Annotated in this window: 50 protein-coding genes and 3 tRNA genes (1 of these 53 running past the window's edge); 11 read left to right on the top strand and 42 right to left on the bottom strand. The window is 45.7% G+C overall.

Annotated features, from left to right (window positions below; all coding sequences use genetic code 11):
- The 3 genes in view from CES81_RS07950 to pth are tightly spaced (at most 17 nt apart) and all read right to left on the bottom strand, a layout consistent with a single transcriptional unit that may run on beyond the window.
- Positions 1-317: the start of a putative polysaccharide biosynthesis protein gene (locus CES81_RS07950; protein WP_089121337.1), read on the bottom strand. The gene continues 1,267 nt to the left of window position 1, outside the view; 317 of the gene's 1,584 nt are visible here — the first part of the coding sequence; it begins with the start codon at positions 315-317; its stop codon lies off the left edge, out of view.
- Between the two features lie 7 nt (positions 318-324).
- Entirely contained in the window at positions 325-3,840 is a 3,516-nt protein-coding gene (gene mfd, locus CES81_RS07945; protein WP_439951287.1) for a transcription-repair coupling factor, read from the bottom strand.
- A 17-nt stretch (positions 3,841-3,857) separates the two neighbouring features.
- The gene (gene pth, locus CES81_RS07940; RefSeq protein ID WP_089121336.1) at positions 3,858-4,415 is read right to left on the bottom strand and encodes an aminoacyl-tRNA hydrolase; all 558 of its coding nucleotides are present in this window, start codon (positions 4,413-4,415) and stop codon (positions 3,858-3,860) included.
- Between the two features lie 434 nt (positions 4,416-4,849).
- Here pth and CES81_RS07935 point away from each other — a divergent pair, with 434 nt between their 5' ends.
- The 3 genes from CES81_RS07935 to cbpA all read left to right on the top strand — a co-directional run bounded on the left by CES81_RS07935 (position 4,850) and on the right by cbpA (position 8,206).
- Positions 4,850-5,800, top strand: a complete 951-nt coding sequence (locus CES81_RS07935) for an L-lactate dehydrogenase (protein ID WP_089089471.1) — start codon at positions 4,850-4,852, stop codon at positions 5,798-5,800.
- 132 nt (positions 5,801-5,932) lie between these two features.
- The gene (locus CES81_RS07930; protein ID WP_089121335.1) at positions 5,933-7,312 is read left to right on the top strand and encodes a L,D-transpeptidase family protein; all 1,380 of its coding nucleotides are present in this window, start codon (positions 5,933-5,935) and stop codon (positions 7,310-7,312) included.
- 252 nt (positions 7,313-7,564) lie between these two features.
- A complete protein-coding gene (cbpA, locus tag CES81_RS07925; RefSeq protein ID WP_089089473.1) occupies positions 7,565-8,206 on the top strand; it encodes a cyclic di-AMP binding protein CbpA in 642 nt (213 codons plus the stop codon).
- Between the two features lie 164 nt (positions 8,207-8,370).
- Here the strand turns inward: cbpA and CES81_RS07920 are convergent, their stop codons facing one another.
- The 6 genes from CES81_RS07920 to CES81_RS07895 form a co-directional block, all read right to left on the bottom strand.
- Positions 8,371-8,757 (bottom strand): type II toxin-antitoxin system PemK/MazF family toxin, encoded by a 387-nt coding sequence (locus tag CES81_RS07920; RefSeq protein WP_089089474.1) that lies wholly within the window; start codon positions 8,755-8,757, stop codon positions 8,371-8,373.
- A 230-nt stretch (positions 8,758-8,987) separates the two neighbouring features.
- Positions 8,988-10,100, bottom strand: coding sequence for an alanine racemase (gene alr / locus CES81_RS07915; RefSeq protein WP_089121334.1), 1,113 nt, complete (start codon positions 10,098-10,100; stop codon positions 8,988-8,990).
- Complete coding sequence (acpS, locus tag CES81_RS07910) at positions 10,097-10,459, bottom strand: holo-ACP synthase (protein ID WP_089089476.1); 363 nt, start codon at positions 10,457-10,459, stop codon at positions 10,097-10,099. Before acpS ends, alr begins: the two co-directional genes overlap by 4 nt.
- 185 nt (positions 10,460-10,644) lie before the next feature.
- Positions 10,645-12,171: a degradosome RNA helicase CshA gene (cshA, locus tag CES81_RS07905; RefSeq protein ID WP_089121333.1), complete on the bottom strand. Its 1,527-nt coding sequence runs from the start codon at positions 12,169-12,171 to the stop codon at positions 10,645-10,647.
- A 205-nt stretch (positions 12,172-12,376) separates the two neighbouring features.
- Positions 12,377-13,747 (bottom strand): UDP-N-acetylmuramoyl-tripeptide--D-alanyl-D-alanine ligase, encoded by a 1,371-nt coding sequence (locus tag CES81_RS07900; protein WP_089121332.1) that lies wholly within the window; start codon positions 13,745-13,747, stop codon positions 12,377-12,379.
- 114 nt (positions 13,748-13,861) lie between these two features.
- Entirely contained in the window at positions 13,862-14,650 is a 789-nt protein-coding gene (locus CES81_RS07895) for a hypothetical protein (protein ID WP_089121331.1), read from the bottom strand.
- A 170-nt stretch (positions 14,651-14,820) separates the two neighbouring features.
- Here CES81_RS07895 and CES81_RS07890 point away from each other — a divergent pair, with 170 nt between their 5' ends.
- Positions 14,821-15,282, top strand: coding sequence for a low molecular weight protein-tyrosine-phosphatase (locus tag CES81_RS07890; protein WP_089121330.1), 462 nt, complete (start codon positions 14,821-14,823; stop codon positions 15,280-15,282).
- A gap of 68 nt (positions 15,283-15,350) precedes the next feature.
- On the opposite strand, the gene CES81_RS07885 is transcribed toward CES81_RS07890, so the two are convergent.
- Entirely contained in the window at positions 15,351-16,052 is a 702-nt protein-coding gene (locus CES81_RS07885) for a class A sortase (RefSeq protein ID WP_089089481.1), read from the bottom strand.
- Between the two features lie 165 nt (positions 16,053-16,217).
- Between CES81_RS07885 and CES81_RS07880 the strand changes: the two genes are divergently transcribed.
- Positions 16,218-17,456, top strand: a complete 1,239-nt coding sequence (locus tag CES81_RS07880; RefSeq protein ID WP_089121329.1) for a multidrug efflux MFS transporter — start codon at positions 16,218-16,220, stop codon at positions 17,454-17,456.
- Between the two features lie 234 nt (positions 17,457-17,690).
- Here CES81_RS07880 and CES81_RS07875 read toward each other — a convergent pair whose 3' ends face one another.
- From CES81_RS07875 to CES81_RS07855, 5 genes are all read right to left on the bottom strand, one after another.
- Positions 17,691-17,942, bottom strand: a complete 252-nt coding sequence (locus CES81_RS07875; protein ID WP_089089485.1) for a type B 50S ribosomal protein L31 — start codon at positions 17,940-17,942, stop codon at positions 17,691-17,693.
- 105 nt (positions 17,943-18,047) lie between these two features.
- Positions 18,048-19,328, bottom strand: coding sequence for a UDP-N-acetylglucosamine 1-carboxyvinyltransferase (gene murA / locus CES81_RS07870; protein WP_089121328.1), 1,281 nt, complete (start codon positions 19,326-19,328; stop codon positions 18,048-18,050).
- Between the two features lie 321 nt (positions 19,329-19,649).
- Positions 19,650-21,260: a CTP synthase gene (gene pyrG / locus CES81_RS07865; RefSeq protein WP_089121327.1), complete on the bottom strand. Its 1,611-nt coding sequence runs from the start codon at positions 21,258-21,260 to the stop codon at positions 19,650-19,652.
- A 244-nt stretch (positions 21,261-21,504) separates the two neighbouring features.
- The gene (gene rpoE / locus CES81_RS07860; RefSeq protein WP_089089428.1) at positions 21,505-22,137 is read right to left on the bottom strand and encodes a DNA-directed RNA polymerase subunit delta; all 633 of its coding nucleotides are present in this window, start codon (positions 22,135-22,137) and stop codon (positions 21,505-21,507) included.
- 44 nt (positions 22,138-22,181) lie between these two features.
- A complete protein-coding gene (locus tag CES81_RS07855) occupies positions 22,182-22,625 on the bottom strand; it encodes a YwiB family protein (protein WP_089089429.1) in 444 nt (147 codons plus the stop codon).
- Positions 22,626-22,863: 238 nt separating this feature from the next.
- Between CES81_RS07855 and CES81_RS07850 the strand changes: the two genes are divergently transcribed.
- From CES81_RS07850 to yidA, 3 genes are read left to right on the top strand one after another with little or no spacing between them, the layout of a single operon-like run.
- Positions 22,864-23,688 (top strand): lipoate--protein ligase family protein, encoded by an 825-nt coding sequence (locus tag CES81_RS07850; protein ID WP_089121326.1) that lies wholly within the window; start codon positions 22,864-22,866, stop codon positions 23,686-23,688.
- Positions 23,689-23,711: 23 nt separating this feature from the next.
- Positions 23,712-25,061, top strand: a complete 1,350-nt coding sequence (locus CES81_RS07845; protein WP_089121325.1) for an HD domain-containing protein — start codon at positions 23,712-23,714, stop codon at positions 25,059-25,061.
- 19 nt (positions 25,062-25,080) lie between these two features.
- Positions 25,081-25,887 (top strand): sugar-phosphatase, encoded by an 807-nt coding sequence (gene yidA, locus CES81_RS07840; protein ID WP_089089432.1) that lies wholly within the window; start codon positions 25,081-25,083, stop codon positions 25,885-25,887.
- 75 nt (positions 25,888-25,962) lie between these two features.
- Here yidA and CES81_RS07835 read toward each other — a convergent pair whose 3' ends face one another.
- The 24 genes from CES81_RS07835 to trpS form a co-directional block, all read right to left on the bottom strand.
- On the bottom strand, positions 25,963-26,313 hold the full coding sequence (locus CES81_RS07835) for a DUF3899 domain-containing protein (protein WP_089121324.1): 351 nt from the start codon (positions 26,311-26,313) through the stop codon (positions 25,963-25,965).
- A gap of 82 nt (positions 26,314-26,395) precedes the next feature.
- Entirely contained in the window at positions 26,396-28,267 is a 1,872-nt protein-coding gene (locus CES81_RS07830; protein WP_089121323.1) for a DUF2207 domain-containing protein, read from the bottom strand.
- Positions 28,268-28,407: 140 nt separating this feature from the next.
- Entirely contained in the window at positions 28,408-30,741 is a 2,334-nt protein-coding gene (locus CES81_RS07825; protein ID WP_089121322.1) for an ABC transporter ATP-binding protein/permease, read from the bottom strand.
- Between the two features lie 363 nt (positions 30,742-31,104).
- A complete protein-coding gene (locus CES81_RS07820; protein ID WP_089121321.1) occupies positions 31,105-31,854 on the bottom strand; it encodes a glucose 1-dehydrogenase in 750 nt (249 codons plus the stop codon).
- Positions 31,855-32,015: 161 nt separating this feature from the next.
- Positions 32,016-32,993 (bottom strand): ribose-phosphate diphosphokinase, encoded by a 978-nt coding sequence (locus CES81_RS07815; RefSeq protein ID WP_089121320.1) that lies wholly within the window; start codon positions 32,991-32,993, stop codon positions 32,016-32,018.
- Positions 32,994-33,052: 59 nt separating this feature from the next.
- Positions 33,053-34,432: a bifunctional UDP-N-acetylglucosamine diphosphorylase/glucosamine-1-phosphate N-acetyltransferase GlmU gene (gene glmU, locus CES81_RS07810; RefSeq protein ID WP_089089439.1), complete on the bottom strand. Its 1,380-nt coding sequence runs from the start codon at positions 34,430-34,432 to the stop codon at positions 33,053-33,055.
- Between the two features lie 67 nt (positions 34,433-34,499).
- A complete protein-coding gene (purR, locus tag CES81_RS07805) occupies positions 34,500-35,339 on the bottom strand; it encodes a pur operon repressor (protein WP_089089440.1) in 840 nt (279 codons plus the stop codon).
- 235 nt (positions 35,340-35,574) lie between these two features.
- Complete coding sequence (locus CES81_RS07800; protein ID WP_089089441.1) at positions 35,575-36,366, bottom strand: metal ABC transporter permease; 792 nt, start codon at positions 36,364-36,366, stop codon at positions 35,575-35,577.
- The gene (locus CES81_RS07795) at positions 36,359-37,054 is read right to left on the bottom strand and encodes a metal ABC transporter ATP-binding protein (RefSeq protein ID WP_089121319.1); all 696 of its coding nucleotides are present in this window, start codon (positions 37,052-37,054) and stop codon (positions 36,359-36,361) included. Before CES81_RS07795 ends, CES81_RS07800 begins: the two co-directional genes overlap by 8 nt.
- Before the next feature lie 105 nt (positions 37,055-37,159).
- On the bottom strand, positions 37,160-38,083 hold the full coding sequence (locus CES81_RS07790) for an alpha/beta hydrolase (protein WP_089121318.1): 924 nt from the start codon (positions 38,081-38,083) through the stop codon (positions 37,160-37,162).
- Positions 38,084-38,095: 12 nt separating this feature from the next.
- On the bottom strand, positions 38,096-38,947 hold the full coding sequence (gene ispE / locus CES81_RS07785; RefSeq protein ID WP_089121317.1) for a 4-(cytidine 5'-diphospho)-2-C-methyl-D-erythritol kinase: 852 nt from the start codon (positions 38,945-38,947) through the stop codon (positions 38,096-38,098).
- A 232-nt stretch (positions 38,948-39,179) separates the two neighbouring features.
- A complete protein-coding gene (locus tag CES81_RS07780; protein ID WP_089121316.1) occupies positions 39,180-40,259 on the bottom strand; it encodes a hypothetical protein in 1,080 nt (359 codons plus the stop codon).
- A gap of 176 nt (positions 40,260-40,435) precedes the next feature.
- Positions 40,436-40,693, bottom strand: coding sequence for a Veg family protein (locus CES81_RS07775; protein ID WP_089089446.1), 258 nt, complete (start codon positions 40,691-40,693; stop codon positions 40,436-40,438).
- A 191-nt stretch (positions 40,694-40,884) separates the two neighbouring features.
- Complete coding sequence (rsmA, locus tag CES81_RS07770) at positions 40,885-41,769, bottom strand: 16S rRNA (adenine(1518)-N(6)/adenine(1519)-N(6))-dimethyltransferase RsmA (protein ID WP_089121315.1); 885 nt, start codon at positions 41,767-41,769, stop codon at positions 40,885-40,887.
- A complete protein-coding gene (rnmV, locus tag CES81_RS07765) occupies positions 41,766-42,335 on the bottom strand; it encodes a ribonuclease M5 (protein ID WP_089121314.1) in 570 nt (189 codons plus the stop codon). The genes rsmA and rnmV overlap by 4 nt, the downstream gene beginning before the upstream one ends.
- 1 nt (position 42,336) lies before the next feature.
- A complete protein-coding gene (locus tag CES81_RS07760; RefSeq protein ID WP_089121313.1) occupies positions 42,337-43,113 on the bottom strand; it encodes a TatD family hydrolase in 777 nt (258 codons plus the stop codon).
- A gap of 91 nt (positions 43,114-43,204) precedes the next feature.
- The gene (gene metG / locus CES81_RS07755) at positions 43,205-45,256 is read right to left on the bottom strand and encodes a methionine--tRNA ligase (protein ID WP_089121312.1); all 2,052 of its coding nucleotides are present in this window, start codon (positions 45,254-45,256) and stop codon (positions 43,205-43,207) included.
- 163 nt (positions 45,257-45,419) lie between these two features.
- A complete protein-coding gene (locus CES81_RS07750; RefSeq protein ID WP_089121311.1) occupies positions 45,420-46,265 on the bottom strand; it encodes a DUF72 domain-containing protein in 846 nt (281 codons plus the stop codon).
- A gap of 25 nt (positions 46,266-46,290) precedes the next feature.
- Positions 46,291-46,884: a TMEM175 family protein gene (locus CES81_RS07745; RefSeq protein WP_089089452.1), complete on the bottom strand. Its 594-nt coding sequence runs from the start codon at positions 46,882-46,884 to the stop codon at positions 46,291-46,293.
- Between the two features lie 62 nt (positions 46,885-46,946).
- Positions 46,947-47,645: an NAD-dependent protein deacylase gene (locus CES81_RS07740; RefSeq protein ID WP_089121310.1), complete on the bottom strand. Its 699-nt coding sequence runs from the start codon at positions 47,643-47,645 to the stop codon at positions 46,947-46,949.
- 27 nt (positions 47,646-47,672) lie between these two features.
- Entirely contained in the window at positions 47,673-48,632 is a 960-nt protein-coding gene (locus CES81_RS07735; RefSeq protein WP_089121309.1) for an IpaB/EvcA family protein, read from the bottom strand.
- Positions 48,619-49,908 carry a hydroxymethylglutaryl-CoA reductase, degradative gene (locus CES81_RS07730; protein WP_225356365.1) on the bottom strand — a complete coding sequence of 430 codons (1,290 nt, stop codon included), beginning with the start codon at positions 49,906-49,908 and terminating at the stop codon, positions 48,619-48,621. The genes CES81_RS07735 and CES81_RS07730 overlap by 14 nt, the downstream gene beginning before the upstream one ends.
- A 17-nt stretch (positions 49,909-49,925) precedes the next feature.
- The gene (locus tag CES81_RS07725) at positions 49,926-50,852 is read right to left on the bottom strand and encodes a Ppx/GppA family phosphatase (protein ID WP_089121307.1); all 927 of its coding nucleotides are present in this window, start codon (positions 50,850-50,852) and stop codon (positions 49,926-49,928) included.
- Between the two features lie 38 nt (positions 50,853-50,890).
- Positions 50,891-51,907, bottom strand: coding sequence for a tryptophan--tRNA ligase (gene trpS, locus CES81_RS07720; protein WP_089121306.1), 1,017 nt, complete (start codon positions 51,905-51,907; stop codon positions 50,891-50,893).
- Between the two features lie 408 nt (positions 51,908-52,315).
- On the opposite strand from trpS, the gene helD reads away from it, so the two are divergent.
- Positions 52,316-54,604: an RNA polymerase recycling motor HelD gene (gene helD, locus CES81_RS07715; protein WP_180949760.1), complete on the top strand. Its 2,289-nt coding sequence runs from the start codon at positions 52,316-52,318 to the stop codon at positions 54,602-54,604.
- Between the two features lie 54 nt (positions 54,605-54,658).
- Here the strand turns inward: helD and CES81_RS07710 are convergent, their stop codons facing one another.
- Complete coding sequence (locus CES81_RS07710; RefSeq protein WP_089121304.1) at positions 54,659-55,846, bottom strand: cation:proton antiporter; 1,188 nt, start codon at positions 55,844-55,846, stop codon at positions 54,659-54,661.
- 84 nt (positions 55,847-55,930) lie between these two features.
- Between CES81_RS07710 and CES81_RS07705 the strand changes: the two genes are divergently transcribed.
- Positions 55,931-56,485 (top strand): NUDIX hydrolase, encoded by a 555-nt coding sequence (locus CES81_RS07705; RefSeq protein WP_089121303.1) that lies wholly within the window; start codon positions 55,931-55,933, stop codon positions 56,483-56,485.
- Between the two features lie 60 nt (positions 56,486-56,545).
- On the opposite strand, the gene CES81_RS07700 is transcribed toward CES81_RS07705, so the two are convergent.
- Positions 56,546-56,630 (bottom strand) — tRNA-Leu (locus CES81_RS07700).
- A gap of 65 nt (positions 56,631-56,695) precedes the next feature.
- Positions 56,696-56,769, bottom strand: a tRNA-Pro gene (locus CES81_RS07695).
- A 150-nt stretch (positions 56,770-56,919) separates the two neighbouring features.
- Between CES81_RS07695 and CES81_RS07690 the strand changes: the two genes are divergently transcribed.
- Positions 56,920-56,992: transfer RNA gene (locus tag CES81_RS07690), tRNA-Thr, on the top strand.
- Positions 56,993-57,671 lie beyond the last annotated feature (679 nt).

Below are 57,671 nucleotides of genomic sequence, written 5' to 3'. Positions count from 1 at the left end.
AAACCCTGCAAGCCAATAAAGAGGATCAAAGAACAACCAGCTAGGATCATGAAGATCCTTGAAAGCAGTCCAAGTTTTGCTTCTTTAGTATCACTTTCAGCGACTAATTTTGAAATAAACATCGGTAGGCCACTTAGGGCAAAGGTCATCCCAATCCCATAAATCGGATAAATTTGCTGATACACATAAAAACCGGTATTACCGACCATGTTTTGGAAGGGCACCCGATAAACTGCGCTTAAAATTTTGGCGATCAGCGATGCCACCGACAGTAACAAAGCACCCTGCATCACTGTTCTCATTGTTTTACGTTGCATAATCCACCTATTTTGCCGTTGTCTTAACGGCTATTTCGCTTAACGCTTTAACAAATTGATTGAGTTCCGCCATCCAGTTTTGCGCGTCCATCTTCGGCTGAATGACTAATTTAACCACTAATTTATGATTTGATAGACCAACCGTGGCTTTTAACTTTGTATTTGATAACGCCTTAAAGACGTCTTCTCCGCTAAAGCACGACGTTCCTTTTTCAGAAAAAGTCATTTCGATTTGATCCTTCATTCGGTGGATCTTTTCAATCAAGGCCTCATCCGCTTGAATCTTAACTTGACTAATTGCCAGCAAGTTAGTGACCTCATCAGGATATTCACCAAACCGGTCAATCAAATCGTTTTGCACTTCCGTAATATCATCTGGTCCTTCGATCTGCCGGATTCGCTTATACATTTCAATCTTTTGCTGCTGATCGGCAATGTACGTATCTGGCAAATAAGCTTCCAGTCCAAGCTCAACCGTCGTATCCGTCTTGGGCTTAGCAGTTTTACCCTGCTTCTTGGAAACGGCATCCGTCAGCATTTGCGTATACAGATCATACCCGACGGAATCAATAAAGCCGCTTTGCTGTTTGCCTAACAGATTACCCGCACCCCGAATAGAAAGATCCCGCATTGCGATCTTAAAGCCAGACCCCAGTTCAGTGAAGTCCTTAATGGCTTCTAGCCGTTTTTCACTGACTTCAGTCAGCACTTTATTGGCCTGATACATGAAGTACGCGTAAGCCACCCGGTTACTTCGGCCAATTCGGCCCCGTAACTGATAAAGCTGCGACAGGCCCATATGGTCTGCATCTTCCACAAACAGCGTGTTGGCGTTGGGAATATCCATCCCGGTTTCGATGATCGTCGTCGTGACTAACACGTCGTACTCACCGCGAATGAAATCGTATAAAATCCCCTCCAGTTGTGCTTCAGTCATTTGTCCGTGAATGTAGGCGACTTCCGCATCTGGTACTAACGCTTTGATCTGACTAACGGTCTCTTCAATGTCACCGACCCGGTTATGCAGGTAAAAGACTTGACCGCCCCGCTGCATTTCCCGCCGAATACCATCCTGAATGGCACCGGCATTTTGTTCCATGACGTACGTTTGAATTGGGAACCGGTTCGCTGGTGGCGTTTCGATCACCGAAAGGTCCCGAACACCCAGCATGGACATGTGCAGTGTCCGGGGAATCGGGGTGGCGGTCAACGTCAAAACGTCGACTTGCGACTTCATTTGCTTAAGCTTTTCCTTGTGCTTAACACCGAAACGCTGCTCTTCGTCCACCAGCAGCAGGCCGAGGTCTTTAAACTTGACGTCTTTTGACAGCAATCGGTGGGTCCCAACAACAATGTCCACACTGCCGTCTTCCAGGCCATGAATAATCTGGTGAACTTCCTTCGTTGTCTGGAACCGCGACAGAATGGCAACGTTGACTGGAAAGCCCTCGAACCGGTTAGTCATCGTATCGTAGTGCTGTTGTGCCAAAATGGTTGTGGGCACCAGGAAGGCCACTTGCTTGCCAGCTTCAATTGCCTTGAAAGCAGCCCGTAAAGCAACTTCGGTTTTACCATAGCCCACATCACCAACGAGCAGTCGGTCCATTGGCTTAGGTTTTTCCATGTCATGCTTAATTTCTTCAATACTGCGCAACTGGTCGGGAGTCTCCGAATAGGGAAATTCGTTATCGAACTCCTCTTGATAGGTGTCGTCACGAGGAAACGCGTAGCCCTTTTCCGAATCCCGTTTCGCATAAAGTTCAATCAAGTCGTCCGCAATATCTTCAATTTTAGCAGCAACTTTTTTCTTGGTTTTGGCCCAATCAGAACCACCTAATTTGTTAATGTGCGGTTTCTTATCTTCTGAAGAGACGTACTTCTGAATCAGGTTAAGCTGCGTCACTGGAATGAAGAGTTTGGCATCGCTTTGGTAGGCAATGGTCATATAATCCTGGTGAACACCGTCTACTTCCAGAGTCTGCATGCCTTCAAAGCGACCAATCCCATGGTTAACGTGAACCACGTAGTCGCCGGGTTTCAAATCCGTGTAACTCTTCAACCGCTCCGCGTTTTGCATCGTTTGCCGACGACGGTGGTGTTTCGTCACTTGCTTGAACATCTCGGCTTCAGTGATCACCACTAATTTGGCATCGGGTAATTCAAACCCCGTCTGACTGGCAGCAGGAATGATTTGAACTACGCTGGGCTGAATGTCACTGGCCTTAGTCATCACGGCGTTAATATTGAAATCATCCAGTGTCTGCGAAACCTTATTAAGCCGTTCCTCATTAGCCATCATCATGACAACCGTTTGTTTGGTCGTTTGCCAACGCTTAATTTCCTGCTTCAGCAGCGGCATTTGGCCAAAGAACTGCTGCATGGCTCGCGTCTTAATTTCAATCAGCTGGTCAAAGCGCATGTTGCCCATACCCTTTTGAAAGAGTGCAAAGAAAATCTCGGCGTGATGATCTTGTTTCAAAACATCCTGAAAGTGTAAGCCAAACTGCTGATCGCTAAAAATCTGGTGAGCACTGAGCTTATCAACTGTCCAATTGGCTTCGTCCGTCTCCAGCTGCTTATTGGTATCCCGCAGCCTTGGATAATCATCGATCAGTAATAGCCCGCTGTCGCCCAAGTAGTCTAGCAGGTTTGTTTTGCCAAAAAAGTCATTGGCAAATAGCCTTAACTCGGCAGAAACATCCCCCTTGGTTAAAGATTCAATCAGGGGGGTGATACTATTAGAAAGATTCTTGCCATCATCGGCAGACATTTTTTTGAGTTCTTTAGTGAGCTTCTTATTTAAGACATCCGCTGCGCTTTGACGTTGCTCCGGCGTTATCAGCATGTCAGTAACCGGATGAATCGTCACCGCATCAATATTTCTCACACTCCGTTGCGTGCTGGCATCGAAGTAGCGCAGTGAATCGATTTCCGTGTCAAACAGGTCCACCCGAACGGGATATTCCGTATCCAGCGGGTAAATATCAATGATCGATCCCCGAATGGCAAAGTCACCGGGAGCATCCACCAGTTTTTGGCGGGTGTACCCCATTCGCTGCAAGCGTGCGGCGAGGTCTTCCAAATCAACTTCGCCGTCAGCCTTCAACGAAATTTGGGCCTGGCTGAATAGCTTCGGGTCAGGTAACTGCCGCCGTAATCCGGAAACGGAGGTCACAATAACAGCAGGCTTCCCTTGTGCCAGGGCACTTAACGCCTCGATCCGCTGACTCTGAAAATCGGGCGAACTGGTGGCAATCTCTGCAGCCAGCAGCTCTTCAACTGGAAACTCATACAATTGATCATCCGTCAGCTGTCCGCTTAATTCATCCGTCAACTGATCAGCATGGTATATCGTATCGGTCACAAAAATCATCGGCCGCTGCTCTTTTTGCAACAGGGTTTGAATTAACAGTGCCCGTGCCGAACCAGCAATACCCGTCAGCAATTCTCGGTCCTGTTGGTCAAACCCTGACACAATCTGTCGATACTGTGGCATATTTGCAAAAAAATCTGCAAGTTGCACTTAGCTTCACTCCTTAATTAGTTGTACTGATTTTCCAAATTGGGAATCGTTTCGCCATCAACCCAATCAAACAACGCTGCGACTGCGTGATCGGCTGCAACGTTAAACAGTGCACGCTGCTCCTCAGTGAATTTACCAAGCACGTAGTTGACCACCGTACTCTTTTGGGGATGCTGAATGCCAACTTTGATCCGGTTAAACTCGGTGGTGCTCAATGCAGCAATAATACTCTTAATGCCATTATGACCGCCAGCAGAGCCTTTCGGACGGATCCGAATTTTTCCCAACGGCATGTCCATGTCGTCGTGCACGACGATCAAGTCATCAATGTCCAGTTTGTAAAAGCGCATCAATGCACCAACCGCCCGGCCCGATTCATTCATAAACGTCGTCGGCTCCACCAGCATCACCTTTTCACCGTTTACCTGACCGGTTGCCAGCTTAGCTTCCATCTTTCGACTGGTGAACTGAAGCCCGGCCTTCTGCGCAAACTGCTCCACAACCATAAATCCGGTGTTGTGACGGGTTTGCTTATACTGCGGACCGATATTTCCCAGTCCAACGATCATCTTCATTTTGATATACGCTCCCTATTTCCATCATTTTTTACATTAAACCATGCAAAATAGCTGAACGGTAGTTCCAACCGTTCAGCGTAAAAAATTCTTACGAACTCTTAGTCCAATAACAAGTCAAAGTATAGCATACGTCATTCAGTTATGCATATCATCTTGTCCTGACGGTAGTCACTGAAGGTGCCGAAAAATCGGATTGTTTAAATCATCTAATACACTGCATTATTTTTATCTCCCTATAAAGTGGCTTTGTGCAAAATAGTTTTAAATTGCTGTCCGTTCCTAATCTATTGCAAACGACTAAAAATAGTTGCTTTCACAAAAGTCAAAAATGAAAGTCATTATTTCATGAGGTTTATATGTTGTAAACGCTTACTTTTTCGTGTTAAACTGCAACTGGTAATGGTTTAACTATTTTGAAAGAGGTGGGTACATTGTCAAAATCGCATCAAAAAGTTGTACTAGTTGGAGACGGCGCCGTAGGTTCAGCTTACGCATTTGCACTTATGCAGCAAGGCTTAGCTGAAGAGCTGGTCATTGTCGATGTTATTAAGGATCGGACACGCGGAGACGCACTGGATCTTGAAGATGCTCAAGCATATACAGCACCTAAAAAAGTTTATTCTGGTGAATACAGTGATGCTAAGGATGCTGACCTCGTTGTCATCACAGCTGGCGCACCACAAAAGCCTGGTGAAACCCGATTAGACTTGGTTGATAAGAACTTGAAGATTCTCAGCTCCATCGTTAAACCAATTGTTGATTCCGGTTTTAACGGTATTTTCTTAGTTGCAGCTAACCCAGTTGACATTTTAACCTACGCCACCTGGAAGTTCTCTGGTTTCCCAAAGAACCGCGTAATCGGCTCCGGAACTTCACTGGATACTTCTCGTTTACGGGTCGCATTAGGTAAAAAGTTAAACTTAGACCCTCGCAGCATTGACGCCTATATTTTAGGTGAACACGGCGATACAGAATTCGCTGCTTACAACGAAGCTACGATTGGTTCGAAGCCGTTGCTGCAAGTCACTAAAGAACACGGCATCACTAGCGACGATCTTGATAAAATTGAAGACGAAACGGTTCACAAAGCCTACGAAATCATTAACACTAAAGGTGCAACTTACTATGGTGTTGCTACCTGTCTGATGCGGATCACAAGGGCTATTTTCCGTGATGAAAATGCCATTTTGCCCGTTGGTGCGGCCTTAGACGGTGAATATGGATTAGACGATATTTTCATCGGTACACCGGGAATTATCAACGCAAGTGGCTTAGCTGGCGTCGTTGAAGTCCCGCTTAGTGACGACGAAAAAGCGAAGATGAAAGCTTCTGCTGAAACTTTAAAGAAAGTTACGAAAGATGGCTTAGCAGCTCTTAATTGATGGCCATTCCTTAAAAATTAAGCGTTTTCAAGACGGCGCCCTTCATTTTGGGGCGCCTTTTTTAGTATAGATAAATTGAGTTTTGTCCGATTATGCCTTATCCTTATAAGTGATCATAAGGAGGATCAGAACATGACACATCGTTCACGCTGGGTCTCCGCAGGTTTAGCCATAATTGTGATTTTAGGAATTGGTTACGGTTGGCGAACGGCCCATTATAATAGCCACTTCTTGAGTGACACCCAAATTGGGGGCATTCAAGTCGGCGGTCAGACTGCAGATCAGGCAGCTCAGACTTTAAAAACAAAGCTTTCAAATCAAACTTATACGGTTGAAGAACATTCGAAAGCACTAGCGCACTTCACTTCACGTGAGGCTGGTGTTAAAGCTTATTCTGAGACGCAGCTTAAGCAGATGATTGCTAAACAAAATTCGTATAGCTGGCCAGTCCACGCCATCAACGCTTCAGCAGATGATCAAAGGCTGAGTGCTAGTGCGATGGATAATTCGGACTTAACCGTGTTGGCCGATCGAATTACTCAGATGGCGGGCACCGATCGCTCCGCAACCCACAATGCCAAGCTGGTTTATAAGGGACATAAATTTACCATTCAAAAACCAGTTTACGGCACTGAGGTTTCTCAAGCTTCGGTTAAAGCAGCCCTGATTAAAGCGATTGAAAATCATCAATCGACCATCAACTTAGCCGATGCCTACGTTAAACCAACCGTACTGGCTAACAGTAAAGCACTGGTCAGTGCCAAAGATCATGCCGAAAAGCTGTCTAAGAATCGGATCACATATCGAATCACAAACCATTCAATACGTGTGCCAAGCGAGGCAATTGCTAGTTGGCTCACAACTAAAAATGGTAAGCTTGCCACTTCAAACGCTAAGATCGAGCAGTATTTGATCAAGCTGAGTCATCAATACGGTACGATTCATAAAACCCGTCATTTTAAAGCACACGATGGGAAAACCGTTAAAGTACCGGCCGGCTTATACGGCTGGAGCATCAAGGTGACTTCAGAAACGCCGCTCCTTTCAAAAGCAGTTCTAGCGGGGAAACCCGTCACAAGGACCCCGGTCATTCAAGGAACTGGCTATCACAAAGATGGTTCAGATCTTGGCAGTACTTACATTGAAGTCTCCAAGCCTGAACAGCACATGTGGGTCCACAAGAACGGCAAGATTATTATCTCGACTGCTGTGGTGACGGGTAAACCCGTTTCTGGCACTACCCCATCAGGTGTTTGGGACGTTTGGAGCAAGCAGCGTAACGCTGTGTTACGTGGTAAAAACGATGACGGTTCTAACTATGCGTCACCCGTAAAGTACTGGATGCCAATCGATAATACCGGTGTCGGTATTCATGATTCACCATGGCAGCCACGTTATGGCGGCGATTGGTACTTAACCCACGGCTCACATGGCTGTGTTAACACGCCACCATCCGTCGTTGGTAAAGTTTACGCTGCGGTGCCATTGCACACAGCTGTCGTGATCTACTAACCCATTTAAATTAGCCGATAGGAGGCTGAATGGTCAGTTTTGACTGATCATTCAGCCTTTTGATTTACTCCTAACAATAACCGAAGCTAATTTTGCTCACCACGATCTCAACGGTAAATTTCCGTATATTTTAATTTAGTTAATTGTCAATTTTTCCTAATAACCCGCTATTCAAGCTGTTTCTAAGCCGTTTTTTATGGTATGATACTTCTAGTTTATTAGAGAGTTCTAATTATTAGGAGGTTACACCCAATGTTGTTGAAATCCTTGATCAAGCCTAAAGAGCGATTAGTGACCGTTCAGGAAAACGTCACCCTAGAAGAAGCTCTTAAGATACTTGAAGATTCCGGTTATCGCTGTGTACCAATTTTAGATGAAACCGGCACGATTTTCCGGGGTAACATATATAAAATGCATATCTATCGGCATAAGTCACGTGGTGGTGACATGCAGTTACCAGTGACGACCTTATTAAAAAACGCCACCAAGTTTATTAAAATCGATGCTGCTTTCTTCAACGTTTTCTTCTCCATCAAAGATCTGCCGTACATCGCGGTTCTCGATACAGAAAATAAGTTCTATGGTATTTTGACACATACCCGGTTAATGGATATGCTCTCACAATCATGGAACGTCAACATTGGTTCCTACGTCCTAACCGTCGTTTCTCCAGGTAACCGTGGCGACTTAGTCGGGATTGCCAAGATCATTACCAAATACACCAGCATTGCTAGTGTCATTAGTTTAGACGCTCGGGACGGCGAACTGGTTCATCGTATTATGTTCACTCTACCAGCTGACGTCGATAAATCGAAACTCGACCGTATTGTGCGCGCCTTGGAGCGCAAAGATTTCAAGGTCCCCGAAATTGAAAATCTAAACAATGAAATTTAACGTATCACACCGCTCAGCAGTGGTATCAAAAAACGCCGTTCCGATAGTTTCGGGACGGCGTTTTGCTGTTTTAAAATGCTTTAATTCAAGTAGCTATACCGCGAAATACCGGCATCCACTGGATAATGACACAATCTTTGTTTGTCCTATGTAAGTTTATAAAATCAAGCTCGCTTATGCTGCTTATAATCACTCTTTTTACTTAAACCAATACTGACTTCTAAAGCGTGGTCAACTTGATGCATCGTGCCGGTATCTAGTTGAGCAACATGATCCTTTAGACGCTGTTTGTCAATCGTGCGAATCTGCTCCAGTAAAATCACCGAGTCCTTTTCAATACCAGTGTGGTGGGCTTTGATTGGCACGTGTGTCGGCATTTTAGGCTTTGAAATGCGAGCTGTAATTGCAGCAACGATAACGGTTGGACTGTAGTGATTGCCAATGTTATTTTGAACAATCAGTACTGGTCTGACCCCGCCTTGCTCCGATCCAATCACGGGTGATAAATCCGCATAATAGATATCACCACGCTTGATCTCATCATTTGCCATCTTTTCATCCCCTGTTTTAACGCCGCTTCAAACTGTTAATCCTCCAATATAACTGAGCGACTTCATATTTTTTTAATCAGTAGCGCTTTAATTAGCGCTACGTTTATGCGATAAATTTATTCATAATAGACCCATATTTCCCTGTCGCTTATTCTTATAATTTTACCATTGCCATCAATAAAAAAGAACCCCTTGCCCTGGTTTAACTGGGTAAAAGGTCCTTTTTAGCTTTAATTTGCATAAGTTCGCTTTAATCGCTGAGTAAAGCCGCACGCAATTTCATAATGAATCGTGTCACAATAATCAGCTATATCTTGAAGACTAATGGTTTTTCCATGGTCTTCACCAACCAGTGTCACTACTGTCCCAACTGGATACTGATGCGGCAAGCGAATCATCATCTGATCCATGCAGATTCGGCCAATAATTTCGCAAAACTCTCCGTTAACCAACACGTGAAAGCCTTGCAACCGCCGTTCATACCCATCAGCATAACCAATCGATAGTGTTGCCACCCACTGGTCTTCCCCTGCTGTATAAGTTGACCCATAACTCACAGAATCACCGCGAGGCAGCTTTTTGACGAACATCATCTGGGTCTTTAAGCTCATGGCAGGCTTTAGCGGAAAAGGCGTGGCGAGTTCACCGCCCGATGGGTTCAGCCCATATGCCGCCACCCCGTAACGAATCATATTGTCATTACAGGCATCATGCCAAAGACTAGTTGCTGAATTGGAAACGTGAACATACTTTGGCCTTGCTGGTAGCACCGCCATAAAGGCTTTCCAGCGCTTAAGTTGAAGTTGAAAATAAGTCGTGTCAGCACTATCGGCCTGGGCGAAATGCGTGAAGATCCCTTCAAAATTAAACCCGCGCTTTTGATCAAGATACTGAACCGCTTTATTTAATTCTTCAGGCGCCTGAAAACCGATTCGGCCCATTCCCGTATCCAGGGCAATGTGAACTGACAGCTGATGGCCCTTATTTAAATAACCGTCAGCCGCCTCTAGCCAACCGATGGACCCCACTGTAGCGGAAATGTGGTTGCTAGCCATCAAATCAGCATACTGCGGGTCGGTAATCCCCAACACTAGGATCGGTTGATTGAACCCAGCCTCTCGCAGCGTAAGTGCTTCATCTAAAATAGCAACACAGAAACCGTTCGCGCCGGCCTGTTCCGCGATTCTGGCGACTTGGGTAATGCCGTGTCCATAACCGTTCGCTTTAACCACTTGAAAAAGCGCAACTCCCGGCTTCAAGCGGGCTTTTTCCGTTGCAATATTATGGTAAATAGCTGCCTGATCAATAACTAACCGAGTGGGCCGATGAATCCCAATTGTCATTCTACTGAATCTCCTTCTAACAGGACTTGTGTCATCACTAATTTTCGGGTATGCGATATGGAAACAAATCCTTTACCGTTAAATGGATGCTTAACCAGTACTGGCTTGCCAGTCTCATCATCTAATATTTCAATGTTCTGAAACGACACTGCTTGGCCGATACCGGTCCCATAAGCCTTGCTATAGGCTTCTTTTGCGGACCAGCGCCCCGCCAAAAATTCAGCACCACGCTTTTCATTTAAGGTTTTGTAAACGGCAATTTCATTGGGCGTCAACACCTTTTTGACGAACCGTTTTTGATCCGTTATCGCACTAATTCGGCCGATTTCTTCAATATCTACTCCAATTCCGTATATCACGTCGGAGCCTCACTTTCCCACTGATTTCATAGCCTTAATTCTAACACACTCAATCTGCTGGTGACATGATACCTATTCACGCTTGGTTGATGCTTTTTCACTCGCTGCTTTTGAATCAAATAGCTTAAAAAATCGACACAAAAAAATCCCTCAGCTCACAGACTGAAGAATTTTTTGAGTTAAAATTAGTCTTTTTTACGAATCGTAAAACCGTGTTTATTTCCGCCGTTATTTTTACGACGATCACGGTTGCCGCCACGATGTTCCTTGTTAGAAGAACCATAGCGACGATGGCTATCATTGCTCTTACCGTAATGACGGTTGTTACCGCCACGACCATGGCCACCGCCATGACCGCCACGATAATTGCGACTACCGCCACCCTTGTGACGAGGTAATGGCCGTTCTGGGGTAATCTTAACGGGAACTTGGTTGGAATTATCCTTGGTCAAGTCGTTTAACAGTGCAGCAACTAAGTCAACCGCTTCGTACTGGTCGAGCAACTTAGAAGCCACATCGGCATACTTGTCAGTATCCGTCTTTTCAACGAGATCCTTAACCGTTTCTTCGGCAGCACTTAACTGACCGTTGAAGGCTTCAGCTTCCGAAGGCGGCTTCAGTGGCAACATCCGCACCTTAGTTAACTTCTCGATTTCACGCAGATAGTCCATTTCGTTTGGTGTCACAAAGGTCAATGACACACCATGGTGCCCGGCACGGCCAGTACGGCCGACACGGTGCACGTAACTATCTGGATCTTGAGGGATATCGTAGTTAAAGACATGGGTAACATCTTCAACATCGATCCCACGAGCAGCAACATCGGTTGCCACTAAGATATCAAGCTTACCATGCTTAAAGCGGTTCAGGATTTGTGAGCGGCTTTTCTGAGTCAAATCACCATGGATTCCGGCAGCGTTATAACCACGGGCTTCAAGGCCACGGGTAATTTCATCTACCCGACGCTTTGTTCGGGTAAAGACAATGCTCAGATCAGGTGCTTGGACATCAAACATCCGGGTCATCACATCAAACTTTTCATAGTCCTTGGCACGGACATAGTATTGTTCAATTAAGTCAGTCGTTAATTCCTTGGCTTTGATCTTCACGTGGTGTGGTTCGTGCATAAACTGCACACCAACCCGTTTGATCTCTGGCGGCATCGTTGCAGAGAACAGCATTGTTTGCCGTTCGTCCGGCGTTGCCTTGATGATAGATTCAATATCATCTAAGAATCCCATGTTTAACATCTCATCGGCTTCATCTAAGACCAGCATCTTAATGTGGTCTAATTTCACCGTCCGACGGTTCATATGATCCAACAGACGGCCAGGTGTTCCGACTAAGACTTGGGGATGGTTCTTCAAGCTGTTAATTTGACGCCGGATATCAGCACCACCGTAGACAACCTGAACCTTCGCGTGCTCTTCGTGACCCAATTGGAAAATCTGTTCCTGGGTTTGAATTGCCAATTCACGAGTTGGTGAAATGACCAGCGCTTGAATGTTGGGATCGTCCCGATCGATGTTTTGCAAAATAGGTAATGCGAAGGCCGCAGTCTTCCCAGTCCCTGTTTGTGCTTGTCCGATAACGTCTTTACCTTCCAATACCATTGGAATGGTTTCTGCTTGAATGGGGGTTGCCTCTTCATAACCGTTTCGTTCAACGGCCTTGAGTAAGGGCTTTGATAACCCGAGTTCTGAAAACTTCAAATAAGTATCCTCCTAATAGGCTTTTACAAAGGGAATAAGACTATGAGAAATCCGTCTCGTGTTGCGTCATATTCCCCGTTTTGACAAATATAGTTCAAAAAAATTACAACTAAAGTATCATACATCACGCTGCTAATAAAAGCAACAACTATTATTCACAGCGATTCAAAACAACCGTCCCCTAACTGGAAAACGATCATTGTGATTATTGCAGCGCAGCTAAGACGTTTTCCAGGTGAATACCGTGGCTGCCCTTGATCAAAACAAGATCACTTGGACCTATGTCGCCCTTCAACTGGGAAATCAAGTTAGACTGCTCATCGGTTCCGTATAAATGAAGGTGCGCAGCGTCAAACTTATCTTGCAGGGCGTCATACAAGGCTTTCATCTCCGGCCCGACCAAGTAAACATCCTGCACTAACTGCGGATCAATCGCTGATGCCAAACTGGCGTGTAAACGCGCGGACTGATCGCCTAATTCCAACATATCCCCCAAAACGACCCGTCGCTTACCAACAGTATCAACCTGTGAAAAAGCCGCCATCACTTCTTTAACAGCCGTAGGGTTGGAATTATAAACATCGCTTAAAATTCGCTCTCCCGCACTGCCGTCGACCCATTCTGCCCGGTTCTCCGTTAAATCAAGATGAGTAAAGGCTTCAGCCGAAGCCTGCGGTGAGATTCGGTACAACTGCGCAACACTTAACGCTGCCAAAGCATTATTCACGTTATAATCACCAATCATTGGCACCGTCATTTCCTGATCAGGCCATTCACTGGCGGTAAACGTCGTCTGCGTATCAGTCTCCTTAACGTCCAAAGCATACATGTCATCGGTTTTTCGGCGACCAAATGTCTGCTTTCGCTGGGAAACCTGCTTAGCTCGTTCCGCCAATAATGGTTCATCACCATCGTAAATGAAAGTCCCATCAGCTTTTAAACCGTGGGTGATTTCCATTTTAGCATCGGCAATTTTATCCCGGGTACCAAAGAATTCAATGTGGGCTTCACCGATCATCGTAATAATAGCGACATCGGGTTCAACCAAACGACTTAGGAAGTCCAATTGGCCTGGCCGGTCCATACCCATTTCAATCACCAGCACTTCAGTGTTAGGTTCCATTGAAAGGATTGTTACTGGCACCCCAATTTCATTATTGAAATTATCCAGGGTCTTAGTCACGTTGAACTGAGCCGAAAGAATGCTAGCCACCATATCTTTTGTCGTTGTCTTACCGTTGGAACCAGTAACGGCAACCACTTTAGGATTAATTTTTAACAAATAATGCTGACTAAGCGCTTGTAGCGCAGTCAGCGGGTCATCTACTACCAGTACGGGCACATCGGCCGGCGCCTTACCATGGTCGGCCTTCCATAGTGTAGCCACTGCACCGTTCTTAAACGCATTTGAAACGTATTCATGCCCGTCACGTTCACCTTCCAGCGGCACAAATAGTGCTCCTGAAGCCAGGTGACGACTATCGAATGCGACGCTGGAAACTTCAATCTCATTCCAAGCACTGGTATCATTTTGAGCCGAAACCGCACTAGCGATTTCACCAAGTTGCATCTTCATTGAAAACAATCTCCTATTTTTGTATCGGTTTTTGTAGCATATCGGCTATTATTATACCACGACTGCCCACAAAAAAACGGGGACATATCAAGCCCTTGACTTGACTGACTCCGCTTATAGATCCGTTTCATTTCCAGTAAAGGGACTTTCATCCGAAATTTCAATGCCCCATTGCTTACGTTCAACATCGTAGCTGAGCGTGCCAACCTGACGGGTCGTTTCGTAGACGTCCATCCGGTCATGCCACCAATTTTGCCGTTCTGGATGTTCCTGCAGGCGCAAAGGGATCAAGTAACGCCTGCGCCGTTCAACTGCTTGGTCAAATGCAAAAACTAGGCCCTCGGAGAAAGCCGTCTGGACTTTTTGAATAATCTCCTTTGGCACCTCACTCACTGAAAAGGGCCGGTTAAACATCATCCAGCGATTACTGTGCAGCAGCCTCAAATGGCGTTTTAACGAAATATCCAAGATGTGCTCAAAGGTGGCCATCTTTCGGTAATAGACTTTGACAAAACCCGTATTTGTTCCCAAGTAGGCGTACGCGTTTTGCAGTTTCGAATAGAGCGGGAGATGATAGTGGGTGCCCATATGTGCCATATACAACAACTCGGCGATTTCACTAGGCATCATTAAATCAAGATCATCGCTTTCATGATAATCCAGCCACATCTTGGGTGAATCGGTTCTTGATAATAAAAACTCACGAACTGAATTCTGACCGGTCACCGTTTGAAACCGGGTATGTCCATTGACCTGATTGCCTTCGAGCTTACCGTCGATCAGTACGATTCGTTGCGGAACATCCGGCATCCCGTTGACAAAATCGGCTGAAGTAATCCCATATGAAATTACGAGGTTATTCACCTGTTCCCAGTTGATATAGATAAAATTACCCTGCATCATTTTTCCCACACTCTCTCACATTATAGACAGTTTTATTGTACTACGAAATTGCGCTGAAAAGGATGTTAAACGTTTAATCTGATTAAATTGTTAGTGTTACCTCTGCTACTTGACGTGCCAACTATTTTCCAATAATATGGGAGCAATTAACCAAAAGGAGTTTCCGAATCATGACCAACGTACTTTTTGTCTGTTTAGGCAATATCTGCCGTTCACCCATGGCAGAAGCAATTTTTAAAGACCTCGTTGCAAAAGCCGGTTTACAAGACCAAATTCAAGTGGACTCATGTGCTACCAGTAGCGAGGAAGAAGGTCACGAGCCCCATCCAGGTGCCCAAAAAGTGATGGCTGCTCACGGACTGGACTACAGCTACATGCATTCCCGGCCAATTACCCGGCAGGATTTTGCCTGGGCCGACTACATTATTACCATGGACAGTCAAAATATGTTTAATCTTAATCAAATGGCACCAGCCGAAGACCGGCACAAAATTCATCTTTGTTTGGACATCCTGCCTAATAAGCAGGGCCAAGAGATTCCGGATCCCTGGTATACCCACCGATTTGAATACACCTATGAAGTTTTACAATCCGCTTTGCCAGCTTGGCTGGATAAAATTAAAGCGAATTAACCCAATCAACCAATAATAAACGAAAGCCGCGCTATCAGCCAATTTTGACTGATAACGCGGCTTTTATCCTATTTATTATTAAATTTAGCAGCGAATTCTTTTTGGACCTTTACGGGTGTCTTCGCGTACTTAGTCGTTTGTGTTAGTCTGCCACGGATCATCAACCGACGAGCACCAGTTGCGTCACAAGTAATCAGCGTAATGATGTTTGACTTCGTTTGGTTCACCACGTCAACGCGAGTCGCCGCAATGAATTTCCGCTGGTAAACCTTAAACGTGTAAACGTTCTTCATGTCCGTTGTGTAAATCGTGTCTCCCACCCGGGTCTTAAAATACAGCGGTGAGAAGAGAATATCCTTTCGTACCATATGGTGACCGGCTAACGGATAATTACCACGGCCCATCTTCTGATCAGGCCTCATGGTACCAGCGGCCAGTGCTAAAGTCGTGTTGGCAACGCCCTTCGCAATTGGCAAATGAACATCAGATCTTGGGACTAAAATTTGCCCCACCGGTAAAATCTTCTGTGAATTCATCCGGGCTCTAGCCACGGTCGAGAAATTCAGTGACTTGGCGTTTTTAAAGTTAAAGTTAGCCCTTTTTTGAGCGTTATTAGCAGCCGACTTAGCCGTAATCTTCGGTTGATACGAGCTCACCATGTAATTTTTAATTTGCTGGTTAAAAATCAGTCCCAGCGAAATGAGTAACAGTACTACTAAACTAACTCGATACAGCCATTTTGAAAATTGGCCACGTCCTTTATTTTTCATTTGATCTCCCCACTATCCCTATAGAACCACTTATGAAAGCGGTCCAATACATTTAGCACGCAATTGGTATACCTTGGTTATCTACGGAAAACGTGCTACTCTTTATGTTACTGCTATATTTTACTCGCTTGAAGGATTTTTTAAAAGAAAGAAGATTGATATTCATTGACTGAACCAGAACCCGCTGCAACCAAACCTCAACGCCCTGTCTGGCGTCGCAACTTATTCGTCCTGTGGTTTGGTACTTTTATGGCTGGCCTTGCATTTAGCGAAATCATGCCGTTTCTCTCCCTCTACGTAGATACCTTGGGGGACTTCACCAAAGATCAGCTTAACCTCTACTCAGGGATTACCTTTTCAGCAACTTACTTAGTCACCGCTGTTGCCAGTCCCATGTGGGGCCGACTAGCCGATCAAAAGGGCCGTAAGCTGATGTTGCTGCGGGCCTCCCTGGGAATGGCCCTTGTCATGGGCCTAATGGGCGCTGTCACCAGTGTTTGGCAATTAATGGCGCTGCGCTTTATTCAGGGAATTTTTTCGGGCTATATTAGCAATGCCAACGCGCTGATGGCCACCCAGGCCCCTAAGAATAAAAGCGGCCAAGCACTGGGAACACTCTCTACAGGTTACGTTGCGGGTTCGTTATTCGGACCACTTGTCGGCGGTATTTTGGCCGAAGTTTTCTCCTATCGAGTCACTTTCTTTATTACTGGCGTACTCCTATTATCCGTTTTTTTCGTCAGTTATTTTTTCGTCACTGAATCATTTACACCCGTTAAAAAAGAAAACATGCTATCCAGCAAACAAGTGCTGGGTGTCATTAATCACCCTAAATTGATTTTAGGCATGTTTATCACTACCTTGATTATTCAGGCTTCAAACATGTCCATTTCGCCAATCTTGTCACTATACGTCAGAGAAATCATGCCTAAGGGCTCAGCAATCACACTATTTAGCGGTATTGTTGCCGCTATTCCTGGTGTTGCGACCCTCTTTGCGGCCCCTTTGTTAGGCCGGTTAGGTGATAGAATCGGAACTGAATTGATCTTATCGATTGGCTTTATCTTCGCTATTTTAGTTTACTTACCAATGGCTTTCGTCACCAACGTCTGGCAACTGATGTTTCTGAGGTTCCTGATTGGGATTTCAAATGCCACTATGTTGCCAGCCGTGCAGACGATCCTTTCAAAGAATACACCACCCCGCGTCACTGGCCGGATTTTCAGCTGGAACCAGTCATTCCAAGCAGTCGGCAGTGTGCTAGGCCCGATGATTGGTTCCGTGATATCAACGATGTTCGACTATTCGGGGGTCTTTATCTCCACGTCAGTCTTAGTCTTATTGAACTTCCTGCTGGTTTGGCATAATACCGCTAGTTTGAGGAGAAAACATTTGAAAAATTAGAGTGCGAAGGCAAGCGATAAGGGAGCGGAGTGTAAGCCGACTAATTCAAAAATCCCGAACTTGGATTTATGGATTAGTCGGCTTACATGCAGCTCCCTGCTTGCCTGAGCACGTTTATTCAATCTAAAAAAAGCGCTACGTCCAATCATAAACACTAGACGTAGCGCTTTTAGTATATTCAGTCAAACAAAAAACCACCCACCCTAAAAAGGATAAGTGGTTCACTAATTAATATTAGTCGTTTTTTAAACCGTACTTCTTGTTGAAACGATCCACAGCACCATCTGCTTGGGCAAACTTTTGCTTACCAGTGTAGAAAGGATGTGAGTCAGAAGAAATTTCAACACGAATCAATGGATAAGTGTTGCCATCTTCCCAGTCGATTGTTTCTTCAGAAGTTGCAGTTGAACCAGACAAAAACTTGTAACCGGTACTTGAGTCTTGGAATACCACTTGGTGGTAATCTGGATGAATTCCTTTTTTCATAATTGTTTCGCTCCTTTGCCCTGAATCATCTACTGAAACAGAGATTGATTGTTATCGTCAACCTAAATAGAATATCATAAGAATTGTCCTAATTCAAGTCACCCCTCACAATTCTTCTACCCGATTGCCATCCGCAATTTTAACATCCGCATTCAGTGCGGTGAGTTTATCAACAATGCTGCCATAACCGCGCAAAATGTTTTCGGCACTGGTAATCGTTGTGGTACCCTCAGCCATTAAGGCCGCGATCATGAGGGCTGCACCAGCACGTATCTCACCAGCATCCACGGTGGCACCAGTTAAATGATCAGTATGATCAACAACGATCATATCTTTTTCTGGCCGAATCTTAGCACCCATCTTCTTTAATTCTGGCACGTGCTTTAACCGTTGCGGATAAATGGTATCCACAATGACGCTGCTCCCCTTGGCCTTTAATAGCAACGGGGTTATCGGTTGCTGCAAGTCCGTTGCAAAACCAGGAAATGGCATCGTCTTAACTTGAATCGCTTTTAAGTTATTAGACGGTCCTACATAGGCAGAATCCTCACCAATCCGCATATCAACACCCATTTCGATGAGCTTTGCCGTAAAGGATTCTAAATGTTCGGGAATAATGTTATGAATTTCCACGCCGTCACCCATAGCAGCGGCCATTGCTAAATAAGTGCCCGCTTCAATGCGATCAGGAATAATGGTGTGAACGTTGGTCGCGCGCAAAACAGGAACGCCTTCGATTCGAATGACATCCGTGCCGGCTCCCCGCACGTGAGCCCCCATGTTGTTTAAAAAAGTTGCAATATCAATAATTTCAGGTTCTTTAGCCGCGTTCTCGATCGTGGTCAGTCCACTTGCTTTGACCGCAGCCAAGATCGTGTTAATGGTTGCGCCAACCGAAACAACGTCCAAGAAAATACGGGCACCGTGTAACCCTTTATTACCCGTCGTAATTCGAACCGTCCCGTGGTCATCATCTACTTCTGCACCCAGGGCTTTAAAAGCCTTAATGTGCTGATCAATCGGCCGTGGCCCGATGTTATCGCCACCGGGAAAAGTCAGTGTAGCACGACCAAAGCGACCAAGTAACGCACCCATAAAGTAATAAGAAGCCCGCAAGCTCTTAATTGCCTTACTCGGCATTGGTGCTTCCACGATTTCAGTGGGATCGATCGTTAATACGCCATCCACAAACCTGGAGTGCACGTTCATTGACTCCAAAATCAGCATCAGATTATGAACGTCTAAAATATCTGGTACCATATCAAATTTAACCGGTGTATCTGCCAGGATTGCCGCTGGTATTAGTGCGACCGTGCTATTTTTAGCGCCACCGATGTTGACGCTGCCTGACAGGCGCTGTCCACCGTGGATTATCATTTTTTTCATGACGTAATTTTCCTCTACTATAAAGTCGTGCGTGATGCAGTCTTAACTAATCATAAATAATGAACAGTTAAAATACAATAGTTTAACGTCGATTCCATGAAATTGTAATATTTAAAGCGTTGATCCACTAAAACATGACTTCCATACGGCTTTAAAATGTTCTTTAGTTCACGAGTCTTTGCCTGCTCCACAACTCAGATTCCGGCCATATAGCACCAAACTGCCCCATCCCAATAAAAACATTGGAATGGGGCAGTTTGCTGTTATATTCTGGAATCTACCGAGTTGTGTCACAGCCTCGTAGTTTCAAAATCAATTTAATTACTTTTCATCATGCTGATGATTAGCAGCTGCCACAAAGGCCTTGAACAGTCCTTCAGGTCGGTTAGGACGAGACAGGAATTCTGGGTGGTATTGCGCTGCCACAAAGAACTTATTCGTTGGCAATTCAATTACTTCTACTAGGTGGTTATCAGGAGACGTACCGGAAAAGACCATGCCCTTTTGACTCATTTCCTCACGGTAAGCATTGTTAAATTCGTAACGGTGACGATGCCGTTCTGAAATTTCTGCTTGGTTGCCATAAGCTGCTGCGGTCACCGTATTTGGTGTCAGCTTGCATGGATAGGCACCTAAACGTTGTGTGCCCCCCATATCTTCTACATCTGTCTGATCAGCCATCAAGTCGATGATCTTATGGGTGGTGTTAGGATCCATCTCAGTAGAGTTGGCATCCTTATAGCCTAACACGTGGCGGGCAAATTCAACACTCGCCATTTGCATACCTAAGCAGATGCCTAAGAACGGCAGGTTATTTTCACGGGCGTACTGGATTGCTGTAATCATGCCTTCAATGCCGCGGTCACCGAAACCGCCAGGAACTAGCAACCCATCCACTTTCTTTAAGGTTTCCGCAACGTTTTCCGGTGTCACTTTTTCCGCATCGATCAGTTCTAGGTCAACCTTTGCATCCAGTGGGTAACCCGCGTGCTTCAATGCCTCAGCAACTGAAATATAGGCGTCTTGAAGGCTCACATATTTACCGACTAAGGCAATGGTAATCGTTTTTTTCAAATGATTGATTTTGTTGATCATGGTTGACCAGTCAGACATATCGGCAACGGGTGCCTCCACACCGAGATGATCTAAAACCAGTTGGTCCATCCCCTGCTTTTGTAAACGCAACGGCACTTCATAGATCGTATCAACATCCATCGATTCAACAACGGCCTGCGGTTTAACATCGCAGAACAACGCAATCTTGTTCCGCATCGCTTCAGTAATCGGTTTTTCAGTTCTGACAACCAGGATGTTAGGTTGAATGCCCAACCCTCTCAATTCACGAACACTGTGTTGAGTTGGCTTTGTCTTCATTTCACCGGCCGCACGTAAATATGGAATCAGGGTTGTGTGAATGTAAATCACGTTCTCATCGCCGACTTCAGCCTTCATTTGCCGAATAGCCTCCAAAAATGGCTGTGATTCAATGTCACCCACGGTACCGCCAATTTCGGTAATCACAATATCAGCCCTTAAGGTCTTGCCTGCCCGCATAATCTTTTCCTTGATCATTCCGGTAATATGCGGAATCACTTGAACCGTTGCGCCAAGATAATCACCATGACGTTCCTTTTCCAGTACTTCAGAATAAATCTTCCCCGTCGTAACGTTAGAATATTTGTTGAGGTCATTGTCAATGAACCGTTCATAGTGACCAAGATCCAAATCAGTTTCGGTCCCATCGTTAGTCACAAAGACTTCACCATGTTGGTAAGGGCTCATAGTACCGGGATCGACGTTAATGTAAGGATCAAATTTTTGAATGGTCACATTTAACCCACGGTTCTTAAGCAGGCGTCCAAGAGATGCCGCAACAATTCCTTTACCAAGTGAAGAAACCACACCGCCAGTTACAAAAATATATTTGGTCATTGTATAACTCCTCATAGATTAGTTTAGGGAAAACAGTCGTAAACCAATAAAAAGCTCCCTATTCACAATGAATAGGGAGCGGTTGTTCCGAACGTTGACCTTACGATTCCTCGTAGGGTGCCCAAAAAACATAATACCAAGTTGTTACTTTTGCGTCAAGCCCCTGCAACTAAGAAAATGCAACGAATCAAGGCTATGACGGAAAAAACAAAAAAACTCAGCTATCTCAGCTGAGCCAATCAATCTATTTACCCGATTCTTCGTCGTCATCATCGTCGTCGAAGTTATCGTCATCTTCATTAAACTCTGACAACTGACCTTCAATGCCATCTGGCATACTGTCGTCGTCTTCGTCATCATCTCCATCATCAATATCTGCTAAATCCTTCTTATACTTACCAAGTTCTTTAGCATTATCATCGGTATCGTCATCATCATCATAATCAGCGTCAAGATCGTCATCATCTACATCAACGTCGTCTTGATCTTCAGGATCATCGTCATCGTAATCAATAACGTCATCATCATCGGCTGAATCAGCTAAGAAAGCATTAACTTTCTTGTGCTTTTTCTTGGGATGGTCTTCATCCTCTTCTGCACCAACCGTTGCTTCATCGATTGATTCGAAGGGATACCACGTCCGTAAACCCCAGACGTTATCACCTAGCGAAATGAAACTGCCATCAATGTTCAAATCAGTATAGAATTGAGAAAGCCGCTCGCGAATTTCCTTATCCGAGTCGCCCAGGTATGCCTGAACTTCATTGGCTAAGTCAACAAACGGCATGGCATCTCCACGTTCTGATAAAATGGCGTGAGCTACCTCAATCATCGATAATTCGTTTTTATTTTGGCCTTCTAAGACTTTTAATTCCAAACTGGTGCACGTCCCTTCCACAGTCTACGAACCACTATACTAGATTATACCGTAAATTGCAATCTAATCTCATAATTTCCCAACAATTGTTCACCAGCATAAAGTAGGTAATCAATTGATGCTGAACCGCCAAAAGGCCGCTCATGAAAGCCCACTCGTAGATTTGGCGTTACCGTTTCAATTGGCATTAACCCGTATGGTGTCCGGTACGTTGCACGGATTCGCTTACCCGCACTAAAATGCATGCGTAACCGGTTGGTCCCGTGACGAGAAAGTGTCACATCGCCATTCGGCAAAAATTTAATGGTGACAGGCACGTTACCATTCTCGTCATCAGAGTCCGGTTCTTGATACCGTAAATAAATTGTCTCACCGATCTGAACAATCTGGCCCTCAACGTCAATTGCGTAATCTGAGGATTGGCCATCTTGCACGGTATGAGTCGTTAAGTGGATGCCAACTGGAATGCTGGTTGACAAATCATCCATTGCAACCCTTCCTTTCCATTTTTAATACGCTGTGTTCATTATAACGCTTTTATTCGGGAATTTGCACGATTAAACTCTGCCATCATTACCCCATTTATTCTCACTGACAGACTGCTTAAATACTTGATTTAGCAGCTGTTTGTCACCCAAAATAATGGACTAGTCCAAAATTAGTGACGGCACACTTGATTTCCGTTATAATGGTTAAAGAATTGTTCTTAGATCATCGAGGGATATTATGAAAAAACAAACGTTGTTCTCATCTCTACAAGTGATTGATACACCCTTAACCATTGAAAATAAACTGGCGGCATTTGGCATGACCAATGCCCTGTTGGATCTGTGTGGTGACACTAATCAAGCGCTGTTGCATTTCTGGACCCTGCCGCCAACCCTGATACTCGGTCTGAAGGATCGACATCTTCCCGAATTGCAGGCTGCTTTAAAAACGGTTTCCAGTAACGGTTACGACCACTTCATTCGTAATTCTGGCGGTTTAGCCGTGGTCTGTGATGGTGGCGTCTTGAACGTGTCGCTGTTCATTCCGCAAGGCGCTTCACAACACTTATCCGTAGATGACGGGTACGAACTTATGAAACAGCTGCTGCAGCAAACTTTTCCCAGTCTGCCCATAAAAAACTATGAGGTCACTCACTCCTATTGTCCTGGGGACTACGACCTCAGCGTTAATGGTCAAAAATTCGCGGGTATTTCTCAGCGCCGCACCACTCAAGCGTTAGTCGTCATGGCTTACATCAGTATCTTGGGTGATCAAAATTTTCGCGGTTCGCTTGTCCGAGAATTTTACGACACCGGTTTAGCTGGTCATCAAAACACGTTCGGCTTCCCTGAGGTTTGGCCTCAAACCATGGTCAACGTTGCAGATGCCTTGCAGCAGCCGCTGACCATTCAGGAAGTCAAGGGCGCCATTTTAGCGGCGTATCAACAGCAGGGTGTTCAACTGGATTCAACGACGTTAATGGCTAGTACACAATCCCCGCAATTTCAGAAGACTTATACCAAAGAACTCGCTAAGATGCAAAAAAGACAGCTTGGCATTTAAATTTAAAGGAGGCAGTGACAACATTGCCATATCAAGCAGAACGGCTTTCCCGCGAAAAAGTCTTTCGCGATCCCGTTCATAATTACATTTATATTCAGCACCGACTCATTTTAGATTTGATCAATACTAAGGAATTTCAACGGCTACGTCGCATCAAGCAGTTGGGAACTGCTTCACTGGTTTTCCACGGTGCCGAACACACCCGCTTTACGCATTCGTTAGGCGTTTACGAAATTACCCGACGGATTTGCGACAATTTTCAGCGTAACTATCCAACCCAAACGCCAGGTGACGGCCTTTGGGATGATCATGAACGGCTGGTTGCCCTGTGTGCGGCCCTGCTGCACGATATTGGTCACGGTCCGTATAGTCACACGTTTGAACACATTTTTCAGACTGACCATGAAGCCATTACGGTAGCAATTCTCACCTCTCCTACAACTGAGGTTAACCAGGTACTTCGCCAAGTTAGCCCTGAGTTCCCGGCGCAAGTGGCCTCCGTTATTCAAAAAACCTACCCCAATCCGCAAGTCGTCCAAATGATTTCCAGTCAGATCGATGCCGACCGGATGGACTATCTGCTGCGTGACGCTTACCATACGGGTACCAAGTACGGTACTTTTGACTTAACGCGGATTTTACGGGTCATGCGCCCGTACAAAGACGGTATTTGTTTTGAGATCAGCGGCATGCACGCGGTAGAAGACTACATTGTCAGCCGTTTTCAAATGTACCAGCAGATTTACTTTCACCCAGTTTCCCGTTCAATGGAAGTGATTTTAAGCCACTTGCTGAAACGGGCAAAGGAAGACTATGCTAAGCCGGGTAATCAAAATGAAGCGGGCGCGCCTTACCTGCTGTTTCCCTTTTTCAACCACGAATTTGATTTGGATGACTACCTATTGTTGGACGATGGCACACTCACCACGTACTTTGCACATTGGCGCCGGTCCAACGATCCTATCCTGGCTGACTTAGCTCACCGCTTTTTGGATCGGAAGCCGCTAAAATCAGTCAAATTTAATGAGCACACCAAGGACAAAATTCCCGAACTGCGTCAATTGATTGAAAAAGCCGGCTTCAACGCCACCTACTACACAGACACTAACAATAGTTACGATTTACCCTACGACGCATACGATCCGAAGATGAAGAATCCACTGACCCAAATCGAGCTGATGCAGTCAGACGGTCAGCTCATTGAACTCTCCACCGTGAGCGCGTTAGTCAGTGCCATCACCGGGAAGTTTTCCGGTGACCAGCGCTTCTTCTTCCCAAAGGAAATGCTATCTTCAAAGGAAAGCAACGTTGAACTTTTTGACCCCGTTTACAAGGCCTTTCAGGCCCATTTGCATAACGACTACATCATTTAATTAATTAAGGAGCTTACACATGGCAATCAAACTTATTGCAATTGATATCGATGGTACTTTAGTTAACGATCGCAAACAACTCACCCAGCACACGATCGACACGGTAATGAAGGCACGCCAAAAAGGCATCAAAGTGGTTTTGTGTACTGGTCGGCCCATTACGGGTGTGCAACAATACTTGAAGCCGCTGGACCTTTACGGTGACAAGGAATACGTTGTCACTTTCAACGGCAGTCTCGCTCAGACAATTTCTGGTACGCCAATCGTTAGTCATAACATCACTTTAGAAGACTACATTGACTTGGAAACGGTGGCGCGAAAGGGCAATATCCACTTTCATATGGAAACGCTCGATTACATTTATACCGCTAACCGCGACATCAGCCCCTACACGATTGCTGAATCGTTTTTGGTTCAAATGCCGATTCGTTACAGAACACCCGAAGAAATTACTGACAAACTCACGATTTCAAAGGGGATGTTTGTTGACGATCCCAAGTTACTGTCAACCTTTATTAAAAACTTCCCTGAAGAGCTAAAGGAACGCTTCTACGTCGTTCAAAGCGAACCCTACTTCTTTGAAGCCATGAACAAAAAGGCCAGCAAGGGTAACGCCATTGCTGAACTGGCAAACAAACTCGGCTTCGCACCAGATGAAGTCATGGCCGTTGGTGACCAGGGTAACGACTTGACCATGGTCAAGTACGCAGGTACAGGTGTGGCAATGGGTAACGCCATTGACAAGGTCAAAGCAACCGCCCAGTTTATTACTAAAACTAATGAAGAAGACGGTGTCGCTTACGCCATTGAAAAGTTCGCGTTGTAAATTATAATTGCAAAAAAAAGAAGGCTAACACTTAGTTCGGATAACTAAGTGTTAGTCTTCTTTTTTTACAAACGATCATACCGTCAAAATAATTCCTAGCACGATCAGCCCAATAGCGTTGATCAAACAAAACCAGGCGTACTTGTTCACGACGATTGGCGCATTCTTCAGCCGGCCAACTTCTCGAACGGGTACCCTTTCTTCGGGTAACGGGTCTTCACCCTTGCGTCGCCGTCTGTGCCAGCCGGCAAATAGATGCCCCTTTTCTAAAATAAAAAACGCAGCTCCCACTAAGAAAGCCAATCCCAGCATAAACCAGAAGTTTGCCACAACGATGATCGATTGCCACGGCAGAGCAAGCAGCCCTGCAATAATAATGACCGCCAGTGTCAATACCGCCCAGCGATACCGTTTTATCACTTTCACTTCAGATCACCCATTCAACTCATATTGTGCTCTAGCATAGTTGAGATTTAGCGACGGTGCAAGTTCTTTTTGGTTTGCCGATTTAAAAGGCTCCACCACCGGAGCCACCGCCAAAACCGCCGGAACTGCCACCGCTGAAGCCACCGGAGCCGCCACTGCCTGATGAAAAATCAGAGCTGCTGTCAGTCGTACTATCCGAACTGGCTGTCGTAAAAGTTGAGGTGAAAGCAGTACCGAAATCAGCACCCGAGTAACTATCATCCAAGTACATTGGGTAATAGCTCTGGAAAAACGGCGTTAATTCAGCAGCACTAAAGTTAGCCGCCATTGCCTTCAACACCCGTTTAGCAAGACCAAATGCAACTGCGTACGGTAACATCCGTTCCCACAAAATCAAATCACCAACTTGTGAACGATCAAATTCACCAATATCATGCAGCATACTGCGAAAATTACGAATTTGACCGGCCGCGTCTTCACCTGCCTGATTGTAATGAGACACATGGCGCATGTGTTTGATGGCTACTAGGATACTTGCCACAACAAAGCCAACACTAACGACCACACCCATAACGCGTAAAACGGGAATCGTAAGAAACATCGCGGCAACTGAACTCATACTTCCTAAAACTACGCTGATCACGATCAATAGCCAGCCCATAATCCCCACATCATCCGTCTGATGATTGAAGAAGCCCAGTGTTTCTGTTTCCTTATAGTGCGCAGTTTGCCAAGCCAAGAATTTTTGATTCAGTGTCAACGAATCTGGATACTGCCGCCGATAGTCCTCAATATCATTTAACGTAAATGTTCGCTCAGGTTTATCTCCCGTACCGACTCTGTTAAATAAGAACGCTAATAACTGATCATCTTGATGTTTCGCATTCATCTTGGGCGTCTCTGTAACCCTGTAAGTAGTCACTGAATGATCCTTTTCAGCTTGAATGATCAACTCGCCACTAGCTGCTAATTCCATGAGCCACGCTGTAAACGCCTTGGTATCCGGCTTACTCTCAGTCAGGATACTTTGACTGGTGACAGCGGAATAGGCGGGAATCTCAAAGTTATGAACCTTTGGTGTTGTCTGCACTGGCAAACTAACGTGTTTTTTGAACCAGCGCAGCCGATTTAGCAAATACCAAAGCCCGAAGCCTAGTAAAACGACTACGGCAGCTAACGGTATCAGCTGTGAGCGAACCCGCTTAAGGTTAGCCTGTTTAGCCAGCTGGGCTTCCTGCTTTGGAACCGCTGCTAAATGACGCTTGCTAGAAGTCCTGGGATTAGCAGACGTTAACGCCGTCGGAAAAACCAGATGACTTTCAACGAAGGTCTTCGCTGGTACTTTGGCAACGGTCATCGTCACCTTGCCGGCAGCTTTATTAACTTCGGTGTGACCGCTTAACGGACCGTGAGTCCAAGCTTGCAGGTGCTTCACGTGTTTTCCCGGTAGTTGAACCGTGATTTGAACGTGATTCAGCGGCACTTCCCAGCCACGTCCAATAATTTTCCAGTTCAGTTCAGCGGTATCCGCATAATTAATAATCACGTGTTTTAGCCGATACTTGTAAATATACGTCACGTTCTCATCGGAAGCGACGTGGTAAACCTTGATCTGATACACTTTACCCGAAGTAGCTGTTTCAAAAGTATCGGGTGCTCCCGGGTTGCGCTGACTAGCAACAGTCTTATCCCCACCGCTTAAAATGGTCACGGAAGGCTTGCCAGCTATCCCGCCGGTACCTGCGTAATCCTGTTTAAGAAAAACACCGTGGTAAAGGCCATCAAACCGATACTTGATGCGTTGCGTCACGTTCGCGTCACCGTTTTTTTCAACGTTGACGTTAATATGATAGCGGTCAATACTGTATTCCGCTGCTGCGGCTTTACTACTTCCCAACCCCCAAAGCAGTACGGTCATAAACAGCGTTAGCAGAAGCAACAGTCGCTTTCTCATTTTGATACTCCCCCTTTATGTTCATCATCATTTTATCAAACTATAACTGACTTTACTGGTAAAACTGCCAGATATTTAAAAAAGAGCTGCCAAACAACTAGCACATACTAGTTATCTGACAGCTCTGCATGTCACTGTTTCTATTCACTTCGTAACGCGGTCGCTGCATCCTTCTTGGAGGCCATCCGTGCTGGGATGTGCCCGCCGATGATGGTCAGCACCGTACTGATTATAATCAGGACCACCGCGGCCCACAGACTAAGCTGGGCAACGTTGTTAAGATTGGTTAAGTTCTTGATCACCGCGTTAATCGGGAAAGTTGCTAACCAAGCAATCACAATGCCAATGACACCGGAAGCGACACCTAAAATAGCTGTTTCCGCATCAAAGACCCGGGTAATATCCTTTTTACGGGCACCTAGGGCTTTTAAGACCCCGATTTCCTTAGTTCGTTCAAGCACTGAAGTGTACGTGATAATGCTGATCATGATCATACTAGTTACCAGCGAAATGGCAGCAAAGGCAATCAGCACGTAGGTGATCGCGTTCATCAAACCTCCAGTCAGCTTAGAGACTGACCCCGCCATATCGGTGTAAATGATTTTATCGACTTTGGACTTACCTTTGTTGTAACCATCCAGATAGCTAAGCACTTTATCCTTGTTTTGGAAGGTATTCGGGTAAATCATGATGCTGGCAGGTATCTTAGAACCGCCTAACGCTTGGATCACTTGTTTCTTAGCGGTACTGCCATTCAAGGTTTGTCCCGTTAAAACGTTGCGTGAACTGGCTTTTTGAGCCTTCACAATTTTAGAATCAGCGTTTTGATCGACCATTTCCTTGGTCAAGCGGTCGCTGTAAACGAAGCCGGGTGCCAGGATGTTTTCTTCATTAGCTGATTTGACCCGTAATACACCCGCAATCCGTAAGGTCTTATTGCCGTTGTTATTGTACATCGACTTGTAGTTGTTACTTGGCAGGTACATGCCTATCCGTTGCGTATAATAGTTATCATTATTAACTGCTTTGACAGTGGTGCCAACAATTTTATTGAAATTGATCTTCTGACCGTTGTTAACGTTAAAACCCAGGTTCTTTAAGCCGTTAATGTTCGTGGAATTATCCTTATTGATCACCAGTACCACATCCGTCGGCTTACTTGGGAACTGCCCGGCCATGACTTTGTAGTGCTTATGCAGGAAACTGACCTTCCCGTTATTATCGGTGGGATAAGAAGAAACACCGACTCCGACAGAATTGGCCATCATACTGGACATATCTGGCCCATTAGCGTTCTTCTGGTTCTGGTTCGAGAACTGAACTGGTTTCACCTTACCATTTACACGACGCAGCAAATTCATGCCTGTGGTGTAGGTATAGCCAATATTTTTACCATACTTCGGGTTTAACTTTTTGACGTAGTTCACGTACTTCTGCGAGATCTTATTGGCATGCTGCGCTTTATCCGCTTCACTCGTTTCAGCAGTCACCGCCTGATCTTTGGAAAAGCGCTCCTTCTTCTGCCCGTTATCACTGCCGTTTTGAGAAGATGCAATCTGTGAAATCGTCACCGGATACTGTGCCAGTGTATTGGACTGGGTCTTATCGATCTGCTTTTGAAACCCGTTGAAAAGTGCCAAGACAATGGCAATCCCAATAATGCCAATACTCGAGGCAAAGGCAGTTAAGAAGGTGCGTCCCTTTTTGGTGCGGATATTCGTAAATGATAACTTCAGTGCAGTCCAGTAAGTCATCTTGGTTTTCTTTAACGAGAACGTTTGCTTTTCTTCCTGCTCATCATATGGATCGCTATCAGACTGAATCTTCCCGTCAGCAAAACGGATAATACGGTCCGCATACTGATCCGCTAATTCAGGGTTGTGGGTGACCATGACCACCAGCCGTTCCTTAGACAAGTCTTTGATGATCTGCATAATTTCCTGACTGGTTTCTGTATCTAGCGCACCCGTTGGTTCATCACAGAGCAGAATTTCGGGATCGTTAGCAATGGCGCGGGCAATGGCCACCCGCTGCATTTGCCCACCCGAAAGCTGGTTGGTTTTCTTATACATATGCTCTTCCAAACCAACCCGTTTCAGAGCCGTGATCGCGCGTTCCTTTTTCTCTGCGCTAGAGACACCGCTCAGCGTCATCCCCAATTCAACATTATCAATAATCCCTAAATGACCGATTAAGTTATAGCTTTGAAAAATAAACCCCACCGAATTATTCCGGTAAGCGTCCCAGTCCGAAGCTTTAAATTCTTTGGTGGACTTGCCTTTAATGATCAAATCACCAGAATCATAAACGTCCAAGCCGCCAATATTATTTAACAACGTTGTTTTCCCGGAACCGCTGGGGCCTAGAATCGCAACGAATTCTTGCTTTCGAAAGGCAACTGAAACATCGTCCAGTGCCTTGGTAATGGTATCACCAACGTGATAGTATTTTTTTAAATGTTTAAGCTCTAGCATACGCGATACCTCCATAGTGTAATGGTGATTATAAACGATAATTGATAAAAGTCAATTATTGATTTTTTATTAATGCCTGTTCAGGCACTCTCTAACGACCTCATTAACAGTTTAAATAGTGTCTAACAGTAATATCAGCTAGAACTTAAGTGTCTGCTCGCTGTCGCTTCCCTAAATCTCATTTACATTCTATCAAAGTCTACTCCCTTTTACTGCAAAACTGGCCTAATTAAACTACAGGTCACTTTAAATCAGTTTGGCACTATGAAGGTTGAAATAGCAATCAAAAACACCACTTTTCAGCTAAAAAAACGGCCAAAAAATGGTGTTGCATAGGTTTAAGCTCGCGTTCAAAGCAGGCGTCTAAGCTCTGACACCGCCGTCAACGGTAAACTCACCGCCGATAGCGTACTGAGACTCATCACTGCCAAGGTAGACACAAATTTCACCAATATCTTGCGGTTTACCAAGATGACCCGCTGGAATGGTTTGGATAATCTGTTTCTTCGCATCTTCCGGCACAATATTGGTATCGATCCAGCCAGGGTGTACCGAGTTGACCCGAATTTTGATCCCCCGTCGTGCTAACGATGCTGCCACCGCCCGTGATAACATCCGGCTGCCGCCCTTACTTGCGGAATAATCAGGGGCCATTGGCAAACCAACCAGGCCGGCAACGGAAGAAACGTTAATAATGGAGCCGGTCGCATGATTGGTTTCCTTCATCGCGTTAATCCCGGCTTTCATTCCCAAAAAGTTACCGGTCAAGTTAATGTCGATGACTTTTTGCCAGTCGGTCAATGGCTTATCTTCAATTGGCTTACCATCGCCACCGATACCAGCGTTATTGATCAAAACGTCTAGTTTGCCGAACTTAGAAACAGTCGCATCGATCACTTTTTGCCAATCCGCTTCCTGTGAGACATCTTGTTGGACAAAAAGCGCCCGATCATCACCGAACCTTGCAACGGCTTTTTTCCCACCTTCCACGTTATGGTTAGCCGTTAAAACAACGTTAGCACCTTCTCTGATGTAACATTCAGCGATGCCCAATCCAATACCCGCAACGCCGCCAGTAATGATTGCCACTTTACCCTTTAACCGATCTGTCAATGTGATCACTCCTCGAAAATATAATCGTTCTCATCGTATCTCCTATTGTACGTTTTCACACAAAGATCCACAAATTTTATGCTTTTTACTTGGCACCATTTCTCGTCAAAAACGACAAAAAAACCACAAACGTCCAGAGACGAATGTGGTTTTGTCATTAACTATGCGTTACCGCGGAACCGATTGTTGAATAATGGACTAACCGGTCGATTTTCGTGAATCCGGATGATGGCATCGCCAATCAGCGGTCCAACGGAAATCTGCTTAATTTTATCAATTTGTTTTTCTTTTGGTAGTTGAATTGAATCTGTGACAACCAGCTGCTTAATAGGAGAATTTTGAATCCGCTCAATAGCTGGGCCGGAAAGAACCGGATGGGTCGCACTAGCGTATACGTCGATAGCACCTGCATCCTTCAATGCCTGCGCGCCTAACGTAATGGTTCCTGCCGTGTCGATCATGTCATCGATCATGATAGCTCGCTTACCCTTAACATCACCAATAATGTTCATAATTTCGGCAACGTTAGCTCGTGGCCGCCGCTTATCAATAATGGCAATCGGCGCCTTCAAAAATTCGGCTAACGCCCGGGCACGGCTAACCCCCCCATGATCAGGTGAAACCACGACGGCATTTTCATCAATACCGTGGTTAATAAAGTAATCAGCCAATAATGGTGCACCCATTAAATGGTCAACTGGCACATCAAAGAATCCTTGAATCTGAGCAGCGTGTAAATCCAGTGCCACGACCCGGCTAATACCCGCCTTTTCCAACATGTTGGCAACTAACTTAGCCGTAATTGGTTCGCGTGAGCGAGCTTTCCGGTCCTGCCGTGCATAACCATAATATGGAATAACCACATTAATGGTTGCCGCACTCGCACGACGAAGTGCATCAACCATAATCAACAGTTCCATTAAATTGTCATTAACAGGAGCGGAAGTCGATTGAATGACAAAGACGTGGCAGCCACGAATGCTCTCTTCAATGTTGATCCGGATCTCACCGTCACTAAAACGGTCAACTGATGTTTCTCCAAGACTGACACCGACTTCATCGGCAATACGCTGGGCAAGTGGTTTGTTGGAATTTAACGCAAAGATTTTCAACTTTGGGTCATTATATTTCTCTGACATGGGATCCTCCAATGGCTTAATTCTAGGTACATTTTACACTAACAAACAAATTCAGTACATTACTTTTCTGGATCGTACGGTAACTTTTTAAAGTACCCTGGTTTATTCGTTTGCCGCGAACGGGCAATTGCCATATCATACTGGTTAACTTCATCAGTAATGGTCGAACCCGCAGCAATGAATGAATGGTCAGATACTGTTAATGGCGCAATTAAGTTCGAGTTGCTGCCGATAAAGGCGTCATCGCCAACCGTGGTTTCGTGCTTGTGCGCACCGTCATAGTTAACAAAGACCACACCGCAGCCCACGTTAATACGCTTGCCTAAGTGGGCGTTACCAACGTAGGTCAAGTGGCCCACCTTAGTTCCTTCATCAATGGTTGCCTTTTTAACTTCAACGAAGTTACCCAGATGCACGTTTTTACCAATGTGTGAATCTGGACGTAAGTGACTCATTGGTCCAATATTACTGCCATCTTCCATCTCAGAATCTTCTAAGTAAGAAGATGTCACCGTCACATTATCATGTAAAACGGTATCATGCAACTCTGAGTGTGCGCCAATGTGACAATTATCGCCGATGACCGTCTTACCCTTCAAAAGCACACCTGGTTCGATAATAGTATCAGAACCAATTTTGATGTCAACATCAATGTACGTATCTTCTGGATTGATCAGCGTCACACCGTTATTCATGTGATATTCGTTGATCCGTCGCTGCATCACCTTGGTTGCTTTCGATAAGGCGACGCGATCGTTAACACCCATGGATTCTTCAAATGAAGGCATCCGGTAAGCCGCCACAATGTCACCCTGCTGCTTTAAAATTTGGATCACATCCGTGAGGTAGTATTCGCCCTGCGCGTTATGGTTAGAAATTTGATGAATTGCCTTAAAGAGTGCTTTGTTGTCAAACACATAAACGCCGGTGTTAATCTCGTTGATCTCTTGTTCCTGCTTAGTCGCATCCTTTTGCTCAACGATTTTTTCAACGATACCAATATCGTTACGTACGATTCGGCCATAACCGGTTGGATCCGGTGCTTGAGAAGTTAAAATGGTTGCAACTGCCTTTTTGGCTTCATGATACTGAAACAATTTTTCAAAGGTTTCAGCCCGAAATAACGGCGTATCTCCGCTCACTACTAAGGTTGTCCCGTCCTGATCTTTCAACAGCGGTTCAGTCTGCAATACAGCGTGTCCCGTTCCCAACTGCTCTTTTTGGAGGACATACTTCGTGCGGTCTCCTAAAGTTTCTTCAACCTTTTCAGCACCATAGCCGACAACCGTCACGATTTGGTCCATATTAGTCTTTTCCACTTGGGTCAAAACGTGGTTAACCATTGAACGGCCACACACTTGGTGTAAAACTTTATACAGTTTTGACTTCATTCTGGTTCCCTTACCAGCAGCGAGAATAATCGTATTTCTAGTACTCATTTAGACAAACTCCTTAACATTATTATTAAAAGCTTTTATTCCTCAATTGAAATTCAAACGCTCAGCTTTAAAATTGCACTAACCGTTCCGGCGTGTAGATTTGTTCAGCAAAGTTGCCAGCAGTAACGTCCACGTGATCGTTCGTCGCGTGAATCTTGAGCAGTGACGTATACTTCGGCACCCTTCTTTCACCATCAAAAGTTCCCTCTGCAAAAACGGCCACACCGGCCACCTTCGCATCAAATTCTTTCACTAACGACTGCATTCCGCCAACGGTTCCGCCGCCCTTCATGAAATCATCCACGATCAAGACACGGGAACCGGGTGCTAGACTACGTTTTGACAACGCCATCTTTTCAATCCGGCTGCTTGAACCGGAAACGTAATTCACACTGACAGTAGAACCTTCAGTGATCTGGGAATCGTGTCTCGCAATCACAAACGGCACGTTCAAATAATCCGAAATACTTTGCGCAATTGGAATCCCCTTGGTGGCAACCGTCAAGACGGTATCAACCTCATCTTCTAAATACTGAGTGGCTACCAGACGCCCTACTTGCCGCAAAACGCTGGGCCGACCAAGTAAATCTGACATGTACACGTAACCGCCGGGCAAGAAACGGTCAGCTTCTGAAAGCGATTCAATAACACCATCAACAAACTCTGTCGCTTCCTGCTGGGGGATATACGGGATAAACCGTGCCCCGCCAGCCGCACCGGGAACCGTTTCTAACAAACCGGTTCCGCGTGCCTTCAGCGTTCGCTTCAAAATAGTTAAGTCCTCACTGATTGACGACTTAGCAGAGCCGTAACGCTCAGAAAAAAAGGTCAACGACACTAATTGATGAGGCCGCTCTAAAAGGTACCGGGTCATATCAATCAACCGGTCGCTTCTTCTTACTTTCACTTTGGTTTCCTCCATGTCACTTAACTTCAGATTTAATATTATTATTCTAGCATAAATGTTCGGGTTTAAGGGGTGGTTTCTCCGAATCTCATGATTTTATTACAAAGTTTTTGAAGTTTATTCCTTTTACCCCGTCCCAAAAGGGTCAGATATACGGATACGCTTATTGAGGTATCATTTCGACACATAAAAAGCACAGCGTTAACCGCTGTGCTCCAATATACCTCATTATTGATTAGGCGCGAATGCGCTGATAAACCAGTGCACTGAAATAAAAGATAACTTCAATGACTGCAATAAAGAAACTGACGGGCCAATTAGTAACGTAGCTGAGGTAAAGGCCTAGCCACACACCAATCAATGAAAAGGCCACCGCCACATTGATCATTTTACCAACCGTGTGCGCGAAGTATTTAGCAGCTGCCGCTGGTAGTGTCAGCAAAATAAAGATCAGCAGCGACCCCACGATCTGAGCGGCCACACTCACTGAAAAAGCTAATAGTACCAAGAAAACAACGGACAGTGTTCGGGTCCATAAGCCCTTCACTTGAGCACCAACTGGATCAAACGAATCAAATTTCAAATAACGGTAGATCACCATCACAACGACCAGAACGGAAACGGACAAAATCACCATTTGCACCACGTTGGCACGGCTGATGCCGATCACGCTCCCAAACAAGATCCCCGTGGCATAGCTGGCATTACTATCTGCCAATGAAAGAAACAGAATCCCTAAACCGATTGCTAAGGCCGAAATCGCCGTAATGGAATTTTCACGTCGGGAGGATTTTGCTCCTAATTCACCAACACCAATTGAACTGATTGTCGTAAAAAGCAGCATACCGTTTAACGGCTGCCAGCCCATAAAGATCCCAAAGGCCGCACCGGCAAAACCGATTTCAGATAACGTATGAGTCAAAAAAGACATGTTTCGGGCAATCACAAAAACACCCATGATTCCGGAAATAATTGCAATTAACGTACCTGCCATGTAGGCGTTTTGCATAAAGGGATAACTAAGCATCGTTCATTTCGCCTACTTTCTCATTGGTCAGCTCTGAAATATTACCGGCTTCGTATTGACCCGGGGTCAAAAACAGGTAGTGGTCGGCATAGTGACGTGCCAGCGGAATATCGTGGGTCACAAAAATGACGGTCAACTGCTGCTCCTGGTTAATCTGTTTTACCAAATCAAGTAATTCCGTTTTAGCCACTGGATCAAGACTAGCCGTTGATTCATCTAAAATCAGCAGGCTGGGCTTGTCCAATAAAGACTGTGCCAAATAAGCCTTTTGTTTCTCGCCGCCCGATGCTTGGCCCAAAGGACGCCGACGAATGTCAAAGAGTTTCGTTTCAGCCAAGATCTTATTGACTCGCTGTCTTTCCTTGCTGGTCAACCACGGCACACCGATCTTAGCAAAGTTCAGCCCCACAAAATCCTGAATACTAAGCGGATATTCCGCATCAATATTCCGAAACTGGGGAACGTAACCGACTGGCACAGCCTGACGATTAGGGATGAACCGTAACGTACCGCTAGTTGGTTTGAGCTCCTGTAAGATCAACCGCATTAAAGTCGTTTTACCAACCCCGTTTTCACCGACAATGCTCAGGAATTCGCCACGTTTTAAATCGTAGTTTAAATCCTTCAGCACTAGTTTATCGGGAAACGCAAAGGATAAATGTTTTAGTTGTAATAGTGATTCAGTCATAAGCGCTCCTCAACAAAAAAAGCACGTGACGTGCTTTTTAATTTACTGTAAATGGTAATGATTACTATTTTATTGTAAAGGTTTCTCTCTAGAAGTCAATCTCTTTTACAGATATTGCTCTAAAAAATCTGACAGCACTTGTTCATAATGCTTGGGATCGTGTGCATACGCTTGAATGTGTTTGGTATTTGGCACAATGTATGATGTCTTAGGCCCCTGAATCGCATCGTACAAAACTTTAGCGTGCTTAACCGGCACCACTTGATCGTCTTCACCATGAATAATCAGTACGGGTACCATTGCTCGTTTAAGCTGCTCATCCACGCGCTCCTGGCTTAATCGAGAACCAGTCCGAAAGTGCGCTAGCCAATCAGCAATCGGTACAATCGGGTTAGCCGGTAAATGATAGTCACGACGCAACGTGGTTTTAGCCATCTGGTAAATTGAAGCAAACCCGGAATCGGCCACCACGGCCTTAACGTTTCGGGGCAAACGCTCACCGGCAGTCGCCAGGACCGTTGACGCCCCCATGCTAAATCCCATGAGGACGATCTTGACGTCGTCGCCTACCTCATCAATAACCTTATTGATCCAGCCAAGGTAGTCTTTGCGATCCGGCCAGCCAAACCCGATTCGGTGACCATCACTTTCACCCTGTGCCCGGGCGTCGGGCATCAAAACATGAAACCCATGATCATGGAATAAACGGGCAATCGGAATGACCTGTTCTCGAGCATGGTTAATCCCGTGTGCCAAAATAACGACTCGCGAACTCTTAGTTGCAGCCGGAATGTAACTGGCACGCAGCGTTAGGCCATCTGGTGTCGTCTGCCGCCACTCTTGAATGGGCTGTTTAAGGTACCAAACATTATCGGCTGCGGTATTCTCCGATACTGCCTTTTGGTGACCCTTTTCTTTTTCAGCATCGCTAACGTGAGTCATACTATGGTAAACAGCAACACTGGCAGCCACCGTTGCTGTCAAACTAGCTGCTAAAGTTGCAGCCGAAATCTTAAGCCATTTGGACAAATCAATCACTCCTTATAGTGAGCGGACAAGGTAAGCTTCAGGACAAAAACCGCGAATACTGTTAAATACCCGTTGAGCTCGCGATTCCTTGTTAAAAACTGAAAATACGGTGGGCCCAGTGCCGCTCATCACTGCAGTCTCTGCGCCATACCCCTTCATCCGTTCCTTAATCTGTTGAATTTCTGGATACCGGTGGACGGAAATTGGTTCTAACGCGTTACCCATACTGGTCACCAACTGCTGATGATTACCAGCATTAATGGCAGCCAGTATGTCGCCAATATTGGGGTGCGCCAAAATATCGTAATTAAGCTGACGCAAGATACTTGGCGTAGAGACACTCACATTGGGCTTCGCTAAAACGATCCAAACTGGTTTTAAAGCTGGCTTCAGGACTTCCACCTGTTCACCAAGCCCCGTTACGTGAGCCGTTTTACTGTAAACGCAGTACGGCACATCCGAATCAACTTTCAGGCCTAATTTCGCCAGTTCATCAATTGGCAAATTGGTCTCCCACAGTTGATTAAGTGCGCGCAAAGCTGCTGCAGCATCGGAGGAACCACCACCCAGTCCAGCAGCTACTGGAATATTCTTTTGAATCTTAATATGGGCACCATGTTTTACTTTAAACGTGCGCTGCAGCAATGAAGCTGCTTGAAACGCAAGATTTCGCTGATCATTGGGTAAGAATCCCGAGTTAGAAGTTACAACGATCGACTTGGAATCAGTCGATCGGACTTCAACGTAGTCTGCAAGGTCAATGGACGTCATGACCATATCCCACTCGGGCTGCCCGTCAGCGTGGCGAAACGGTGTATCTAGGCCAAGGTTAACTTTAGCCGCTGCCTTTTCCACTACTATCAAATTTTGATCACCTACACTTCAGTATGAATCGTTCACTTATAGTTCCTGCTCCCTTAAGTTTTGTTATTAGGGACATTATACTCGAAATCAACAGTGTGCGAAAGAGGGGCGCTAAGAGACTGCTTGAATGGTGAACCCTCTCACGCACGCAAAATAAAAAAATGCCAAGGGATCAAAAATCATCTCTTGGCGTTTCTTTAGTCTGCCAAATTATTTTCTGGCAGCATTATTTTTAATAAGCAGTTGTGCTCCATAAGATTTCGGGGTTCCGGTTGCTTAATAACATCCCGTGACCACTGTTATCAAAATTCAGTGATTCAAATTCACGGTGCGAATTGAACTTCGAGTACTTAAAGTCACTGGCCTTCAGCGATCCCTTACCATTTAGCTTCTTAGCTGGGAAGCTGGTAATTGAATCATCAGCAACGAGGTAAAGCCGGCCATTATGACCATTGTAGCCCATTGCTTGTTCATGAGTACCAGGACGGTGATCAAACAGTTGCTTGGTCAAGCGGAAATGAACGGATTTAGAACCGATCGTCCCTTTGTAAACCTTGACTTTTGAACCTGAAACCGTCCAGTAATAGGCATTACCGCTGTGATCAAAGGTCAAGTCATGGCCGCCAGGTACGTTAGCTCCGTGGTTAGTCATATGGAAAGTAATGGCCTTGTTAGGTGTTAACGAAGAGGTACTGATACGTTGAAGGGTCGACGTACGAGTAGCACTCAGCGTGGTATCGCGCCACATGTACAGTGACTTGTGCTTTTTATCATAGGCTAATGACTGGCCGTGACCAGTGGTGAAGATACCACCGACTTTCACGGCTGAACTGCCAGCTTTACCGTCCATTAGGGACTGTTGCTTTGCAAACGACATCCCCTTAAGCTTATTAAGGTCATAACGGGCAACAAACCCCTTATTAGTCATGCCCTTAGTGTAGTGCGGTTGATACACAACGTAGAGATAGTGGCCGCCATCATAAGCTGCTGATTGCGGGTTGGTCATATCATATTTAGCATTACCCTTAGCGGCATGGGTATGCGGTAACTGGCACTCCGTTTTTAACGTCCACTTTTGGTTACCACCGACACTGGAAATGGTGTTACTGCCGTCGGGGTTCTTCGCAAAGGCGTATGAACCCGCTTTTACAAAGCCCGTTGCCTTATTATTAACTGACCGCAAACTACTCGAAGAATACTGCGTAATCGCGTTACTCTTCTGGGTATACGATGCCGCACTAGCGGTTCCTGCAAACCCAAATAGTGCCACTGTCCCAACAATGGCGCTTGTCATTAAACTTAAATGCTTCATTTGAAAATTCCCCCCAAAATGATTTCAGTACTGATCTGCTTGGCAACTATCCAATTATTTGAATAAGGCACCATTATTCGACCAAATTGTTCAAAGCTCGTACACAACAACATACTATCACAAAACAAAATATTAGGAAAAAATAACCAATAAAAAAAGGCCCTAAAGCCCTATTTTTACTGATTATCATCCTCGTCGCTATTACCAAAGTCTATCTGAATATTCTGCGTCAGAATATCAGTATAACTGTATGAAACGCGCTCGAATGAATTTTCATCTTGGTCCAGATCCACGACGAATACAGCCGGATACGTTTCCTTAAGAATTCCGTGTCGTTCCGTCGTTTTTTTACGCCCTGCCTGGGCGACTACCATAAGTTCCTGCCCAATATGTGTTGAAAGCCGGTCCTTAATAGTTGCTAAACTTGTTGGCATGACCTCACCCCTTGTGTGAAACATTTTATCATGGTTTCACAAAAAAGTCAAATTATACCACAACCCCCTATTTACAACAAGTATTTTGTGATAAAAACGAACAAAAACCTTTCATAATAGGCGTTAACCGACACACATCTCTCTTAAAAAAAGATAGAACGAATCATTTTGTCAGGTCAAGCAAACATTTTTTAAAGCAACCCTTCTACATGCAGCGCGTTCACCAGTTCAATAAATTGCTCAATCGTCAGCTTTTCTGCCCGAATCTGCGGTGAAATTTTTACCTTGGTCAAAACGTTGGTAATGCGATCCTTCACATCGGGATCCTTCCCAAAAATCGCACAGAGATTATTCCAGAAACTCTTTCGCCGATGCATGAAACTGCCCTTAACAAACTTTGAAAAGGCCCTTTCATCAAAGGGAGCCGGATTAAAGGGTTCCCGCTTTTTCATGGTGACAATGGCGGAATCAACGTTGGGCTGAGGAATAAACGCCGTCCGCGGTACGGTAAAGGCAACTTGGGCATCCGTTTGGTACTGAACTGCAATCGACAGCGACCCATAAGCCTTAGTTCCCGGCACAGCAACTAAACGATCCGCAACTTCCTTTTGCATCATCACAGTAATTGAATCAAAGTGAATCCCACTCTGTAGCACGTTCATCAAAATCGGGGTCGTAATGTAATAGGGTAAATTAGCAACCAATTTTAACGGCCGGTTGGGCTCAAAATTTTCTTTGATTACTTTGGGCAAGTTAGCCTTCAAAATATCTTGGTTAAGTACCGTAATATTATCGTACTGCGACAACGTTTCCCCTAAAATTGGGACTAACTGCTCATCAATTTCAAACGCCAGTACATGGTGGCTATTCTGCGCCAAGAACTCTGTCAAGCCACCAATACCGGGACCTATTTCAATCACGTTATCCGTTTCTGAAAGTTCAGCTGCCTGAACAATGTGTTCCAGAATATTAATGTCGGTCAAAAAGTTTTGGCCGAGACTTTTTTTAACGTTTAAACCATATCGGTTAATAATCGCCTGTGTTCGTGCTGGACTTGCAATTAATGGTGTGCTCATCGGCGTTCACTCTCCTCTTGGTCAATTTGTTGAACCGCATTCCAAAAAGTATCTTGCTTAATTTGAAACATCTGCAGTCTTTTCTTGAGCTGCTTCCCGTTAACATAGCCAATACGTAATAATTCGCCTAATGCTTCACGACGAGCTTTGGCTTCAGGAGTGCCCACTAACCGCGCCTTGATTAAATCCGCCTGATTAATCTGCTCAACGGTCAAATCGCCTTCAGTATACACGTTAGCCAATGCTTCACGAATAGCTTCAGGACTAGCATGTTCCACGCCAAGCGAGCCGCCTGCTTTAGTTGGAACACCCTCGGCCTTTGGCAAAAAAGCATGCTTCGCATTGGGCACCACTTCTGAAACGATTTTACGAATTTTCTCTCCCGAAAAATCAGGATCAGTAAAAATAATGATACCGCGTTTTTTGGCAACTTCTTCAATTAAAGCCAGCGTCTCTTCCGGCACGGCGGAACCGCGGGTTTCAATCGTATCTGCATTAACGGCTTTGGCAATTTGCTTCGTATCGTCTTTACCTTCAACCACGATCACTTCTTTAATGGTTTTCAATCTAGGACTCCTTAATCTTGAAAAAGCGGTGTGCATTCCGCCAAGTAGCCGCGGCAATTTCTGCCGCTGTCGTTTGGCGTTCTTTAGCTATAGCTTCTACGGTATAACGCGTAAAGCCTGGTTCATTTTGTTCGCCGCGATGGGGCTCTGGCGTCAGATACGGTGCATCCGTTTCAACCATCATCCGGTCAAGCGGGGTTGCCCGCACGGAATCATGGACTTCGTGAGCGTTCTTAAAGCTGGCAACACCCGAATAGGAAATCATCATCCCCAGATCCAAAAACTTCTTCAGCCATTCGGGGTCGCCGTTAAAGCTGTGCATCACACCGCCAGTGTCTTGAATCCCAACTGATTTAATGATGTTGTAGGTATCCTCAAAGGCATCCCGGTTATGCACGACGATGGGTAAGCCGTGATCCTTAGCAATTTCAATTTGGCGCTTAAAAACCCGTCGCTGAACATCTTGAGGTGAACTATCCCAGTGATAGTCCAACCCAATTTCACCAAGGGCCACTACCCGATCTTCATCCAGCTGCTGCTCAAGTACCCTTTCTTTGTCGGCATCGTAGAACTTGGAATCCTCTGGGTGCCAGCCCACTGCAGCGTGCAGTTGCGGATACTCATGGGCCAAACGGACCGCTTGTTTATTCAGTTCGGTATTGGAACCGACGATCGTCATTTTAACGACGCCTAAATCAGCGGCCCGTGCCAAATAACGCGGTACGTCATTAATAAACTCTTCGCTATTCAAATGGGTGTGTGAATCAAAAATTTTCATTATGCTATTCTCCTGCATTGAAACAAAAATCCGAATCATCATTGACTGAAAATTCGGATTTTGCCTTCCGCTAATTGCGAAAGTTCAGTTACTATTCGACTGTTGACCCATTCGCAATGCTTTCTGGCACCGTAACGAGCTGTACCTTACCCGCGGAATCTTCAGAGGACAAAAGCATCCCCTGGCTCACTTGGCCGCGCATCTTACGGGGCTTCAAGTTAGCCACGATAATGACTTTTTTACCCAGTAAATCTTTCGGCTCTGGGTAGTATTCTGCGATTCCAGACAAGATCTGACGGTCATCTGCATCGCCAGCATCCAAGCGGAACTGCAACAATTTATCGGCGCCTTCAACTTTTTTGACGTCAATGATCTCGGCAACCTTTAATTCGATTTTTTCAAACGCGTCGAAACGAATTTCTTTCTTATCCAGTTTCAGCTTGGTGTTTTCTGGGTTCCAAACACCTGCGTTAGCAGCTTCTTTAGCTGCTGCCATCGCTGCGCGGCCCTTTTTCTTATCAGACTTGGTCATCTGAGCCGCAATAAAGGCCACTTCTTCCTCAGCATCGCGCCGTGGGAAGATTGGTGTTCCCTTTTCAACCACCTTGCTGTTCTTAGGCAAGCTGTCCATGGTCAATTCTTTCAAATTAACGTTGTCATCAAACGCCAAGCCCAACTGTGAAAGAATCTGCTTAGGGGCATGGGTCATCACTGGACTCAGGAAGTAAGCAATGACTCGCAGACTGGCTGACAAGTGAGCCATCACGGCAGCTAACTTGTGCTGACTGTCATCATCGTCATTTTTAGCCAAAATCCACGGTTCAGTTTCATCAATATATTTATTTGTCCGTGCAATCAACTTCCAAATTTCCGCCAAGGCGTCTGACAAGTGTAACTCATCCATTAACTTGTGATAGTTCGCCATGGTCGTTTCAGCAGTTGCTTCCAGCGAAGCATCAAACTCGGTGACACCGGCTTCAAAAGCTGGAATGACACCACCTTCGTACTTATTGATCATAGCAACGGTCCGGTTCAACAGGTTCCCCAAATCATTTGCGAGATCATAGTTCAAACGGTCAACGAAGTCTTCTGGCGTAAACGTTCCGTCGTTACCGTAAGGCATTGCCCGAATAAGGTAGTAACGAACCGAATCCAGCCCATAACGGTCAACTAACGTTTCGGGATAAATGACGTTGCCCTTTGACTTGGACATTTTACCGTCCTTCATCAATAACCAGTTATGGCCAAAGACCGTTTCAGGCAACGGTAATCCCAGTGCGTGAAGCATAATTGGCCAGTAAATGGTGTGGAAGCGCACAATTTCCTTGCCCACCATTTGGACGTTGGCCGGCCAGAATTTCTTAAATAAGCTGTCATCCTCGCCATCATACCCGAGTGCCGTAATATAGTTGGTCAAAGCGTCCAGCCAGACATAAACCACGTGCTTCGGGTTGGACTTGACCGGGACTCCCCAGTTAAAGGTCGTCCGGGATACGGCTAAGTCTTCCAAACCAGGCTTAATGAAATTATTGATCATTTCGTTCATCCGGCTAGCTGGCTGAATGAAATCGGGATGTGACTTATAGTAATCTAACAGCCAATCAGCGTATTTGCCCATCTTAAAGAAGTAGCATTCTTCCTTAACCAGCTGAACATCGTGTCCGCTAGGTGCTTTACCGCCGATCACCTTGCCGTTGTCATCACGATAGACTTCGGCTAGCTGAGTTTCTGTGAAGTACTCTTCATCGTCAACGGAATACCAGCCTTCGTACTCGCCCAAGTAAATGTCGCCTTGGTCCTGCAATTGCTGGAACATTTTTTGAACGGCTTTTTCATGGTAATCATCCGTCGTCCGAATAAACTTATCGTTAGAAATTTCCAACTTTTTCCATAATTTCTTGATGCCGGCCGCCATTTCGTCAACGTAACTTTTAGGGTCAGTGCCAAGCTGTTCCGCTTTTTCTTCAATCTTTAAACCGTGTTCGTCAGTCCCTGTCAGGAAGAAGACGTCGTAGCCGGTTTCTCGCTTATAACGTGCTAACGCGTCACACGCAATCGTGGTGTACGAATTACCGATGTGCAGTTTCCCCGATGGGTAGTAAATTGGTGTGGTTATGTAATACGTAGGTTTGGTTTCTGTCATGTTAAAGAACAGGCCCCTTTCAATCAATTTTATTTTTTATTTCAAGTCATTTTTGCTTTTAGAAAGTCTCCAACATTATAGCATATCTGACCCGCCTGAGAAATAATTCTCCGGCTCAAACAGCCAGTTTTTAGGTCAAATAGCCCTGATATCAACTCGCTTTTTAAAACAAACTCATTTGCTGCGGCCCTAATCCCTGCCAGGAAAGGTGCAGAAAGTCCCGTAATGCCAACGCGTTAGGCGCTGCATCACGACCGGAATTATTGTTGAAAATGACGCAGACTTCGCGGGCCTGCTCAGATAAATCAGTGACCGTTTTAGCAAAGTCAGCCAGTTCAGCGTCACTGTATTTATACAGCGTTCGCACGCCGCGCCAGTCTTTGCCCTGGTTAAACCAGCCCTGTTCATTGCGGCCGTGAAGTCGCATTAACGCTAAAGAATCAGCTGCAACTTTGGGAACAAACGGCACGCCATCGTTTAGGCGGTGCGGTTCGTCCACGATCACGTGGGTCATGTTGAGCCCCTTTAAATAATGCATTAAATCAGCCGTTAATGTCGGATCGTACCAGCTAGGATTGCGAAATTCCACCGCAATGGGCAAATCAGCCATCTGATCACGAATTTCAAACAGCCACTGCAAGTTCTCAGTGGTCCGTTGGAAGAACGGCGGAAACTGAAATAACACCGTCTTTAACTGGTGAGCTTTAACCAACGGCCGAACCATCTGGCGGTACTCGGTAAATGCCCGCTGCCGTTCATCATCACTAGCCGTTTCCTGACCATAGTCGTGCTTTGTCATGAGTTTATTAGCTTTCAGGATAAACTGAAACTTCGGCGGCACCTGTTTTTGCCAGTTAGCAACGGTACTTGCCCTGGGAATCCCGTAAAACGGGGTATCTAATTCCACTACCGGCAGCACCGCAGCGTATTCTGGTAAGGTCACATCGCGCTGAACATTTTGAACGAGCGCTGGGTGCTCCTTCCACGTCGTCAACCCAATTGCAATCATCGAAAGCACCTCACTCATCTTTAATTTATCGTTGCTGATTCTTTTTCTTTAGGTAGCGGTCGACCCGGTTATCCGGCACGATCCATGGGATCAAGGACCCAAAACAGAGGATTGATGCCAACGGGGGCCAAACGAACGCTAGCGCAATCGCTAATAAAACCATGGCCATGGAATACCAGGACTTGCGTTGACCCTTGCCAAAGAATTTGGTAAACACCGAATCAGCTGCATGAGCCGCCAGCAGCGTTTTAACCAACACGTAAAAACTAATATTAACTGCTAAAAAGACGATCCCCATGGTGGCTTCCGGTGCTGCGTACCCCGTATGGCTGCCCGCCCAATCAGTGGCGATCGGCAGCACACTGATCGTCAGCAAAAAGAAGTTATTGGCCCATAGGACTGACCCGCTGATAACTTGGGTAATTTGAAGTAAGTGGTGGTGATTGTTCCAGTAAACCGTCACCGTCAAAAAGCTCAATAAGTAGAGGATCAGTTTATACCGCAACGGCCATAAAGCACTAAAGGTAGTCCCATCCGGTTCCGGAATTTCCAGTACCAAAATGGTGACGATGATGGCCATGACACCATCGGTAAATGCCTCCAAACGCGACTTACTCATTATCGTGTCCCCCCTATTTTTATGTATGACCGGCGAACCGGTCGCAATATGACGCTTTACATTTACACTTTAAGCTGATCGTAAAACTTGGCTGCATCTTCCTGCACCATTTCAAAGTTAAACGAGAATGACAGCGGTTCGTTATTGATGACGATTACCGGTGCCATCGGGTTACGGTAGTCCAGTAACCCAGCAAAGGGATAAACCCGCATAGAAGTCCCCGTGATCACGATCAAATCAGCATTCTCCATTGCGTTGACCGCATTAGAAATGTTGGCTTCGTTTAGCCCTTCTTCATACAGGACCACGTCCGGTCGCAACTGTCCGCCGCAGCCCTCATGAACCGGGCTTTTGAGGTAGTCGTGCCAGTCAACTTGCTGGTGACATTTCTGGCAGTATACCCGGTACAGGTTGCCGTGAAATTCTACGAGGTGCTTAGCGCCTGCTTCACGATAAAGGTTGTCGATGTTTTGGGTCACGATAGTTGCCCGGTCCTGCTGTGTCAAAACTGCCTGCTTTTCGTGAATCACGTTAGGCTTAGCATCCGGTTTATACAGATTAGTTTTAACGTAGTCATAAAAAACGTCTGGCTCCTGAGTCAAACAGCTATGGCTGAGATAGTACTCAGCGTTTTTATGGTGCGTATATAACCCGTTGTTAGACCGGTAATCCGGTATTCCAGACGGTGTTGAAACTCCTGCACCCGTCAGGAACACGATTCGCTTTGATTGTTCAAACGCACGTTGAATCGTTTCATCCATGATTATGACCTCCGATCATCGTCAATTTTATCGTAAAATATACGGCATTTGCAGTTTCTTAAACAGTTCTTCGACTGATAGTGAGTAAATGGCCTTGTAGTAGTCTGGATTGTCGTTATTCTTGGTTGGCGCAGAAATCACGAAGGAGTTCTGGCCATCCGCCCGGTTGATGCCGACGTAAGCCCGCCGCTTGGTCTTAATATCCACCATATCAGAGTGATACAGTTCAAAAGTCTGGCGAACTTCTAACCGCAGTTGGCGCTTAGAAAGCACGTTGGAAATCGTTGCAAATTCCGTCATGTTGATTGGCGGCAGCCCCCAATCTTTCAGCTGCTCGTCAAAGGCTTTAAAGAGTTTCACAATGTTACGACGCAGCGTAAACGGTGAATCAACCGGCTTTTCAGTGATTAGTGCGTACAGTTTTTTAGCTGCCGCAAAAGAAATCGGGTAATCCTTAGCTAACTGAGCGTTAACCGCCTTGTTTCCGTCACCATAGAAGACCAGTGCATCCGTCAGCGTCAGCAGCCGTAAGGTCATCTTATCGTCAACTGGAGTTGGTTCAGGTGTAATCGTCGCCTGAATCCCCTTCAGATACATCTGTTCGATCTCGCTGTCGATCAGCCCGTGTTTACGCTGTTCGCTGACCACAACGATATGGCAGACCGTATCATAAAGTTCCGTTCCCAGCATCATCAATTGCTGATCAAGCTGTTCTTCGCCGGTTGAAATGGCAAAGAAAATCTGCGGGAAACCACGCAGCGTCATCAGCAAATGAAGGAGTTCGTGAGAAGCCGTGTAGTCTGGTGCTGACAAGTCACTGATCTGAATCATAATATTATCTTTATCTTGAACTGCTTGTGCTTGATCATGACGAACGTAACCGTTTTGAAGTTTGCCGATAAATTGTAATTCAACTTTACCGGGAAAAATTGTGTTTACGGCATCTAATAAAGATTGTGTCGCCGCATTGATCTCAACGTTTTGCATGATGGTCCTCCTTGTTGTTTCTAATTTGTTTCAGTAATTGCCTCGCATGGGCTTCGCTTGGGTCGCTGAGCGGCATTAATTGCCCAGTGAGTGCCGGTACTTCCAACGAGGTTGCACCCACAGACATTGCCAGCGAGCGAATTTGCATCTTCATATGGCCCTGCTGAATGCCGCTGGTGACCAGTGCTTTAATGGCAGCAAAATTCTGTGCCAGCCCCACCGCGGCGATCAGTTTCATCAGGTCCTGGGGTGAATGAACCTGGGCAATTTTTTGGTTGATGCCAACCAGCGGCAGCACCTTAGTAGCGCCACCAACCGTACCAACCGGCAGGGGCAGTGTCAGCGTTCCCGTTAGCTGATCGTCTTCAAGACGCCACTGACTTAATCCGCGATACTGACCGTCTTGGACGGCAAACGCGTGGGCGGCACTTTCAATGGCCCGCCAATCATTTCCCATCGCCATGACGACAGCATCGACACCGTTCATGATGCCCTTATTGTGAGTCACCGCCCGCATGGGATCCAGCTGAGCAACGCGGCTCGCCTGAGCAATGCGTTTAGCAACCTGCTTTGCGTCTTCAGGATCACCAGCTAACTGTACGACTGGCACCGATACCATTGCCGTTGTGAGACTACGATCCCCAGTGTTTGAGAGGATACTAAACAGCGTGGCCCGGTGCAGTTTGTTTTGCACCACCGCCGCGATGGCTTCTAACATCGTATTCATCATGTTGGCACCCATCGCCGCCTGCACGTCCGCTGTCAGATCTATAGAGACAAAGCCTTCACCAAGGTCACGGGTCCGAATCGATACCGGCCCGCCACCCCGTTTTACGATGGAAGGATGAGCCTGTCGCGCAACGTCCAGGAGTTCATTTTGGTGTAAAGCCACCCAGTCATCGATGGAGGCATAAACCTTCACTTCGCTGAGAAGCACTTGCCCAGTCAGCAAACGAGAACGCACGGTAGCCGTAATGCCGCCAGCTTTTGCCAGCTGTTTGGCACCATTGCTGGCCGCCGCAATGACACTGGGTTCTTCCGTCACCATCGGCACCACGTAATCATGGTCATTCACGCGAAAATTTACCGCCACGCCTTCAGGCAACTGGTACGTCGTGAGGTAATTTTCGACTAGTAGCGGGGCATCTCCCTGTGCTGCCCGTCGTTTAAGTTCTTGTCGCTCCGTTTCAGATAGTCCTAGCGTTTCGGCTAAAATCGCTAAGCGCTGCTCCGGTGTCCGCTTATAAAACTGTGAAAACGCCGCTTTCATGTTCATCTATCCCTTACCTAAGATTAATTATAATCGTGATTAAGATACGCGTGAATAATACCTTCACGCACACCGCTTTCCGAAAAGATCACCCGGTCTGAATCCAGCATCTGCAGCAGCAAGACCAACGGCATAATACCGCCGATAATAATGTCCGCCCGGTCTGGCTCAAGCCCGGAAATCTGCTGCCGCTGAGCACAATTCTTGCGTAACAGCAAACTAAACAGCCGGAAAACCTCTGTAGCAGTTAGCTGATAACCGTGGATCTGCTCCACGTGAAGAATCTGCTGCTGCCTCCTGCTCATCCGTGCTAGTGAGCGGTTCGCACCGCCCAAGAGGATCAAGGGCTTAGTCTGCGCTTCATGCAGCCACCAGATATCTCGTAGCCGTTTTCGCAGAAAAATCGTTGCGTTGAAAAAATCTGCCGCGTTGACCTGATCACCCAAATTAAATTGCTCTGATAAATTTACCGCACCAAACGGAATACTGATCAGGTTGCTATTCTTGCCAGCACTGATATCAGCTAGTTCCAAGCTGGCACCGCCTACGTCCAACATTAAAGCATCGTCAACCCGTAGCCGGTTTTTAACCCCCAAATAATCGTAATAAGCTTCATCATCACCAGATAAAACATCCAGTTTAAGCCCCACTTCTCGTTTAACCCGTTCGAGAAAATCAGCTTGATTGCTGGCTTGGCGAACAGCCGCCGTAGTGATTGCTTTAACCGTCAAATTTGGCAAAGAATCATAGGCAGTTTTGAACTTACGCAAAGCAGCCAATGTCCGCTTAATTGCCGGTTCCTGGAGTTCTTTTTCATCGCCCATTCCTTCGGATATGCGAGAATCTTCCTTATAGCGGGCGACTTCCCGAAAGGTTTTGTCCGGCCGGATTTCATTAATCGTCATCCGAACTGAATTTGAACCCAAATCAACGATCACTAAATTCTCCATCACCCGACACCCCTTCTTGTTATCGAATCAGCTTACTTTTAACCGAAGTAGTTTAAGCCCATTTTCTCCACCACTTCTTTTAACGTTTGGTTAGCAACGACGTTAGCCTTTTCACTGCCGTCTTTCAAAATCTGATAAACGCCGGGAATATCCTGAGCGTATTGTTCACGCCGCTGGCGGATTGGATCCAAAACAGCCTGCAAAACGTCGTTTAAATACCGTTTAATTTTAACATCTCCAAGACCGCCGTGTTGATATTGCGCCTTCAAATCAGCTACTTTTTGCTTATCATCATCAAAAATATCCAAGTAAGTAAACACGGTGTTACCTTCAACGTGGCCCGGATCTTCAACGTGCACGTGAGTGGGATCGGTGTACATTGACATGACCTTCTTTTGAACCGTATCCGCATCGTCAGACAGATAGATAGCGTTGTTCAGTGACTTACTCATCTTAGCGTTACCGTCCAAACCAGGAATTCGACCCTCGCCTTCCGGTGGGAAATAGCCCTCAGGTTCAACTAGCACATCACCATAAATACTGTTAAAACTCCGAACGATCTCACGGGTTTGTTCCAGCATTGGCTCTTGGTCTTCGCCTACTGGCACCGTGGTTGCTTTAAAAGCGGTAATGTCAGCTGCCTGGCTCACCGGATAGATAAAGAAGCCGGCTGGCACACTTTGACCAAAGTTTTTCTGCTTGATTTCCGTTTTTACCGTTGGGTTACGTTCCAAACGTGAAACGGTGACTAAGTTCAAATAGTGCATGGTCAGTTCACTCAGTGCAGGGATCTGCGACTGCACTAAAATAGTCGATTTCTGAGGATCAATCCCCACGGCCAAATAGTCCAAAGCAACTTGGATCAGACTGTTACGGATTTTTTCTGGGTCACGGGCGTTATCGGTCAGCGCCTGTTGATCAGCAATCATAATAAAGGACTCGTACTCACCTGAATTTTGTAACTTGACCCGGTTTTGTAAAGAACCGACGTAGTGGCCAATATGAAGCTTACCTGTTGGTCTGTCACCCGTTAAAATAATTTTCTTAGCACTCATTTTATTAATCTCCTTTTTAATAGATATTTTCGCCTTTCAGGACGGTGGCCAGTTTAATCAAAAAGACGCCCCATTGCGCATGCAATAGGACGTCAACCGCGGTACCACCTAAAATTGTGACCAAAAGTCACCACTCTCGCCGATAAGGAGGCACCCTAAAATTCACTGATCAGCTCCAAATTAATCATCATGACCGCTTTCAGCAACTCGTGGCCTCTCTGTCTTAATGATCTAAACGCACTGACGAATTCTATCTATATAATGACTTCTATTCTAAGCATTTTAAGGGGTGTTGTCAAAATCAAATCGACCTGGTTCTTTGTAATTGACACAACCTCTTAATCACACTAGAATGGTTCAAGCACATTAAACGAAAGAGGCGGTTTTTTGGAATCACATGAACAGAAAATGGAACAACAGCGCGTCGATTCGGTGATCAATCAAATTACCGCAAAAATCAAATCCGTTTCGCTGGAGTACAGTAAAGCGCACGCGGAAATGAAGTCGGTTCAGCAAAACTACAGTGCTAACACTTCCGTGAACTACGTGGAAGTTGATGACCGGATCGATACTTCAGCCGAGCTGCAGCAACAGCGTGCCCTGGCATCGCGGCTGATTGAAAATGAGCAGATCATTGCCGGTCAGCTAAACGTCTACAAGGATTTGGAAAAGTCCCCCTACTTTGGCCGGATTGACATTCAAGATCCTGGTGAAACCGAACAGGAAAAGCTCTATATCGGAACTGCTTCATTTACCGATGACGACGCTAACTTTTTGGTCTACGACTGGCGGGCACCAATTTCGGCGATTTACTATAACGGGACTTTGGGTGATGTTACTTACGACACCCCCGCCGGCAAACAGCTAACTAAGCTGACCAAAAAGCGTCAGTTCTTAATTCAAAACGGTCAGATTGAAAGCATGTTTGATACCAACGAAACGGTTGGCGATGAAATGCTTCAGCACGTCTTAGGCCAGCAGAACGATGAAACCATGCAAAATATCGTTGCTACGATTCAGCGTGAGCAAAACGATATCATCCGTGATACCCACTCCGACCTACTAGTGGTCCAAGGTGTTGCTGGCTCGGGTAAAACCTCTGCGATCCTGCAGCGAATCGCGTTTCTGCTTTACCACAGTCGCCAGGAACTGCAAGCTGACCAAATTGTCCTTTTCTCACCGAATAAGCTTTTCAGCCACTATATTTCTGACGTGCTGCCAAGCTTAGGCGAACGTAATATGCGTCAGGTGACGCTAGCTGACTTTCTCAGCCAACGGCTTCAGGGACTGGACGTGGAATCGCTGTTTGACCGCTACGAAAAAGATGTGGCACTCACCGCAGAACAACGGGCATTGGTCAATTACAAGTCCTCTTCACGTTACATGCACCAAATTGCAGACTATTGTCAAAATTTGGCACCAACACACTTTAAATTCAACCATATTTATTTTGATGGCCGTATTTTCTTTGATAAAGCTGAGATTGAAAAAATTTATCAGGGATTGCCGCACTTGCAGCCAGCTGAGCGTTTCTTAAGGACTAAGAACATCCTTATCAAACAGTTAAAACGACGGATCAATCAAGAAGCTAAGTCTGATTGGGTGGCTGAAGAAATCGATCAGCTATCAAACGAAGAATATCACAACTTGCTGGGTTCAAAACGGCTGCACGACTTTCAGGAAGTGGATGCGGAAACTAACTACATTGCCCGAAAAATTGTCACCCGCCGTTTGCGCAAAGTTTACGATGCTATTTACAATAATTACTTTTTAGACATCTACAGCCAGTACGCGGACTTCATGGACACTGTCACTTCACCAGATAACGTTTCTAAAGCTGCCATGGCCGCCAGCAAGAAGAACTTTTTGCACGATATTGAATTCCATAAGTGTGAACTAGTAGACGCTGCCCCGCTGCTCTACATCCGCGATATTCTCACTGGTGGCGGTCAGAATCACGCCATGCACCATTTATTCGTCGACGAAATGCAGGATTACTCCATTGCTCAGCTGCAATATTTGCACCACGCCTTCCCCAAGGCCCACATGACCTTTTTAGGCGATGCCGAACAAGCACTGTTCAAAGCCGTTCAGACGCCCGAAGAATTACTGACCAGCCTGCGCAATGCGTTCAACGTCCACCGGCCACGATTATTGAAACTCAACCGGTCTTACCGCTCCACGTTGCCGATTACCACTTTTGCGAAGGCCCTTCTGCCTGACGGCGACCAAATTGAAGCTTTCAACCGACCCGGCCAATTACCGCGATTAGTGATCCGTTATGATGCTGACAGCTGTTATGAAGCGCTGGAAGAAGAAGTCAGCCGTTTACGAGTTGATAATGGCACCGTCGCCATTTTAACCAAAAACCTGGAACAGGCCCACGAAGTCTATCAGAAACTGCATCATGAAACCGACGATGTGACGTTAATGACTGACGCTGATTTATCCTTGCCGAAAGGAACCTTAGTGATGCCGATTTACTTGGCAAAAGGATTGGAATTTGATGCGGTGGTTGCCTGGAACGTTTCAGCCGCTAATTTTCCGGATCAACGCTTTACGGGTACCTTGTACACCATTGCTACCCGAGCGATGCATCAGCTAGTTTTAATGAGTCTCGGCCCCGTGTCGCCATTAATTGCTTCTGATAAAATGCCGAAATCGGTTTTGCAGATTGAACATGAATTAACGAATTAAACGGGAAATCAAAAAACACCGTCAAGATGAATTGATCTTGACGGTGTTTTTAGCTTAACGTTGATCACTCACTGGTGCTAATTCCTTTTTACTCGGCTTCAGTGCCCGTTTTAGCATAAACGGTGCAATCATCGTTGCTAAGATGATCACCAGTACCATTTTAGAATAAGTGGCATTAGACAACAGGCCAGATTGCAACCCGATTTGCACCGTGATCATCCCCATTTCGCCCCGGGAAATCATGCCAGAGCCAATGACGTAACTACTGTGCAAACTAAAACCCGTCAGCCGAGCACCTAGACCGCAACCCAGCAGCTTGGTCAGACAAGCCAGAATCGTCATGATGACGATGAGGCCTAACGATTGCCCCAGATAACGAAATGACATACTCAAGCCGATCCCCACGAAAAATAGCGGGATAAAGGCAGCGTAACCAATCGGTTCCATGTGTGCCTCCATCAGTTCACGGTACGGGGAGTGCGCAACGGCGATTCCCGCAAAGAAAGCCCCCACAGCACCACTCAAGCCAACTGCATCAGCAACCCAAGCCATTCCTAGGCAAATCACCATGGACATGATGGTCACACTTGAATTCATCAGCAGCTTTTCACTAATACTCATTAAATATGGTGCGACCCAGCGAACAACTAAATAAGTACCACCAAAAAAAGCGACTTGTTCCAGTAAGATCAAGGCGATGTCCGTATGCTGCCCAGTGGTCTTCAATCCCTGAGTCCCCATGAGACTGATCATGACGGATAACAAGATCACACCCACAATATCATCAGCAACGGCTGCGCCAAGAATAGTTGCACCCTCGGAAGTATCCAGTGCATGGTATTCACGTAGTACTGCCACTGATATCGAAACTGACGTGGCACTAAAGATGACCCCTATGTATGCTGCCTCAAAAGCTGAAAAATGAAAGGCCATCGCCGCACCGCCCATAAAGATCACTGGCATGATGACGCCGCAAAGAGCAACCACAATAGCTGGTTTGAAGAACCGCCGCAGCAACGTCAGGTTACTTTCTAGACCGCCAATGAACATCAGCATAATCACGCCAATATCGGAAAAGACGTTCAGCAGCTGGTTGGGCTGAACCCAGTTAAACATTGCCGGTCCTACTACTATGCCCACTAAAATTTGACCAATTACGGACGGAATTCCCATTCGGTTTGAGAAGTGTCCGGCAAAGGTCGTCAAAACTAGCAGGAGGCATAATGTTCCGATAAAATTCACACTAACCACCTCTTGTAGTAAAATAGTGCTGCATTATCCAGCACTAAATAAAATATAACACTAACCAGAAGGGAAATCTTGCGCATGTTTAAAAATTGGCATCAAGCAGGTCATATTAAGAAAAAAACGAAACAATATCAAGGACCGGTGTTTTCTGTTGAACAGTGTCAAGTCGACACACCAGATGGCCTTTCAGTTGAAAGAGACTTAATCCATACTGCACCGACCGTCACCATCTTAGCGCTTACCAAAGACCAACAGGTTGTCATGACCAGTGAGTATCGTGTGGGAATCAATGCCGACTCCCTCTCGTTGCCTGCTGGCATCATTAACCCCGGTGAATCACCTGAGGAAGCTGCCAAGCGTGAATTCCAGGAAGAAACGGGTTACCTTGCTCAATCGGCCGAGGTGATGACGACCGTAACTTCTTCAGAAGGCTTTATGGATCAAACGGCTGCCCTAACGCTGTTACGCTTTGATCCGTCGAAGCAGACGGCCACTCATTTTGATGCGGATGAATTCGTATCAGCTCACTTGGTTGACCTTAAAAAAGTTATGGCGTGGATTAAAGCTGGAAAAGTTAACACTGCTCAAGCATTAGCGGCAATTGGTTACTATCAGCTTTACTTGGCCCAATAACGCAAACCACAAAAAAAGCAACCTGACTCACCGTCTGGTTGCTTTTTACTTACTCATTGATACCGGAGGTGGGGTTCGAACCCACACGTCCTCAACGGACACTGGATTTTGAGTCCAGCGCGTCTGCCAGTTCCGCCACTCCGGCATATGCTCAATAATAACTGTAGCATATCGTAACTATACTTGCGATACAAGATATATGATTTGCTATCGGGAAGACAGGATTCGAACCTGCGACCCCCTGGTCCCAAACCAGGTGCTCTACCAAGCTGAGCTACTTCCCGATGTTGTTTTATAAATTACCAACTTTATTAGTATACTACTCCGGTTTGATTATTGCTAGTCCATTTTAGCTTCTGCCGAAATTTTTATAAAGTGGCATCATTTTCACGGTGAATTTCATTAATAAAGCCGGCTGTAGTATAATAGGAGTTGCCGCTGTAGCTCAGAAGGTAGAGCACTTCCATGGTAAGGAAGAGGTCATCGGTTCAAATCCGATAAGCGGCTTATCCAAGTTCAATATTCGTTTAAAATCACTACTCATTTTTTGGGTCTAAAATTTCTGGTATTGGTCATAATCAATGCCAGTTTTTTGGGTTTTAGAAGCTTATGAACTACTCGTCACTAAAGTAACGAGCCTCTAGAAACTCCGCTGACTTACACAACCTTCATTGAATCCTGCACAGAGGTTACGGCTATTGACTAAGGGTCAGGGCCCCTTCCAGCCTAGTTGGTCGTTTGGCTACGCTGTCGCTTTTAGAATATTGGCGGTAGGTCCATTGCCGAACATCAACCTTGGTATGGTCATCTCTGATCTCCAAGCTTCTTTATGAGCGCGTTTGGTCATGTTTCTAGGAAAATAAGGGGGGGATACGAGGACCTCACCCGTTACGATTAATTCACCAAAGTTAACCTATCTCTTCTCTCAGATCATTGTCCCAGTTGTGGGGTACCCAACCTTAATTAAGAATGGTACTCATCATGATGCCCAATTGGCACCTGTTAAACAAGATAATGTGATTGCGTGCGAGGCACCTCCTATGCAATTTACTAATGACCTCGATTTTTTAAGCACATTAAAAAAGCAGTTACCGATTTCTCGATAACTGCTTTGCTTGCGTGGCAACGTCCTACCCTCGCAGGGGGCGATCCCCCAACTACTCTTGGCGTGCTGAAGCTTAACTAC

The sequence above is a fragment of the Secundilactobacillus pentosiphilus genome, from assembly GCF_002217985.1.
GTDB lineage: Bacteria > Bacillota > Bacilli > Lactobacillales > Lactobacillaceae > Secundilactobacillus > Secundilactobacillus pentosiphilus.
The sequence above is the reverse complement of the archived record's forward strand: the minus strand, read 5'-3'. Positions and strand labels throughout refer to the sequence as shown.

Coding starts and splice junctions, on each gene's coding strand:
- CES81_RS07800 (WP_089089441.1), bottom strand. CDS start 36,366: ATGCTTAGTTATCCCTTTATGCAAAACGCCTACATGGCAGGTACGTTA.
- CES81_RS07895 (WP_089121331.1), bottom strand. CDS start 14,650: ATGATGCAGGGTAATTTTATCTATATCAACTGGGAACAGGTGAATAAC.
- pyrG (WP_089121327.1), bottom strand. CDS start 21,260: ATGACCAAATATATTTTTGTAACTGGCGGTGTGGTTTCTTCACTTGGT.
- CES81_RS07740 (WP_089121310.1), bottom strand. CDS start 47,645: ATGGATGAAACGATTCAACGTGCGTTTGAACAATCAAAGCGAATCGTG.
- CES81_RS07750 (WP_089121311.1), bottom strand. CDS start 46,265: ATGATTGCAATTGGGTTGACGACGTGGAAGGAGCACCCAGCGCTCGTT.
- CES81_RS07900 (WP_089121332.1), bottom strand. CDS start 13,747: ATGAAGATGCAACTTGGTGAAATCGCTAGTGCGGTTTCGGCTCAAAAT.
- CES81_RS07760 (WP_089121313.1), bottom strand. CDS start 43,113: ATGAAAATTTTTGATTCACACACCCATTTGAATAGCGAAGAGTTTATT.
- CES81_RS07850 (WP_089121326.1), top strand. CDS start 22,864: ATGAAAAAACAAACGTTGTTCTCATCTCTACAAGTGATTGATACACCC.
- cbpA (WP_089089473.1), top strand. CDS start 7,565: ATGTTGTTGAAATCCTTGATCAAGCCTAAAGAGCGATTAGTGACCGTT.
- metG (WP_089121312.1), bottom strand. CDS start 45,256: ATGACAGAAACCAAACCTACGTATTACATAACCACACCAATTTACTAC.
- pth (WP_089121336.1), bottom strand. CDS start 4,415: ATGAAGATGATCGTTGGACTGGGAAATATCGGTCCGCAGTATAAGCAA.
- rsmA (WP_089121315.1), bottom strand. CDS start 41,769: ATGAGCACACCATTAATTGCAAGTCCAGCACGAACACAGGCGATTATT.
- CES81_RS07780 (WP_089121316.1), bottom strand. CDS start 40,259: ATGAAGCATTTAAGTTTAATGACAAGCGCCATTGTTGGGACAGTGGCA.
- CES81_RS07745 (WP_089089452.1), bottom strand. CDS start 46,884: ATGAGTAAGTCGCGTTTGGAGGCATTTACCGATGGTGTCATGGCCATC.
- CES81_RS07725 (WP_089121307.1), bottom strand. CDS start 50,852: ATGGAGAATTTAGTGATCGTTGATTTGGGTTCAAATTCAGTTCGGATG.
- CES81_RS07930 (WP_089121335.1), top strand. CDS start 5,933: ATGACACATCGTTCACGCTGGGTCTCCGCAGGTTTAGCCATAATTGTG.
- CES81_RS07855 (WP_089089429.1), bottom strand. CDS start 22,625: ATGGATGATTTGTCAACCAGCATTCCAGTTGGCATCCACTTAACGACT.
- CES81_RS07735 (WP_089121309.1), bottom strand. CDS start 48,632: ATGCAAAACGTTGAGATCAATGCGGCGACACAATCTTTATTAGATGCC.
- CES81_RS07890 (WP_089121330.1), top strand. CDS start 14,821: ATGACCAACGTACTTTTTGTCTGTTTAGGCAATATCTGCCGTTCACCC.
- CES81_RS07825 (WP_089121322.1), bottom strand. CDS start 30,741: ATGCTAGAGCTTAAACATTTAAAAAAATACTATCACGTTGGTGATACC.
- CES81_RS07920 (WP_089089474.1), bottom strand. CDS start 8,757: ATGGCAAATGATGAGATCAAGCGTGGTGATATCTATTATGCGGATTTA.
- alr (WP_089121334.1), bottom strand. CDS start 10,100: ATGACAATTGGGATTCATCGGCCCACTCGGTTAGTTATTGATCAGGCA.
- trpS (WP_089121306.1), bottom strand. CDS start 51,907: ATGAGTGCTAAGAAAATTATTTTAACGGGTGACAGACCAACAGGTAAG.
- CES81_RS07885 (WP_089089481.1), bottom strand. CDS start 16,052: ATGAAAAATAAAGGACGTGGCCAATTTTCAAAATGGCTGTATCGAGTT.
- CES81_RS07705 (WP_089121303.1), top strand. CDS start 55,931: ATGTTTAAAAATTGGCATCAAGCAGGTCATATTAAGAAAAAAACGAAA.
- CES81_RS07795 (WP_089121319.1), bottom strand. CDS start 37,054: ATGACTGAATCACTATTACAACTAAAACATTTATCCTTTGCGTTTCCC.
- CES81_RS07775 (WP_089089446.1), bottom strand. CDS start 40,693: ATGCCAACAAGTTTAGCAACTATTAAGGACCGGCTTTCAACACATATT.
- helD (WP_180949760.1), top strand. CDS start 52,316: ATGGAACAACAGCGCGTCGATTCGGTGATCAATCAAATTACCGCAAAA.
- murA (WP_089121328.1), bottom strand. CDS start 19,328: ATGAAAAAAATGATAATCCACGGTGGACAGCGCCTGTCAGGCAGCGTC.
- CES81_RS07730 (WP_225356365.1), bottom strand. CDS start 49,908: ATGAACATGAAAGCGGCGTTTTCACAGTTTTATAAGCGGACACCGGAG.
- CES81_RS07830 (WP_089121323.1), bottom strand. CDS start 28,267: ATGAGAAAGCGACTGTTGCTTCTGCTAACGCTGTTTATGACCGTACTG.
- CES81_RS07815 (WP_089121320.1), bottom strand. CDS start 32,993: ATGTCAGAGAAATATAATGACCCAAAGTTGAAAATCTTTGCGTTAAAT.
- glmU (WP_089089439.1), bottom strand. CDS start 34,432: ATGAGTACTAGAAATACGATTATTCTCGCTGCTGGTAAGGGAACCAGA.
- CES81_RS07875 (WP_089089485.1), bottom strand. CDS start 17,942: ATGAAAAAAGGAATTCATCCAGATTACCACCAAGTGGTATTCCAAGAC.
- yidA (WP_089089432.1), top strand. CDS start 25,081: ATGGCAATCAAACTTATTGCAATTGATATCGATGGTACTTTAGTTAAC.